Origin of the sequence: Acinetobacter sp. ANC 4862 (assembly GCF_004336635.1) — a bacterium.
Classification (GTDB): domain Bacteria; phylum Pseudomonadota; class Gammaproteobacteria; order Pseudomonadales; family Moraxellaceae; genus Acinetobacter.
In genome coordinates, this window is sequence record NZ_SJXH01000017.1 from 1 (window position 1) to 57,671 (window position 57,671).

General features: G+C 40.6%; 50 protein-coding genes, 2 tRNA genes and 1 pseudogene (1 of these 53 running past the window's edge). 24 read left to right on the top strand and 29 right to left on the bottom strand.

Annotated elements, in window-relative coordinates:
* Positions 1 to 166 precede the first annotated feature (166 nt).
* From E0409_RS08880 to E0409_RS08900, 5 genes are all read right to left on the bottom strand, one after another.
* Positions 167 to 427, bottom strand: a complete 261-nt coding sequence (locus E0409_RS08880; protein ID WP_131289816.1) for a hypothetical protein — start codon at positions 425 to 427, stop codon at positions 167 to 169.
* A 90-nt stretch (positions 428 to 517) separates the two neighbouring features.
* Positions 518 to 3,526 carry a DNA gyrase subunit A gene (gene gyrA / locus E0409_RS08885; RefSeq protein ID WP_131289818.1) on the bottom strand — a complete coding sequence of 1,003 codons (3,009 nt, stop codon included), beginning with the start codon at positions 3,524 to 3,526 and terminating at the stop codon, positions 518 to 520.
* Between the two features lie 574 nt (positions 3,527 to 4,100).
* Positions 4,101 to 5,033: an FAD-binding protein gene (locus tag E0409_RS08890; protein WP_131289820.1), complete on the bottom strand. Its 933-nt coding sequence runs from the start codon at positions 5,031 to 5,033 to the stop codon at positions 4,101 to 4,103.
* A 17-nt stretch (positions 5,034 to 5,050) separates the two neighbouring features.
* Positions 5,051 to 5,800, bottom strand: a complete 750-nt coding sequence (locus E0409_RS08895; RefSeq protein ID WP_131289822.1) for an electron transfer flavoprotein subunit beta/FixA family protein — start codon at positions 5,798 to 5,800, stop codon at positions 5,051 to 5,053.
* A gap of 498 nt (positions 5,801 to 6,298) precedes the next feature.
* Positions 6,299 to 6,904: a LysE family translocator gene (locus E0409_RS08900; RefSeq protein WP_131289824.1), complete on the bottom strand. Its 606-nt coding sequence runs from the start codon at positions 6,902 to 6,904 to the stop codon at positions 6,299 to 6,301.
* 114 nt (positions 6,905 to 7,018) lie between these two features.
* Here E0409_RS08900 and E0409_RS08905 point away from each other — a divergent pair, with 114 nt between their 5' ends.
* Both E0409_RS08905 and E0409_RS08910 read left to right on the top strand, forming a co-directional pair.
* Positions 7,019 to 7,513, top strand: a complete 495-nt coding sequence (locus E0409_RS08905) for an Lrp/AsnC family transcriptional regulator (RefSeq protein WP_131289826.1) — start codon at positions 7,019 to 7,021, stop codon at positions 7,511 to 7,513.
* 9 nt (positions 7,514 to 7,522) lie between these two features.
* Positions 7,523 to 8,083, top strand: a complete 561-nt coding sequence (locus tag E0409_RS08910; protein ID WP_252151795.1) for a GNAT family N-acetyltransferase — start codon at positions 7,523 to 7,525, stop codon at positions 8,081 to 8,083.
* Here the strand turns inward: E0409_RS08910 and E0409_RS08915 are convergent.
* From E0409_RS08915 to E0409_RS08940, 6 genes are all read right to left on the bottom strand, one after another.
* Positions 8,080 to 8,451 (bottom strand): hypothetical protein, encoded by a 372-nt coding sequence (locus E0409_RS08915; RefSeq protein ID WP_131289932.1) that lies wholly within the window; start codon positions 8,449 to 8,451, stop codon positions 8,080 to 8,082. The genes E0409_RS08910 and E0409_RS08915 overlap by 4 nt on opposite strands.
* 278 nt (positions 8,452 to 8,729) lie before the next feature.
* A complete protein-coding gene (gene xerA, locus E0409_RS08920; protein WP_165541319.1) occupies positions 8,730 to 9,623 on the bottom strand; it encodes a site-specific tyrosine recombinase/integron integrase in 894 nt (297 codons plus the stop codon).
* Between the two features lie 253 nt (positions 9,624 to 9,876).
* Complete coding sequence (gene dapF / locus E0409_RS08925) at positions 9,877 to 10,722, bottom strand: diaminopimelate epimerase (RefSeq protein ID WP_131289830.1); 846 nt, start codon at positions 10,720 to 10,722, stop codon at positions 9,877 to 9,879.
* Positions 10,723 to 10,735: 13 nt separating this feature from the next.
* Positions 10,736 to 11,980 (bottom strand): diaminopimelate decarboxylase, encoded by a 1,245-nt coding sequence (lysA, locus tag E0409_RS08930; protein WP_131289832.1) that lies wholly within the window; start codon positions 11,978 to 11,980, stop codon positions 10,736 to 10,738.
* A gap of 38 nt (positions 11,981 to 12,018) precedes the next feature.
* Entirely contained in the window at positions 12,019 to 12,249 is a 231-nt protein-coding gene (lptM, locus tag E0409_RS08935; protein WP_131289834.1) for an LPS translocon maturation chaperone LptM, read from the bottom strand.
* Positions 12,250 to 12,381: 132 nt separating this feature from the next.
* A complete protein-coding gene (locus E0409_RS08940) occupies positions 12,382 to 13,785 on the bottom strand; it encodes an amino acid permease (protein ID WP_131289836.1) in 1,404 nt (467 codons plus the stop codon).
* 284 nt (positions 13,786 to 14,069) lie between these two features.
* On the opposite strand from E0409_RS08940, the gene radA reads away from it, so the two are divergent.
* From radA to E0409_RS08955, 3 genes are all read left to right on the top strand, one after another.
* Positions 14,070 to 15,461, top strand: coding sequence for a DNA repair protein RadA (gene radA, locus E0409_RS08945; protein ID WP_131289838.1), 1,392 nt, complete (start codon positions 14,070 to 14,072; stop codon positions 15,459 to 15,461).
* A gap of 114 nt (positions 15,462 to 15,575) precedes the next feature.
* A complete protein-coding gene (locus tag E0409_RS08950) occupies positions 15,576 to 16,550 on the top strand; it encodes a Tim44 domain-containing protein (protein ID WP_131289840.1) in 975 nt (324 codons plus the stop codon).
* 312 nt (positions 16,551 to 16,862) lie between these two features.
* Entirely contained in the window at positions 16,863 to 17,375 is a 513-nt protein-coding gene (locus E0409_RS08955; protein ID WP_131289842.1) for a tetratricopeptide repeat protein, read from the top strand.
* Between the two features lie 54 nt (positions 17,376 to 17,429).
* On the opposite strand, the gene E0409_RS08960 is transcribed toward E0409_RS08955, so the two are convergent.
* Positions 17,430 to 17,954 (bottom strand): cysteine peptidase family C39 domain-containing protein, encoded by a 525-nt coding sequence (locus E0409_RS08960; protein ID WP_131289844.1) that lies wholly within the window; start codon positions 17,952 to 17,954, stop codon positions 17,430 to 17,432.
* A gap of 236 nt (positions 17,955 to 18,190) precedes the next feature.
* Here E0409_RS08960 and ahcY point away from each other — a divergent pair, with 236 nt between their 5' ends.
* The 6 genes from ahcY (at position 18,191) to E0409_RS08990 (ending at position 28,076) form a co-directional block, all read left to right on the top strand.
* On the top strand, positions 18,191 to 19,573 hold the full coding sequence (gene ahcY / locus E0409_RS08965; protein ID WP_131289846.1) for an adenosylhomocysteinase: 1,383 nt from the start codon (positions 18,191 to 18,193) through the stop codon (positions 19,571 to 19,573).
* 141 nt (positions 19,574 to 19,714) lie between these two features.
* Complete coding sequence (gene metF, locus E0409_RS08970; RefSeq protein ID WP_131289847.1) at positions 19,715 to 20,551, top strand: methylenetetrahydrofolate reductase [NAD(P)H]; 837 nt, start codon at positions 19,715 to 19,717, stop codon at positions 20,549 to 20,551.
* 29 nt (positions 20,552 to 20,580) lie between these two features.
* The gene (locus tag E0409_RS08975) at positions 20,581 to 21,297 is read left to right on the top strand and encodes a 16S rRNA (uracil(1498)-N(3))-methyltransferase (RefSeq protein ID WP_131289849.1); all 717 of its coding nucleotides are present in this window, start codon (positions 20,581 to 20,583) and stop codon (positions 21,295 to 21,297) included.
* Positions 21,298 to 21,468: 171 nt separating this feature from the next.
* Positions 21,469 to 24,330: a bifunctional diguanylate cyclase/phosphodiesterase gene (locus E0409_RS08980; RefSeq protein WP_131289852.1), complete on the top strand. Its 2,862-nt coding sequence runs from the start codon at positions 21,469 to 21,471 to the stop codon at positions 24,328 to 24,330.
* Positions 24,331 to 24,479: 149 nt separating this feature from the next.
* Positions 24,480 to 26,753, top strand: coding sequence for an NADP-dependent malic enzyme (locus tag E0409_RS08985; RefSeq protein WP_131289855.1), 2,274 nt, complete (start codon positions 24,480 to 24,482; stop codon positions 26,751 to 26,753).
* Positions 26,754 to 26,840: 87 nt separating this feature from the next.
* Positions 26,841 to 28,076: a multifunctional CCA addition/repair protein gene (locus E0409_RS08990; RefSeq protein WP_131289858.1), complete on the top strand. Its 1,236-nt coding sequence runs from the start codon at positions 26,841 to 26,843 to the stop codon at positions 28,074 to 28,076.
* Positions 28,077 to 28,228: 152 nt separating this feature from the next.
* On the opposite strand, the gene epmA is transcribed toward E0409_RS08990, so the two are convergent.
* The 6 genes from epmA to greB all read right to left on the bottom strand — a co-directional run bounded on the left by epmA (position 28,229) and on the right by greB (position 33,233).
* On the bottom strand, positions 28,229 to 29,221 hold the full coding sequence (epmA, locus tag E0409_RS08995) for an EF-P lysine aminoacylase EpmA (protein WP_131289937.1): 993 nt from the start codon (positions 29,219 to 29,221) through the stop codon (positions 28,229 to 28,231).
* A gap of 2 nt (positions 29,222 to 29,223) precedes the next feature.
* Positions 29,224 to 30,291 (bottom strand): 4-phosphoerythronate dehydrogenase, encoded by a 1,068-nt coding sequence (locus tag E0409_RS09000; protein ID WP_131289860.1) that lies wholly within the window; start codon positions 30,289 to 30,291, stop codon positions 29,224 to 29,226.
* A 230-nt stretch (positions 30,292 to 30,521) separates the two neighbouring features.
* Positions 30,522 to 30,671, bottom strand: coding sequence for a hypothetical protein (locus E0409_RS09005; RefSeq protein ID WP_252151796.1), 150 nt, complete (start codon positions 30,669 to 30,671; stop codon positions 30,522 to 30,524).
* A 234-nt stretch (positions 30,672 to 30,905) separates the two neighbouring features.
* On the bottom strand, positions 30,906 to 32,129 hold the full coding sequence (locus tag E0409_RS09010; RefSeq protein ID WP_131289863.1) for an acyl-CoA dehydrogenase: 1,224 nt from the start codon (positions 32,127 to 32,129) through the stop codon (positions 30,906 to 30,908).
* A 429-nt stretch (positions 32,130 to 32,558) separates the two neighbouring features.
* Positions 32,559 to 32,648: transfer RNA gene (locus tag E0409_RS09015), tRNA-Ser, on the bottom strand.
* 90 nt (positions 32,649 to 32,738) lie between these two features.
* Positions 32,739 to 33,233, bottom strand: coding sequence for a transcription elongation factor GreB (gene greB, locus E0409_RS09020; RefSeq protein ID WP_131289866.1), 495 nt, complete (start codon positions 33,231 to 33,233; stop codon positions 32,739 to 32,741).
* Between the two features lie 364 nt (positions 33,234 to 33,597).
* Between greB and E0409_RS09025 the strand changes: the two genes are divergently transcribed.
* Positions 33,598 to 34,707, top strand: coding sequence for an MltF family protein (locus E0409_RS09025; protein WP_131289869.1), 1,110 nt, complete (start codon positions 33,598 to 33,600; stop codon positions 34,705 to 34,707).
* A 59-nt stretch (positions 34,708 to 34,766) separates the two neighbouring features.
* Here E0409_RS09025 and E0409_RS09030 read toward each other — a convergent pair whose 3' ends face one another.
* Both E0409_RS09030 and ttcA read right to left on the bottom strand, forming a co-directional pair.
* Positions 34,767 to 35,150 carry an SCP2 sterol-binding domain-containing protein gene (locus E0409_RS09030; RefSeq protein WP_131289872.1) on the bottom strand — a complete coding sequence of 128 codons (384 nt, stop codon included), beginning with the start codon at positions 35,148 to 35,150 and terminating at the stop codon, positions 34,767 to 34,769.
* A gap of 216 nt (positions 35,151 to 35,366) precedes the next feature.
* Complete coding sequence (gene ttcA / locus E0409_RS09035) at positions 35,367 to 36,287, bottom strand: tRNA 2-thiocytidine(32) synthetase TtcA (protein WP_131289875.1); 921 nt, start codon at positions 36,285 to 36,287, stop codon at positions 35,367 to 35,369.
* A gap of 500 nt (positions 36,288 to 36,787) precedes the next feature.
* On the opposite strand from ttcA, the gene E0409_RS09040 reads away from it, so the two are divergent.
* Both E0409_RS09040 and htpX read left to right on the top strand, forming a co-directional pair.
* Positions 36,788 to 37,651 (top strand): lytic transglycosylase domain-containing protein, encoded by an 864-nt coding sequence (locus E0409_RS09040; protein ID WP_131289878.1) that lies wholly within the window; start codon positions 36,788 to 36,790, stop codon positions 37,649 to 37,651.
* A 141-nt stretch (positions 37,652 to 37,792) separates the two neighbouring features.
* Complete coding sequence (htpX, locus tag E0409_RS09045; RefSeq protein ID WP_067868046.1) at positions 37,793 to 38,698, top strand: protease HtpX; 906 nt, start codon at positions 37,793 to 37,795, stop codon at positions 38,696 to 38,698.
* 83 nt (positions 38,699 to 38,781) lie between these two features.
* Here htpX and E0409_RS09050 read toward each other — a convergent pair whose 3' ends face one another.
* From E0409_RS09050 to E0409_RS09060, 3 genes are all read right to left on the bottom strand, one after another.
* Positions 38,782 to 39,012: a VOC family protein gene (locus E0409_RS09050; RefSeq protein WP_252151797.1), complete on the bottom strand. Its 231-nt coding sequence runs from the start codon at positions 39,010 to 39,012 to the stop codon at positions 38,782 to 38,784.
* A gap of 138 nt (positions 39,013 to 39,150) precedes the next feature.
* The gene (locus E0409_RS09055) at positions 39,151 to 39,741 is read right to left on the bottom strand and encodes a DUF4112 domain-containing protein (RefSeq protein WP_131289881.1); all 591 of its coding nucleotides are present in this window, start codon (positions 39,739 to 39,741) and stop codon (positions 39,151 to 39,153) included.
* A 215-nt stretch (positions 39,742 to 39,956) separates the two neighbouring features.
* Positions 39,957 to 43,058: a multidrug efflux RND transporter permease subunit gene (locus tag E0409_RS09060; RefSeq protein WP_131289884.1), complete on the bottom strand. Its 3,102-nt coding sequence runs from the start codon at positions 43,056 to 43,058 to the stop codon at positions 39,957 to 39,959.
* Between the two features lie 513 nt (positions 43,059 to 43,571).
* Between E0409_RS09060 and E0409_RS09065 the strand changes: the two genes are divergently transcribed.
* The gene (locus E0409_RS09065) at positions 43,572 to 43,946 is read left to right on the top strand and encodes a diacylglycerol kinase (protein ID WP_131289887.1); all 375 of its coding nucleotides are present in this window, start codon (positions 43,572 to 43,574) and stop codon (positions 43,944 to 43,946) included.
* Positions 43,947 to 44,114: 168 nt separating this feature from the next.
* Here the strand turns inward: E0409_RS09065 and E0409_RS09070 are convergent, their stop codons facing one another.
* The gene (locus tag E0409_RS09070; RefSeq protein WP_131289890.1) at positions 44,115 to 45,716 is read right to left on the bottom strand and encodes an isocitrate lyase; all 1,602 of its coding nucleotides are present in this window, start codon (positions 45,714 to 45,716) and stop codon (positions 44,115 to 44,117) included.
* 804 nt (positions 45,717 to 46,520) lie between these two features.
* Here E0409_RS09070 and E0409_RS09075 point away from each other — a divergent pair.
* The 3 genes from E0409_RS09075 to E0409_RS09085 all read left to right on the top strand — a co-directional run bounded on the left by E0409_RS09075 (position 46,521) and on the right by E0409_RS09085 (position 49,360).
* Positions 46,521 to 47,510, top strand: coding sequence for a LysR family transcriptional regulator (locus tag E0409_RS09075; RefSeq protein WP_131289893.1), 990 nt, complete (start codon positions 46,521 to 46,523; stop codon positions 47,508 to 47,510).
* 127 nt (positions 47,511 to 47,637) lie between these two features.
* Positions 47,638 to 48,966, top strand: a complete 1,329-nt coding sequence (gene paeA / locus E0409_RS09080) for a polyamine export protein PaeA (protein ID WP_131289896.1) — start codon at positions 47,638 to 47,640, stop codon at positions 48,964 to 48,966.
* Between the two features lie 61 nt (positions 48,967 to 49,027).
* Complete coding sequence (locus E0409_RS09085) at positions 49,028 to 49,360, top strand: hypothetical protein (protein ID WP_502699811.1); 333 nt, start codon at positions 49,028 to 49,030, stop codon at positions 49,358 to 49,360.
* Positions 49,361 to 49,372: 12 nt separating this feature from the next.
* On the opposite strand, the gene E0409_RS09090 is transcribed toward E0409_RS09085, so the two are convergent.
* Positions 49,373 to 49,882 (bottom strand): hypothetical protein, encoded by a 510-nt coding sequence (locus tag E0409_RS09090; RefSeq protein WP_131289899.1) that lies wholly within the window; start codon positions 49,880 to 49,882, stop codon positions 49,373 to 49,375.
* A 355-nt stretch (positions 49,883 to 50,237) separates the two neighbouring features.
* Here E0409_RS09090 and E0409_RS09095 point away from each other — a divergent pair, with 355 nt between their 5' ends.
* From E0409_RS09095 to E0409_RS09105, 3 genes are all read left to right on the top strand, one after another.
* On the top strand, positions 50,238 to 50,969 hold the full coding sequence (locus E0409_RS09095) for a hypothetical protein (protein ID WP_131289902.1): 732 nt from the start codon (positions 50,238 to 50,240) through the stop codon (positions 50,967 to 50,969).
* Positions 50,970 to 51,180: 211 nt separating this feature from the next.
* A tRNA-Leu gene (locus E0409_RS09100) sits at positions 51,181 to 51,266 on the top strand.
* Between the two features lie 106 nt (positions 51,267 to 51,372).
* Positions 51,373 to 51,792 carry a hypothetical protein gene (locus E0409_RS09105; RefSeq protein WP_131289905.1) on the top strand — a complete coding sequence of 140 codons (420 nt, stop codon included), beginning with the start codon at positions 51,373 to 51,375 and terminating at the stop codon, positions 51,790 to 51,792.
* A 1-nt stretch (position 51,793) separates the two neighbouring features.
* On the opposite strand, the gene E0409_RS09110 is transcribed toward E0409_RS09105, so the two are convergent.
* Positions 51,794 to 52,108: a DUF5713 family protein gene (locus E0409_RS09110; RefSeq protein ID WP_086193654.1), complete on the bottom strand. Its 315-nt coding sequence runs from the start codon at positions 52,106 to 52,108 to the stop codon at positions 51,794 to 51,796.
* Between the two features lie 437 nt (positions 52,109 to 52,545).
* Here E0409_RS09110 and E0409_RS09115 point away from each other — a divergent pair.
* Positions 52,546 to 53,100, top strand: a pseudogene (locus tag E0409_RS09115) (metal-independent carbonic anhydrase family protein).
* Positions 53,101 to 53,150: 50 nt separating this feature from the next.
* Here the strand turns inward: E0409_RS09115 and folP are convergent.
* The 3 genes from folP to rlmE form a co-directional block, all read right to left on the bottom strand.
* On the bottom strand, positions 53,151 to 54,008 hold the full coding sequence (gene folP, locus E0409_RS09120) for a dihydropteroate synthase (protein ID WP_131289908.1): 858 nt from the start codon (positions 54,006 to 54,008) through the stop codon (positions 53,151 to 53,153).
* A gap of 136 nt (positions 54,009 to 54,144) precedes the next feature.
* Positions 54,145 to 56,034 carry an ATP-dependent zinc metalloprotease FtsH gene (gene ftsH, locus E0409_RS09125; protein ID WP_131289911.1) on the bottom strand — a complete coding sequence of 630 codons (1,890 nt, stop codon included), beginning with the start codon at positions 56,032 to 56,034 and terminating at the stop codon, positions 54,145 to 54,147.
* Between the two features lie 131 nt (positions 56,035 to 56,165).
* Positions 56,166 to 56,816, bottom strand: coding sequence for a 23S rRNA (uridine(2552)-2'-O)-methyltransferase RlmE (gene rlmE / locus E0409_RS09130; RefSeq protein ID WP_131268099.1), 651 nt, complete (start codon positions 56,814 to 56,816; stop codon positions 56,166 to 56,168).
* A 195-nt stretch (positions 56,817 to 57,011) separates the two neighbouring features.
* Between rlmE and yhbY the strand changes: the two genes are divergently transcribed.
* Together yhbY and E0409_RS09140 are read left to right on the top strand one after the other, a co-directional pair.
* Positions 57,012 to 57,335 carry a ribosome assembly RNA-binding protein YhbY gene (gene yhbY / locus E0409_RS09135; RefSeq protein ID WP_067868089.1) on the top strand — a complete coding sequence of 108 codons (324 nt, stop codon included), beginning with the start codon at positions 57,012 to 57,014 and terminating at the stop codon, positions 57,333 to 57,335.
* 5 nt (positions 57,336 to 57,340) lie between these two features.
* A protein-coding gene (locus E0409_RS09140; protein WP_131289914.1) for a DOMON-like domain-containing protein crosses the window boundary here: on the top strand, positions 57,341 to 57,671 show its 5' portion. The gene runs 209 nt beyond the window's last position; 331 of the gene's 540 nt are visible here — the first part of the coding sequence; the start codon lies at positions 57,341 to 57,343; its stop codon lies off the right edge, out of view.

Genomic DNA, 57,671 nt, shown 5'->3' on the forward strand with positions numbered 1-57,671 from the left:
TAAAGTATGAGGACGACCTGATTTCTTTTTGAGTGATTCTGCTTTTTCTAAAACCTCTACCATTTCGGTAAAAACTGGTCGAGGTACGCCAACCAAGCGTTTAAATTCAGAATCTGAAAAACGGTTTAAGTTCTGATATCTCATGAAACTTAGATTGAGGTGGTTTTTACTTTCGCAAGAGGTCTAATATTTTCTGATTCTGCTCTAATTGTTTATTTTGATATAACAAAGTAATAACTAATGCTGTAAAACTTAAAAAAGCAAATATAGGATTTAATATACCACCTATATAATCTCCAAAAGCTCCCCATACAGCAGTATCCAAACTGATATATTTAAAAGTAGAAAGATACATAAAGAGTAGGAATGAAATTAATACTATTAAACCAATAAATAAAGGTATCAATATATTTTCAATTTTCTTCACTTATTTCCCCCCACTCAATTTTCATAAAATATTATTATTCAAAATTTAAAAAAAAGAGCGCCTAAGCGCCCTTCTTTTTGATATCAAAACTTAGTCTTCAGAATCTCTTAAATCAGATTCATTTTCAGATTCATCAGCAATCGTTTCATCATCAACCAAAATTTCAGAATCAATCAAAGCTTCAGCGGCAATCACTTCTTCACCTTCAACTGCTTCAACAAACTCTTCTTCTTCAACGGCTTCTACAGAAACTACACCCACCAGAACTTCTTCATTACCGAGACGGATTAGACGAACACCTTGCGCATTACGACCTGTAGTTGCAACTTCTGAGGCACGGGTACGAACCAGCGTACCGCCATCAGAAATTAACATCAGTTCTTTGCTTTCATCAATGGATACTGCACCGACCAACTCACCGTTACGTTCAGATGTTTTAATTGCAATTACACCTTTACCGCCACGTTTCTTGGTTGGGAAGTCGCCCACTGGGGTACGTTTACCATAACCGTTGGCACATGCACAAAGCACTTCACCCGTTTCAGGTACAACTACCAATGAAACGATCCGGCTGATTAATGCCGAATCTGAACCATCTTCATCATCAGACTCGATATCAGTTTCGTCATTTTCTTCAAGCTGTGCAGCTGCACCAATGGTCACACGCATACCGCGTACACCTTTAGCAGAACGACCCATTGAACGAACGTCAGTTTCTGCGAAACGAATCGCCTTACCTTCATTCGAGAACAACATGATTTGCTGTTCGCCATCGGTAATTGCAACACCAATCAAGGTGTCATCGCCATTGAGTTCAATTGCACGTAAACCATTTGAACGAACATTACTGAACTGTTCAAGTTCTACACGTTTGATCGTACCGTACTCAGTCGCCATAAACACATAGAAGTTTTTACGAACCGCTTCGGCTTGCTGTGCAAAGTCAACAATGATTTCATCATCTAGATCGGTCGCTGAAAGCTCAACACCCAATTGCTTCAATTGAACGCGTAATTCATCAGACAAGTCATCCGCACCATCTTCAAGTTCAGCAAGTGCCGCTTCTAATTCAGCATAATGTGAATTGATGATTTCATTTTCTTGCAGTTTCGCAGCATTGGCTTTTACAAATGCCTTGAAATCGACCAGACGATCTTTAAATTTCTTCGGTGCATCAATCACAGGAAGAATCGCTGTAATCGTCTCATTGGCATCTAGCGGCAACAAGTTCACCATTGGGCGACCTTTTGCACCACGAGATGCTTGTGGCACTTCGTATACTTTCAAACGATAGACTTTACCGACATTGGTAAAGCATAAAACTGTCGCATGGTTCGATGTCACAATCAGATGCTGAATGTAATCATCAGTTTTCATTGATGTTGCAGACTTACCACGACCACCACGACGCTGAGCGGCATAGTCAGACAATGGTTGAGTTTTCGCGTAACCTGTTTTCGAAACGGTCAGTACCATTTGCTCTTCAGGAATTAAATCTTCACGAGAGAAATCGATACGTGATTCAACAATGGCAGTTTTACGCGCATCGCCATACTGTTGCAGAATCAACGCTAATTCTTCACGAATCACATTCATCAACAAATTAAAATCGTTAAGAATTGCAGTCAGTTCAGCAATTTGCGCTAGAATTTCAGAATATTCCGCATGTAACTTGTCTTGTTCAAGACCGGTTAAACGGTGTAAACGAAGTTCCATGATCGCATTAACTTGCGTTGGTGACAGACGGTAAATATCACCTTCCAGACCAAATGGTTTCGCTGGATCTTCGCCTTCAATTTCGTCAGGTCGTACCGATACTGAACCTGCTTTTTCAAGTAATGCAACAACACCGCCACCCGCCCATTCACCTGCTTGTAAACGCTCACGTGCTTCAGCCGGATTGGCAGAAGTTTTGATGGTTTCGATAATGGCATCAATATTTGCCAGAGCAACCGTCAAACCTTCCAAGATATGACCACGTTCACGCGCTTTGCGTAACTCGTACATGGTACGACGTGTCACCACTTCTTGACGGTGGCGAATAAACGCCGCAATGATGTCTTTCAAATTCATCAACTTCGGCTGACCGTTGTCGAGGCAGACCATGTTGATACTGAAAGAATTTTCAAGTTGCGTGTTCTGGAACAGGTTATTCACAATCACTTCAGCGTTTTCGCCACGCTTCAGGTCAATTGCAATACGCATCCCGTCTTTATCAGACTCGTCACGAAGTTCTGAGATCCCTTCAAGTTTTTTCTCTTTTACCAGTTCAGCAATACGTTCAATCGTTTTTGCTTTATTAACTTGATAAGGAATTTCAGTGAATACAATAGTAATACGACCGTTTTTCGGATCTTCTTCGAAGTGATATTTACCACGAATATGCAAACGGCCTTTACCGGTACGGTAAGCATCCACAATTCCCGATTTACCGTAAATAATACCACCTGTAGGGAAATCTGGACCAGAAATATGCTGCATCAAACCTTCGATGCTGATATTTGGATCATTGGCATAAGCAAGGCAGGCATTCACAACTTCAGTCATGTTGTGCGGCGCCATATTGGTCGCCATACCCACTGCAATACCGGTTACACCGTTAATCAGTAAGTTAGGAACACGGGTTGGCATGACCTGAGGAATACGCTCAGAGCCATCGTAATTGTCTTCCCATTCGACTGTATCTTTTTCCAAGTCAGCCAAAAGTTCATGCGTGAGCTTACGCATACGAACTTCGGTATAACGCATTGCCGCAGCACTATCGCCATCTACAGAACCAAAGTTACCCTGACCATCGACCAATTGATAACGCAAGCTAAATTCTTGTGCCATACGTACAATGGTTTCGTAAACAGCTGAGTCACCATGCGGGTGATATTTACCGATTACGTCACCCACCACACGGGCAGACTTTTTATACGCTTTGTTGTAGTCATTGCCTAACTCGTGCATAGCGAAAAGCACACGACGATGAACTGGTTTTAAGCCATCTCTCACGTCTGGTAATGCACGAGAAACAATAACACTCATGGCATAGTCGAGATATGAGCTTTTGAGTTCATCCTCAATGGCAATCGGTCGGATTTCCGATAGGCTCATGCATACTCCTTATTACAAACAGTATTTGGAACTGCTCGTTTTATATAATCAATCTAGCAAAAAATTAACCCAAAATAAGCTGAGTTAAAGTCTAAATACAGCCGTAAATTATAGCATAAATTCTCTCGTTTTTGTCTCTTATAAGCCATCTTAATCTTGTTAATTTTCTTCAATTTATCGTTTATTTTTTAATCTGTTTTAATTGTCGGTATTTTATGTGAATTAGTTCGTTTTTTCACTAACTTTAATTCAAATTTACACAACCAGCTACCTCAGAATCTTGCACAGTTGAGCTGCTCATTTTGCGCTTTCATCTACATAGAAAATCAATGACGAGTCACCTATCCGGAAACCCATCCGAACCCGATTGAAATGACACGTTTTAGATCTCTATGAAAAGCCATAGAGCTCGCTTAAGCATTCAAATGAGCTATTACTATTACATCTTGAAACGGCTCAATTAGCCCTGATTTCTTTGAAAAATTTTCAACAATAAAAAACGCCCCTGAGCAAAGCAGGAAAGCATTGCTTTCACTGCCTGCGCAAGAGCGTCTTTCTGAACAGGATTCAGGAATTAGATTTTAGAAACCAATTCTGGAATAACCGTGTTCAAGTCACCCACTAACCAGTAGTCAGCTACTGCATTGATTGGCGCTTCTTCATCTTTATTGATCGCAACGATCACTTTAGAATCTTTCATCCCCGCCAAATGCTGAATCGCACCAGAAATACCGACAGCGATGTACAGGTCAGGTGCAACGATTTTACCGGTTTGACCCACTTGCATGTCGTTAGGAACGAAGCCCGCGTCAACTGCAGCACGTGAAGCACCTTGAGCAGCACCAAGCTTGTCAGCCAATGGATCAAGTACAGTGTGATAATTCTCACCTGAACCCACACCACGACCACCAGAAACCACAATACGAGCTGCTGTGAGTTCAGGACGTTCAGATTTAACAATCTCTTCAGAAATAAACTTAGAGATGCCAGCATCTTGAACATCGCTTACAGTTTCAACTGTTGCAGAACCACCTGTGGTCGCTACAGGATCAAATGCAGTACCACGAACCGTGGCAACAACGATAGATTCAGCAGATTCTACAGTTGCAATCGCGTTACCTGCATAGATTGGACGTTTGAAAGTTTTAGGGCTTTCAACAGCAATGATGTCAGTGATCATGCTAACGTCTAAAAGTGCAGCAGCACGTGGCAGTACGTTTTTGCCTGTCGTTGTAGAAGCAGCAAGGATATGTGAATAACCTTTGCCTAACTCGGCAACTAATTTTGCAACGTTTTCAGCCAATTGGTGTGCATAAGCCGCGTTGTCTGCAAGCAATACCTTGCTTACACCCGCAACTTGAGCCGCTTGGTCAGCAACTGCCTGAGCGCCAGAACCAGCAACCAATACAGTGATATCACCACCGATTTTTTGAGCTGCAGCAACAACGTTTAAAGTAGCAGCGTTTAGTGCTTTATTGTCGTGCTCAGCGATAACTAAAATACTCATGATTTTATCCTTCTGTATTAGATCACTTTCGCTTCGTTTTTAAGTTTTTCAACAAGCTCGTCAACAGATTTCACTTGTACGCCAGCTTTACGCTCTGCTGGTGGTTCAACTTTAACTGTTTTAAGTTTAGTCGTCGCTGAAACGCCATAATCTGCAGGAGACTTCATATCAAGCGGTTTTTTACGCGCTTTCATGATGTTTGGAAGAGCAGCATAACGTGGCTCGTTCAAACGTAAGTCCGTGGTAATGATTGCAGGAAGGTTCAGTTCAACAGTTTGTAAACCACCATCAACTTCACGAGTGACTTGAACTTTGTCGCCAGCAACATTCACAACAGAAGCAAATGTACCTTGACCAGCACCCAGTAAAGCAGCAAGCATCTGACCGACCTGATTCGAGTCGTCATCAATCGCTTGTTTACCAAGAAGGATCAATTCTGGTTTTTCTTGTTCTACAATGCCTTTCAAGATTTTAGCCACTTCAAGTGCACCAATCTCATCAGCAGTTTCTACTAAGATACCGCGGTCAGCACCCAGCGCCATAGCAGAACGGATTTGTTCTTGCGCTTCTTTAGGACCGATAGAAACCACAACGATTTCTGAAACTGTTCCTTTTTCTTTTAGACGAACCGCTTCTTCCACTGCGATTTCACAGAATGGGTTGATCGACATTTTAACGTTAGTAAGGTCTACCCCACTATTGTCCGGTTTAACGCGAACTTTAACGTTGGCATCAACCACACGTTTTACAGCAACAAGAGCCTTCATGTAATCCTCGGCTGTTTTAGCAAAAGTAAATGTTGAGAAAAGTTAGAATAACTCTTCACTTAAAAATTTTTAGGTGCCCTATCTTGCAATGTGTATGGCATTTCGGTCAAGTCACAATTATCGAAAGAGCTGTAAAAATGCGTAAATTACTTGAACTAGGCGTTCATATTTTTTTGAAGGGTTTTTATTAAGATGAATTCGCTCAATATTTATTTATTTTTGAACATTGATTTTTATTATTTTTTATCTAATTAACTTCATCAAAAGTTCTGATTTACCCCCTGTTTTCGATTATTTTTTAGCTCAAACAGCTTAGCCTTCTTGCACCAACGACAAAGTTGCGAACTGTCATTTAAGACAGATAAGAGGTTTTTTCCTGCTCTAGCTGTAGCAAAAATGATCATTTTTTTAGAATAAACTTGTAATAAATTACTTTTAATTTGCAAATCCAGTTCTACTTAAAAAGCATGCCATCATGACATGCTTTTTATAGGCGTATTAATGAATGATGAGCCAGGTTGCAGCAAGCATTAACAAACCGCCAGAACCGCCATCAATCCATTTTTTTTTACGTTGATCGATCTGGGTTTTTTGGGTGATTTTGGCAAAAATCAAACTTAAACTGCAGTACACCACAAAGATCAATCCGATAAAAATAAACGACAAGATCAGACCTTGCGTCACGGTGTCTCCGGCTTTATTGATAAATTGCGGTAAAATTGCAAAGTAAATCAACATACCTTTTGGGTTCAGCAAAGCTGTAAAAAAGCCTTTTTGAATCGGTTTCGATGTGCTTTTATTTTCAATTGCCAATTTTTTATTGCTAAAAACAGACTTGATTAAACTAAAAGCCAAAAATAACAGATATGCTATCCCGAGCCAGCGAATGGTTTCAAATAATACCGGGAAGGAAACAATAATGGCTGCGATACCTAAGGCCACCAAAACAGAATGTACCAAATATCCCAGGCACACCCCGACTGTTGCCATCATGCCTGCTTTTGCATCTTTCCCCATCACTTGTGACAGGATAAACAACATATCTGGTCCAGGTGTAAAAATAAGCGGGATAACCGTTAAGGCGAAGAGTGCAAATACAGACATTTCCTTTTCCCTTTCCATGTCTTGAAAGTGGAAATTAGTATCAAATAAATACCACAAAATAGGATTTCAAATTATTCTATAATTATGATTATTTTTCGAATTATATTCTAATTTATGAAACTATCCTCCAAGTCTATTTTAGTAAAGCTGGATCGTACCGATAAAAATATCATTCGCGCACTACAAAATAATGGGCGCATGCAAAATAACGATCTAGCCCGTGAAATTGGGCTGTCACCATCTTCCTGTTTGCGTCGGGTGAAATTGCTCGAAGAAGCTGGTGTCATTCAGAACTACACCACAGTGGTTGACCCACAAAAAATTGGTTTACAACTCATTCTGTTTTCACGGATTTGGCTGGTCGGTCAGGATGCCGAAACGATCGACTGCTTTATTGAGGCGATGAAAGAACTGCCTCAAGTGATGGAGTGTTATATTATTTTGGGTGAATGTGATGCCATGCTGAAAGTGGTGGTACCCGATCTGGAAAGTTATCGTAAGTTTCAGTCCACACATTTAACCAAGAAAAATGGCATTACCAGTGTTAAAACGGATTTACCCAGTCAGATTATTAAACAGAGTTTCCAACTTCCTCTGGATGATCTTTAGGACAGTATGATGAGTATACAGCTTGAGACATCGCGTTTAATTTTAAGAGCATGGAAAAAGTCTGATCTTAAGCCGTTTTATGCATTGAACGCTAACACTGAAGTGATGCGTTATTTTCCCCATTGTTTAACTCGGGAACAAAGTAATGCGCTAGCGCATAAGTTTCAAAGAATGATCGAAACGCAAGGCTGGGGTTTCTGGGCAGTCGAATTAAAACAAGGTGGGGATTTTATTGGCTTTACAGGATTAAATGCCCAGCCCAGTCAATTTACCTTTTCGCCCTGTACCGAAATCGCTTGGCGACTTGAGCAGAAATATTGGGGCAATGGTTTTGCGACCGAAGCTGCAACTGCTTGTTTGAACTTTGCTTTTGATTCACTCAAGCTAAACCAAGTGGTTGCATTCACTGCAGTACAAAACACAAAATCCCAAGCCGTTATGCAACGTTTAGGCATGCAATTTAAAGACTACTTCAATCACCCTACTTTAGATAACAGTAGTCCCTTGCAAAGACATGTGCTTTATCAAATAGATGCTGCTCAATTCAGGCAGACTAAAACAACTCATTAAACATGATAATGTTGTAAAAAATCACGGTGAATATGGCTTAAATCAATCAGGTCATATTCCTGAAGATTAAATATTTCCCAAACTTCCAAAAAGTCTTGTTTTAAGTCAACATCCGCCGTAGCAATCGGTCGTTGCTGCCACTGCAAGTCTGAAATCCAGATATAGCCTTGTTGTGTCTCTGAATTGACTGCTTGTACCTTGCCTTCAGCATTGATTCCTTGGACATGGGTATTTTCCGGTAAAGATGGCTCAATAGTGGGCAAACTTATTTCAACAAAATGCTTGACCTGACGCAGACCATAGCCTGCAAAAATCTCTTTTTGCTCAGTACTCAATCGGTCATATTTTTCTTGAATATCTGCCATCATTGTTTTCCCTATCATTTTTGACTTCCAAACTTTGTGTAACATCTAGTGAAACAACAAATAATTTCATTACCTTGCATTATTCATGCCACCTATTTCATGTTTATAGTTGATTTTTATACCTGATAAATTGGCTTTTTATTATTCTACAATAGTTTAAAACGCCAGTAATATTGCGCAATATTACCGCTAAATTTATTTAAGTTTCATTAATTTATGTTCTTTTACTGAAAAAATCCAGAATCATTTTGAGACAAAATTTAGATCTCTTTAGATATCTACTACGATTTTTTCAGTTGTGCCCGTGGATGCGCCTGATCATACACCTGTGCCAAATGATCAAAATCAACATGGGTATAGATTTGCGTTGTGGTTAGATTGCTGTGCCCCAACATTTCTTGTACAGCGCGCAAATCTCCACTGTTCGACAACATATGACTGGCAAAACAATGACGCAATAAATGCGGATGCAAGTCGACATTTACCCCTGCACGTTGCGCCTGTAATTTAACCCGATTTTCAATTTGTCGTGCTCCGAGTGGATTGCCCTTTTGGGTAATAAACACATTCGCGTCCGGGACAAAGTCACCATTCCATAACGGATAAACTTGCAGCCACAACATCACCGCATCTTTGGCTTTGGAACCAAAAGGCACCACGCGTGTTTTATTGCCTTTACCGGTAATGCGTAACAGCTGCCGATTAAAATCGATATCATTAATGCGCAAGCCTTGTACTTCCGCCAGTCGCAGACCACTAGAATAAAGCAATTCCAAGATCGCTTTATCACGCAGCCACATTTGTTGCTCTATCAGTTTTTCAGGTTTGGGCTGATCTAAAATTTGATTAACGGTTTCAATATCCACCATACCCGGCAGTGGTCTAGGCAGGCGCTTTAACTGAAAATCATCGGCAGGATTAAAAGCCAGATATTGCCCTTGCTCAGCCCATTTCATAAATTGACGAATGGAAGATAAAAGCCGTTGCAGGCTACTGGAACTTAATTGCTGCTGTTCAACTTTTTGTGCCAGATATTCACGCAGATCGGTCGATTCCACATCCGCTAAATTGAGTTTTTTGATTTCACAAAAATTTAAAAAATCCGAGACATCACGTTCATAGGCCTGCAAAGTATGTTTGGACTGATTTTGAATTTCTCTTTCTTTTAACCACATCAGCAATAAATCAGCAGGAGAACGTATCTGCATCTCTGGATCAATCACGTTTTTTCTCACTGTATTTAATGGGCGCTATCAACGGCGATATATTATTCATGTTTAACCAGATTAGATTCAATAATCAAGCACACCCTAGGATACGCCCTTTCTTTTCATTGTATCTATTTGATTTTAACTTGCACAATCCATGATTCCACAGATAAAAAAGCACCATCATCATGACAGTGCTTTTTCAGTCAAATTATGCGTTTTATTGCTGGTAAAAACTTAAATCGATACGACCTTCATAGACATTTGCAGTTGGACCGGTCATCCAGACCACATCACCTTCACGCCATTCAATTTGCAGCTTACCACCAGCAAGTTCAATTTCTACCGCATTTGCAAGCAAGCCACGGCGCATACCTGAAACCGCAGCTGCACAAGCACCCGTGCCACATGCCAGCGTTTCGCCTACACCACGTTCGAACACACGTAAACGCGCATGATTTTCATCAATGATTTGCATAAAACCGGCATTGACGCGTTGTGGAAAACGCTCATGCGACTCAATTTGAGGCCCCATGCCAGCAACATCAGCCGTAAGCACATCCGGAACAATGGTCACTGCATGCGGATTACCCATGTTCACCACATCAATGATAATACTTTCATCATTGGCTAGGGCTAAGCTGTATAGGTTTTCAGGCTCATCAGCAAGGAATGGAATCTGGTTCGGCAAGAATTTTGGATAGCCCATATTCACGCGAACCCAGCCATTTTGACCCAGTTCTGGCTCAACAATACCGGCTTTAGTTTGCACTTTAATTTTGGTTTTTGTGGTCAATCGACGTTCATGCACAAAGCGGGCAAAACAACGAACCCCATTGCCACATTGCTCCACTTCCGAACCGTCGGCATTAAAGATACGATATTTAAAATCGACATTGGGTAAATCGGGCGGTTCAACAATTAATAATTGATCGAAACCAATCCCAAAATGACGGTCAGCCAAACGCTGAATGGTCATGGTATCCAGATAAGCGCGCTGGCTGATCAGATCAACCACCATAAAGTCATTGCCCAGACCATGCATTTTAGTAAATTCTAAAAACATCTCGAATTATTCCTTAAGGCAATAAGCGTTCTTTATCCCACAATGATTCAATGCTTTCACGCTCACGAATCAAGTGTGCATGATCACCATCGACCATCACTTCAGCAGCACGACCACGGCTGTTGTAGTTCGAACTCATCACGAAACCGTATGCACCTGCACCCAATACTGCAAGTACATCATTTTCTTTCAGTGCAAGCTTGCGCTCTTTGCCCAGGAAGTCACCCGTTTCACAGATTGCACCCACCACATCCCACTCTTTTGCTTCAACATCGCTACGTGGCGTCACTTCCTGAATATCCATCCATGCTTCGTATAAAGCAGGACGAATCAGGTCGTTCATTGCCGCATCAATAATCGCGAAGTTACGGTGATTGGTTGGTTTCAACAAATCGACTTTGGTTAGCAAGACACCAGCATTGGCAGAAATACTACGACCCGGCTCCATATACACTTTTAAACCGAGTTTTTCTAAAGCCGGTTTCAAGGCATTGGCATATTCAACAACAGTTGGTGGAACTTCATCTTTATAAGTCACACCCAAACCACCACCGATGTCGATGTGTTTTAGATTGATCCCGAGTTCTTTCAATTTCTCGATCATCATGATCACGCGATCAAGTGCATCGACAAAAGGTTGAGTTTCGGTCAATTGCGAACCAATGTGACAATCAATACCGACTACATCCAGATTCGGCAAAGACGCTGCATATTGATAAGTTTCAAATACGCTGTCCGATGGAATACCGAATTTATTTTCTTTTAAACCGGTTGAAATATAGGGATGGGTTTTGGCATCGACATCCGGGTTTACACGTAAAGAAATCGGGGCTTTTTTACCCAGTTCAGCCGCCACTTTTTGAATGCGATCCAGTTCGGCATAGGATTCAACATTGAAGCAGGCAATTCCGACTTCCAAGGCTTTTTTAATGTCCGCTTCTGATTTACCCAAGCCAGAGAACACAATTTTAGATGCATCACCGCCCGCTTTCAGTACACGTGCAAGCTCGCCACCAGTGACAATATCAAAACCTGCACCCAGCTTCGCCAGTACATTCAATACCGCAATATTAGAGTTCGACTTTACCGCAAAACAAATTTGATGATCGATAAAGCTAAATGCACGATCCATATCGAGATAATGCTTTTCAAAAGTGGCTTTTGAATAAACATAAAGTGGCGTGCCAAATTGCTGCGCAAGTTGTTGCAACGAACATTGCTCTGCGTGCAGAACCCCATTAATGCGGGTAAAACTCATGAATGTATCCTTTCTATGAAAGCGTTAACAGTTAAAAGCTAAGGGGTTGAAGGCTGATTATTAGAATCAGCAGGTGCTACCAGCGGTTTCTGTTCAGATGCTTCTTTCTGTTCAGACTGCTGTTTTGAATCGACATTCGGATATAACAAATATTTCGAACGCTTGTCGTAATTCTGATCACTCGGTAACTGTAAAGCTCCAGACTGACCACAACCGACCAAGGCAAAACCTGTTGCCAATAAACTGATGTAGCAAATGACAAGACGCATCTGACCACCTATCCTATGTTTTCGAAGAAGTATAACTCGATCACCGCTGTGACCAAAGTGCTAAACGCTAGAGATTATCGCTAGTTAAAAAAAAACGCCAGTTTCAGACTGGCGTTTTCACAAACAAAGGGCTTATTTATGTTTCGGTTTGTAGAAACCAAAGTAACCAATAATCAAGATAATGAACCAGATTGGACTCACCATCAGCGCTTTCATGGTATCTGCTTCTAATGACAATACGTAAATCATGCCAATAAAGAAGATGATCACCACCCAACAGGTAAACAATCCACCCGGTAATTTAAAGGTTGATTTCGCATGCAGTTCTGGACGGGTTTTATAGTAAACAATATAACTCCAGATAATCATCAACCAGACACAGATAAACAGGATGGTTGAAAGCGTGGTTGCCAAAGTAAAGGCTTCAACGGTATTGGGTACAAAGTACTGAAGTGCAGCACCCAGTAACAAACAGATTGCAGAGAAATACAACGCATTCGCTGGAACCGCACGCTTATTTAAGTGTCCAAATGCTTTTGGACCTTGCTCTTCACGTGACAGACCGAACAGCATGCGGCTGGTCGAGAATACCCCACTGTTCATGGATGACATGACTGACGATAACACCACCAGATTCATGATAATCGCGGCGGCTGCAATACCGGCTTGACTAAACAAGTTTACAAACGGGCTAATATTCGGATCAATTTTATTCCATGGCGTGACCGACATCACAATCACCAATGCCAATACGTAGAAAATGATGATACGAATCGGAATCGAGTTGACTGCCTTAGGCAAGTTGCGTTCTGGATCTTTGGTTTCAGCTGCAGTTGTACCCACCAGCTCTACCCCCACAAAGGCGAAGATCGCAATCTGGAAGCCTGCCAGGAAGCCCGTTACCCCGGTAGGGAAAATACCGTCATGTGACCAGAGATGGGTAAATGACGCCACTTCACCTGCGGTTGAAGAGAATCCGGTAAAGATCATCCACAACCCGACAGCAATCAGCACCACAATGGCAATAATCTTGCTTAAGGCAAACCAGAACTCTAACTCACCGAATAACCTCACCGTAACCAGATTCAGCCCCATAATAAAGATGATGGCCGCAACACTGATCATTACCCCTTCTCCAGGCGAAAATGGTAACCCCCCGTTAAAGAATTGCAGGTAATAAATAATCGCGGATAAATCAGCAATACCAATCGTGATCCAGCACAGCCAATAGGTCCAGCCGACAAAATAACCCGCCCAAGGACCAATTAAATCTGTCGCAAAATCAATAAAAGACTTGTATTGCAGGTTAGACAGTAACAATTCGCCAAGCGCACGCATGACCAAAAAAACCATAAAACCAATAATCATATAAATGATCAGAATTGAAGGTCCGGCCAGGCTGATGGTTTTACCCGACCCCATGAATAAACCTGTACCAATTGCCCCGCCAATCGCAATAAGTTGCAAATGCCGATTCGATAAACTTCGCTGAAGTTCACCCCCTGTAGCAGATGAACCATGGTTTTCATTTGACATTGTTATTTTCGTCTCTCAAATTTCGTGTGATAAAAGTAGCTCAAATTAAAAAAAATAAATAAAGTTTTTTGAGCGATTATTTAATATTTTTCAAGCCTATGTGTATCTCTGTTGCTTTTTCATCCAAATTCAGTCCCTTTTGTATTGCTGTGTGCATTTCCATTAAATTTAGCAGTTTACGTGCCAACATATAGATTGACGAGATTTTATGCAAAAAATTGTATTTCCATACAGCTATTGCTACATTTCTCATCAATCTTCTTATTTATATAGATAACACTCCAATGAGCAAAGTCAAAACTGTGTACCGTTGCGAACAATGTGGAACTGACCATCCTAAATGGGCGGGACAATGTACAGATTGCGGCGAATGGAATAGTCTGACCGAAGTTCGTCTTGAACCCGCAGTGAGTCACCGTGCACAACCCAAAATAGGCGGCGGATATGCAGGTCAAGTGGCCAATATCACCACCTTAAATAAAGTTTCCGTTTCACATGAATCACGCTTAGCGACGGGCATCAGTGAATTTGACCGTGTTCTCGGCGGTGGCTTGGTGACAGGTTCTGTGGTGCTGATTGGCGGTGATCCCGGGATTGGCAAATCAACCATTCTTTTACAAACTGCGACCCACATGGCATCTGCACAAAGCTCTGCACTGTATGTCACCGGTGAAGAATCGCTTTCACAAGTGGCATTGCGTGCCCACCGTTTGGAGTTACCGACAGACCATCTTCAAGTCATGGCGGAAACCTGTGTGGAACGCATTTGTGAAGTCTTGGCGCAAGTTCGTCCTGCTGTTGCCATTCTCGATTCGATTCAAACGCTTTACACCGAAACCTTGCAATCTGCACCCGGTGGTGTTTCCCAAATTCGTGAATCGGCCGCCTTACTGACCCGTTTTGCTAAAAATAGTGGCACATCCTTATTTCTTGTGGGGCATGTGACCAAAGAAGGTGCTTTAGCAGGTCCACGTGTTTTGGAACACATGGTCGATTGTGTTTTGTATTTTGAAGGCCAATCCGACTCACGTTATCGCATGATTCGTGCAGTGAAAAACCGTTTCGGTGCGGTCAATGAATTGGGCGTGTTTGGCATGACCGACAAAGGCTTGCGTGAAGTTTCCAATCCGTCCGCTATTTTCTTAAGTCGTTATGATGAAGCCATTCCCGGTTCGATTGTGATGATTAGCCGTGAAGGTACACGTCCACTTCTGGTTGAAGTACAAGCCTTGGTGGACGATGCACATGGCCAACCGCGTCGTGTGGCTTTAGGTTTGGAACAAAACCGACTGAATATGTTGCTTGCGGTGATGCATCGTCATGGTGGCGTACAAACTGCAGGACAAGATGTTTATGTCAATGTGGTCGGTGGTTTAAAAATTACCGAAACCGGCTCTGACTTGGCGGTTTTACTTGCCTGTGCTTCAAGCTTGCGTGGTAAAGCATTACCTCAGCAACTGGCGGTGTTTGGCGAAGTGGGGCTATCGGGTGAAATTCGCCCTGTGCCGAATGGTCAGGAACGCTTAAAAGAAGCGGTTAAGCATGGTTTTAAATACATTATTCTACCTAGAGGCAATGCGCCACAAAAACCGATTCCAAATGTGCAGATCATTTCCGTGGCACGGTTGCATGAAGCATTAAGCGAAGCCATGAGCTTAAGTGAAGAATTGGCTTAGGCTTAGACATATGAAACATTATGTAAAAAAAACACCAATTTGATATTGAAATTCGGTGCAAATGACTGCATAACTATAGGGCTATAATTTACTTTTTTATTTAGGAAAAATTCGATGGAAGTTCGACAGCGTGGTTTGATGGCAGGTCTTTTAATGGCAGCTTTGGTGGTCGCACCAATGGCTGAAGCGAAACGTGCAGGTGGTGGTAAAAGCCATGGCATGAGTCGTTCTGCTACTCCAAGTCAATCTTACCAACAACCGCGTCAAGCTACTCCTGCCCCACAACCAACCACCGCACCTGCTCAACAATCGGGTTCTGGCGTAGGTAAAATGGTTGCTGCTGGTGTTGCTGGTGCTGCGATTGGTGCAGTTGCCGCGAATGCAATGGCGGATGACAAACCTGCTGCAAGCGGTGCTGATGCTACAGCACAACAGCAGGAAGAAGAAAAAGGCGGACTTCCAGGCTGGATCTGGATTCTTCTGGCAGCTGCAGTCGCATTCTTCTTGTTCCGTAAATTCGGAGCAAAAAAAAAACTAGCCGCTAACAATCCTTATGCACCAAACAATGCTGGCAATACAGCACCGTTTGGTCAACAAACTGCAGCACCACGTACGTCGAATGACAACAGCAATATTTTTGGTCAAACAGTAGGTGGTTCTGCAGGTGTAGCAACTCAAGCACCTTTTGGCGCAGCTTCAACACAAAGTGGCAGTCAATTGCCAGACGGTACTGAACCTGCTGCATTCTTGCGTGTTGCCCGTCAGCGTTTCAACCATATTCAGTCGATGAATACAGCAAGCAACATTGCTGAAATTCAACGTTATTTAACACCTGATCTTTATCAGTCCATGTATAACGACATTATGGCAAACCAAGACCAGGATGTTGCTGAATTCTCTAACCTGAATGCCATGGTTACAGATTCTGCAAATGAAAATGGTCAATATGTCGTGAGCGTACGTTTCACGGGTACAGTAAGCGAAGATTTAAACAGCTTACCGCAACCTTTTGCAGAAGTTTGGCATTTCACCAAACCTGCAGGTTCTAACCAGGACTGGTTGGTTGCCGGTATTCAACAAGAGGCTTAAGGTCTTTTAAACTAAAAACAGCGACTTCGGTCGCTGTTTTTTATGAATTCTATAAAGGTAGATTAGATTCAAATCTTCTATAAACAGCCTTTAAGTTGATCACATTTATCTGCTCTGCTTTGTTTGTTGGCTTATATTTAAGTTATTTTGAATTCAGGATTAAGAAGGTTACAAATGCAACGGTAATTATTTTGGTCGCGAGCACCCCCCTTTATCTCTTCTAAAATTGAAAAGTGTAAAAAGTCAATCTTCGGATTGGCTTTTTTGTAGCAAACATTTAGGCTATAACAATTATGCGCTCTGGATTTTTGAATGTCTGATCTCCCTATTTCTACCGAACTTTTTAACCGTGCGATGGCAGGCAATCGTGATGCACAATTTGAGCTTGCTGAAATTTATATGCAAAGTGAAAATGATGAGCATGTTGCACTTGCTGAAGAATGGGCACTTAAAGCCGCTCAACTGGGTCATGTTGAAGCCATGTACTGGCTGGGTGAAGGTTATGCATTTTATGCAAAAGACATGCTGGAAGAAGATCCGGAGGAAGCAAAAACCTATTTTGAACATGCTTACCGTTGGTTAGAACAAGCAGCGAAACATAAACATCCTGCTGCTCTTTTAGAGTTATCGAATTTTTATCGCCGTGGTGATGTGGTGGAAAAGGATGTGACCAAGTCGATTGAATTGGTCAAGCAAGCCGCGGAACTCGGTGAAGTTCAAGCCATGCGTGATTTAGCCTGCATTTATGAACACGGCTTGGGTGTAGATGTGGATGATGAAAAAGCCGATTATTGGCATGATAAAGCACAAGCTGCTGAAGAATAATGGGATTAAAAAGCCCATCAAATGATGGGCTTTTGTTTGATACAGCTTTAAATATTAACTTTCGATATAATTATTTGCTTCAACAACAATCACTTGTCGACAAATCCCTTCTGCTTTTTGTTGTTGTTCAAACATAGTCGCGGGCATCGGATCAAAACTGTCAAAGAAACAGATTTCATCCGCATTGACATCATAAACAAGTGAGTGATTACCCACATCTTCTAATGTATCGTAATAGACAATCACAAATTTATTTTGATCAAACACTTGCTGGATTTGCTGATAATTTAACGCAGGTAGAATAGGCAAACCCAGTTTCTCTGCTTCTTGATAACTGAGTTTTTCACCCTCTTGAATATCAGGGTCATGATCGGTATAAAACTGAACATTAAAACCAAACTTTTTCAATCCAACAGCTAGACCGATGGTTGTCGTGCCATTTTCAGCATCATATCTACATACATCTACCAGTTGCTGAATTTCAGCATCGATACCTAAATGTTGCAGCAACATCCATACCGCAAAAATACCGCCATTTGCTTCTAGATTCGCTAATTCTTCAGGCATTTCTAAAGCCATAATTTTCATCCAAAATATGATTGTGCTGATAATAATCAATTTCAGATTGGAACAAAATCGATTTCCAAGTACAATAGCCCGCTAGTCGAGGGATGCTGCGACTTTTTCACAGGCATATAAATGTGAAATCGCTAGGCTCGACGATTCGGTCAAAGCTTCTGTGAAATACAGGTTTTGATCAAAAACGGCATCCGCGAACATAACGATCCAATCTATTTTTTCTCTAGGAGATCCTGATGAACGCGGTTAATGCTTCATTTACAGATTATAAAGTTGCCGATATTTCACTTGCTGATTACGGCCGTAAAGAAATCAAACTTGCTGAAGCGGAAATGCCAGCCCTAATGGGTTTGCGTAAACGCTACTCAGCAGCAAAACCACTTGCAGGCGCGAAAATTCTCGGCTGTATTCACATGACCATTCAAACTGCTGTTTTAATTGAAACTCTAGTTGAATTGGGCGCTGAAGTTCGTTGGACTTCATGTAACATCTTCTCTACTCAAGACCATGCAGCTGCTGCAATTGCTGCACGCGGTATTCCTGTTTTCGCCTGGAAAGGTGAAACTGAAGAAGAATACATGTGGTGTCTTGAACAGCAAATCAATGTCAATGGCAAACCTTGGGATGCCAACATGATTCTTGATGATGGCGGTGACTTAACTGCTGTTGTTCACGAAAAATATCCAGAATTGATTGCTAAAATCCATGGTGTGACTGAAGAAACCACCACTGGTGTGCAACGTCTTTATGAAATGTTACGTGACGGTACTTTGAAAGTTCCTGCAATCAACGTAAACGACTCAGTAACAAAATCTAAAAACGACAACAAATACGGTTGCCGTCACTCTCTTAACGATGCAATCAAACGCGGTACTGACATGTTGATGTCTGGTCGTCGTGCACTTGTGATTGGTTATGGTGACGTAGGTAAAGGTTCTGCTCAATCACTTCGTCAAGAAGGCATGATTGTTCGCGTAACTGAAATCGATCCAATCTGTGCGATGCAAGCATGCATGGACGGTTATGAAGTTGTATCTCCATACAAAAATGGCGTGCAAACTGGCAAGAAAGAAGACATCAACCTTGACCTTCTTCAAAACACTGACCTGATCGTAACGACTACGGGTAACTACCACGTATGTGACTCTGCAATGTTAGATACATTAAAAGCAGGTTCAGTGGTATGTAACATCGGTCACTTTGACACTGAAATCGATACCAACTACTTACGTGGCTACAAATGGGTTGAAGTTAAGCCTCAAGTACACCAAGTGTATCGTTCAGAAGATGAAAGCAACTATTTGATTCTTCTTTCTGAAGGTCGTTTGGTTAACCTGGGTAATGCAACAGGTCACCCATCACGCATTATGGACGGTTCATTTGCTAACCAAGTATTAGGTCAAATGCATTTATTCGCTGAAAAATTTGCTGATCTTCCTGAAGAGCAAAAACAAGCGGCCATTCGTGTAGAACTTCTTCCTAAGAAATTGGATGAAGAAGTTGCTGCTGCAATGGTTGCCGGTTTTGGTGGTGTCTTGACTCAATTGACTCAAGAACAAGCTGACTACTTAGGTGTTCAAGTTGAAGGTCCATTCAAATCTGAGACTTATAAATACTAAGTTTTGACCTCTCCTAACCTCTCCTAAAAGGAGAGGAATTTTCTCAATTTAATTCGAATTGAGGTCCTCCTTCTCCCTCTGGGAGAAGGTCGGGATGAGGGCAATAAAGAACAAAAGTATTGATAAAAAAGGATTTGAAAAATGACCAAACGTGTCCCAATTTCGTTTGAATTTTTTCCGACCAAAACTGATGTCGGTGCGGAAAAACTTCGTGTTGTTCATAAAGAATTACAACTACTAAACCCTGAGTTTTTCTCTGTAACTTATGGTGCTGGTGGTTCTACTCGTGAACGCACACTTGCTGCAATCAATGACTTCAATGGCAAAGGCACTCCCGTAGCCCCTCACCTGTCTTGTATCGGTGATGACAAAGCTCGTATTGCCGAGTTGCTTGATTTATACAAATCACAAGGCATCAATCGTATTGTTGCGCTTCGTGGTGACTTACCTTCAGGTCAGGTGGGCTTAGGCGAATTGCCTTATGCACAAGATCTGGTTCGTTTTATCCGTGAACATTCAGGTGATCACTTCATTATTGAAGTGGCCGCTTATCCTGAAATGCACCCCCAGGCAGAAAGCTTTGATAAAGATATTCAACACTTTGTCGAAAAAGCCAATGCCGGTGCCAATGCAGCATTAACCCAGTTCTTCTTTAATCCAGATGCGTATTTCTACTTTGTAGATCGTATTCAAAAAGAAGGCGTGAACATTCCTGTTGCTCCCGGCATTATGCCAATTACCAATGCAAGCAACTTAATTCGCTTCGCAGATGGTACCGGTGCTGAAATCCCGCGCTGGATTCGTAAGCAATTGGCCACTTATGGTGATGACACCGCTTCAATCAAGGCTTTTGGTCATGAAGTTGTAGTGAAATTGTGTGAACGTCTGCTTGCAGGCGGTGCGCCAAGCTTGCATTTCTATACCATGAACACGACAGATCCAACACGCCAACTCGTGATTGATCTTGGTTTAGCTTAATTTTTTATCTGATTTGTGAGTAATACTGAATGCCGCGTTTTTATATTGAGGCTGATTTGGCTGTTGATATGAATGTTGAATTAACCAAAACGGTTTTTCATCATTGGGTGAAAGTATTACGTGCACAAGTCGGTGAAAAAGCCACCTTGTTTAATGGACAAGGTGGTGAATACGACGTGACGCTTGTTGAAATTGCAAAAAAATCAGCGAGCGTTTCTATCAATACATTCAACCCTGATGATCGCACACCTGCATTCACAGCCTTACTTGGTCAAGTCATGAGTAAAGGTGATCGCATGGATTATGCCATTCAAAAAGCAGTTGAACTGGGTGTATCCAAAATCCAGCTTCTCACTTCTGAACGTTGCGAGATGCGTCTTAAATATGATCGTGATCAAAAGAAGATTGATCACTGGCAAGGTATTGCCATCGCTGCTTGTGAGCAATGCGGGATGAATAAAGTCCCAGAAGTCTTAGCGCCGATCTCTTTACTAGACTGGTTAGCCAGTGAATTACCTAGCACAAAATTAGTGCTTGCGCCCAATAAAGATCAAGTTGATGTTCTAGCCAATGCCACACCTGATATTGCACTATTAATCGGCCCTGAAGGTGGACTCAGCGAGGCTGAAATACAATTATCCAACGATGCTGGATTCATTAATTGGTGTATTGGCAATCGCGTTTTACGTACCGAAACTGCCCCAATCGTTGCTTTATCCATTTTAAATTATAATGTAACTGTATAGTTCATCTGATTTTAGATAAATAGTACCTGATTCGATTGATTTTTCTCAATAACATTATTAATCTTGATTTCAACATACAAATGTATATTTAAAATACAGTTTAGTTTTTTTAAACATGATTAATATTTAGAAAGCAATTTATCGCAAAACAAAAATAAGGTTTCTGCTTTTATGTCAGATATTCAAGACGAGTATATTAAACAGCATGTGAGTGCTGCTCAAATTACCAATACGATTCGACTCAGTCGATTCTTTCTTGTCAGTATTCTGATCGTTTCCTTATCTGTTTATTGCATTTACCAATTTTATTTTACAAAACCTTCTTTCTATTTCAATTTATGGTTTATTGCCACTGAACTGTTGAGTTGCCTAAGTTTACTCATCATCAGTCTCTATTTTAAGCCACATCATTTTGCACTAAATCACGCACATCGCTGGCTGCAATTTCAATGTTTGGCAATAGGAAGTTGTATTGCTATTGGTATTGGTCTGATTTACTACTACTTACCGCAATATAACCCTAATTTCAGCCATGTGAATGCTTTAATTCTCTCGGCTTTATTACTGATTGTGAGCCAGGCCTTTGCCCTGACTTTCTTAACCCAACGTCTAAATTATTTTTGTTTGGCCTTTATTCCAGCCATTTTTCCTTATCTTGCCTCCCAGTTTTTTGCTACAGAGACCTCGAATTATTTATTTCATTTAACGGTCAATTTCACTGTTATTGTCATTTTACTTTGTGCAAATTCTACCACGCGCATTCATAAACGCATTTCAGCACTGTATTCCAAAAATAATCGCTTGGTTAAAAATGCCAAACAACAGGTTCTCTGGACAGATGAGTTATGTCAGCAGTTACAAACTGAAATTAATAAATCCAAAGATATTGAACTGCAATTACAATTAAATAATCAGCTTCTTGAACAGAAAGTCAAAGAGCGAACTTTCGATATTGCTAAAATGAATGCTGATCTGGAAAATCAGCAACAAAATTTGATGTTGGCACATGGAGTCGCAGGACTTCGACCTTGGGACTGGAATATTAAAGATCGGGAAATCCTAGTCACCGATTCTAAACACCAAAAGACCCTAAAACCTTCAAAACAGCACCATCATCAGCTGCAAAATATTATTCATCCCGATGATCTCGAACACGTCCAAACCTCGATGAAGCAAAATTTACGCGGCCAAACCGAGCAGTATGAAGCCACGTATCGAATTCAACACAGCAATGGCAAATGGAAATGGGTCCATGATATTGGTAGAGTCATTGCGCGCGACCCTAACAATAATAAGCCCCTACGTATGGTCGGCATTCGTCGTGACATCCATCAAGAACGGACCGATCAGGAACGCTTAAAACTTGCAGCCAGCGTGCTGCAACAAGCTGCTGAAGGGATTTTCATTCTTGATGAACAACTTTGCTATATCGATGTCAATCCATTCTATGAACAATTGGCGGGTTTTAGCCACGAGCAAATTATTGGAAAGCATTTATTTGATATCGCTGCAAATTATAAACCGCATCAAAGAAACAGCCACTCTTCTATCATCAATCAACTCGATAAAATGGGTGAGTTTGATGGTGAGCTCAATGAAAAATTTCTTTCTGGTAAAGAACTTACAGTCTGGATGCGGATTAATGCCATTATCAATGAAAAAAATCGTGTCACGCACTATATTGGTATCGTATCTGATTTAACGGAACGTAAACTGCAAGAACAACGTCTGTCTTATCTGGAAAATTACGACCCACTAACCGACCTGCCGAATCGCTTTTATTACAACTATCAATTACATCAATATCTAGTCAGTCAAAAGGATTCAATTAAACAGCTCGCTGTAATTCGTCTAAATATTGATCGCTTTAGACCTTTGAATGAATTTCTGAGCAATAGCGGTGGTGATGAGCTGTTACGCCAAGTGGCTCAAAGACTACGACTCACCAATGCTGAAGCATTATTGGTCGCCCATTTAAATGGTGATGACTTTGCCATCGTCTATGAAATTTCGCATATTCGTCCATCGATTCAGCACCATTGTGAACGGATGAGCAAAGCATTTTCATTACCCTTTAACATTTTTGGTCAGGATCATATTATAACCCTGTCTATGGGGATTGCTTTCTATCCTGAAAATGGCCGCCAATTGGATTATCTGAATAATTGTGCAGAACAGGCATTAATCGAAGCGAAAAGCTTGGGTGGCAATACCATCCGTTCTTACTCCAATAAAAATACCGCCTTACTTGAGCAAGGGATTTATCTGGAACGCGATTTACGACTCGCGATTAACAACAATGAACTGATTGTTTACTATCAGCCAAAAATTAATTTTAGCGACCAAGACATTTATGGTTTTGAAGCTTTGGTTCGCTGGAATCACCCAAGCAAAGGCATTATTCCACCAAATTTGTTCATCCCCCTTGCAGAGCAAACCAGTTTGATTTCTGATATTGGCAGAATTGTTATACAACAAACCGCTAAGCAAATTAGAAATTGGAATGATTTAGGCTTTAATAATATATGTGTTTCGGTCAATGTGGTCGCACAGCAGTTGCAACGTGGACAGTTACTCGAAGACCTCGATCATGCCATTCAGACCTACAAAATTTCAGGCTCGAGCCTGGAGCTTGAGATTACCGAATCATCACTGCTTGAGAACTCGGTTACGGTTAAAAATCTGCTCGATGAAATCAAGAAACGGAAGATCAATATTTCTCTGGATGATTTTGGAACGGGTTACTCCTCCCTATCTTATCTTGCTGATTTTCCGATTGATATATTAAAAATCGACCGCAGTTTTATCTCCAGAATTGGGCAAGACAAACAAGAGGCCATTGTCAGTGCCATGATTGCCATGGGCAAAGCCATGGGCATGGTCGTGGTTGCAGAAGGCATTGAAACTGAGGAACAGCTTCAATATCTACAGGATCTTGAATGTGACATTGCTCAAGGCTTCCTGTTTTCAAAACCCTTACCCGAAAGTGAAGCAACAACCTTCCTGGAACAACACCGACTTATACCTTCTTAATATAAGTCGACACGTCTAAATATCAGTTTGCTTGAAAATGGTATATTCGCGACTGTGCTAAGGTCGCAACAAATGTTATATTCAGGTGAATTAAGCAAAAAACCACCACCAGCTCGGGCTGGACAACTCAAGTAACAATAGAGATACAGATGGACGATCAATCATTAAAACAGCAAGCTTTGTACTACCACGAATATCCAACACCAGGGAAAATCAGTGTTACGCCAAGTAAACAGCTGGTCAACCAACATGACCTAGCGCTTGCTTACTCTCCAGGTGTCGCAGCACCATGTTTAGAGATTGAACGTGACCCATCAACTGCAGCACTTTACACTGCACGTGGCAACCTTGTTGCAGTGGTAAGTAATGGTACTGCGGTTTTAGGTCTAGGTAACATTGGTCCTTTAGCATCTAAACCGGTTATGGAAGGTAAAGGCGTACTGTTTAAAAAATTCGCGGGTGTAGATGTATTTGACCTCGAAATTGCTGAAAACGACCCAGACAAAATTGTTGAAATCGTGGCTGCATTAGAACCTACTTTTGGTGGTATTAACCTTGAAGATATCAAGGCACCAGAATGTTTCTACATCGAGAAAAAACTTCGTGAACGCATGAATATTCCTGTGTTCCATGATGATCAACACGGTACGTCTATCATTGTGGGTTCAGCTTTACTCAATGCTTTACAACTCACTGGCAAAAAAATTGAAGAGATTAAAATTGTCGCTTCAGGTGCTGGTGCAGCTGCATTGTCTTGTCTAGATTTGCTTTGTGCTTTAGGTGCAAACAAACAGAACATTACCGTTGCCGATTCACGCGGTTTGTTGACCACTAAACGTGACAATCTGGATGAATCGAAAAAACGTTATGTTCAAGATATTGAAGGCACGCAACTAGCAGATGTTATTGCGGGTGCGGATATGTTCTTGGGACTTTCAGCGGCAGGCATTTTAACCAAAGAAATGGTTAAAGTGATGGCTGAAAATCCAATCATTTTTGCTTTGGCAAACCCGGATCCAGAAATTCTGCCTGAACACGCGCATGAAGTTCGTCCTGATGTGATTATGGCAACGGGTCGTTCGGATTATCCAAACCAAGTAAACAATGCTCTTTGCTTCCCCTATATCTTCCGTGGTGCTTTAGACGTTGGTGCAACCACCATTAATGAAGAAATGAAAATTGCCTGCGTACATGCAATTGCACGTATGGCACACATTGAAGCGGATGCAGCATCTTATGGTGAAAAAACTGCATCATTTGGTCGTGACTATTTAATCCCACGCCCGCTTGATCAACGTTTAATTCTTGAAATTGCCCCTGCTGTTGCCCAAGCTGCAATGGATTCGGGTGTAGCGACTCGTCCGATCGAAGACTTCTCTGCATATCGTCAAAAATTGTCTGAGTTCGTATACAACTCTGCATTTATGATGAAACCAATCTTTGCCCAAGCAAAAACAGCACCGAAGCGTATTGCTTATGCGGAAGGTGAAGATCTTCGTGTACTTCGTGCAGTTCAAATTGCGGTAGATGAAGGTTTAGCGTTCCCAATTCTTGTTGGTCGTACTGCTGTCATCGAAGCAAACATCAAAAAATTGGGCTTGCGTCTTGAACATGGCGTGAACATTGAAATTGTGGATCAAGAGAAAAATCCAGATTACGAATTTTTTGCGGATGATTACTACCAAATCATGCAGCGTAAAGGTGTAACGCCTGAATACGCTCACCGTGAAGCACGTCGTCGCTCTACCCTGATTGCTGCAATGTTAGTGAAACACGGTCATGCAGACGGTATGCTTTGTGGTACATATTCAAGCTATGACATTCACTTAGATTTCGTGAAAAACGTGATTGGCTTAAAAGAAGGTCGTAGCACATTCTTTACCCTCAATGCGTTAATGCTTCAAGATCGCAACCTGTTCATTGCCGACACTTATGTAAACACCAACCCAACGGCTGAACAGTTGGCTGAAATGACCATTTTGGCGGCTGAAGAAGTGCGTCGTTTTGGTGTGACTCCACGTATTGCGTTGTTATCGCATTCAAGCTTTGGTTCTGACCAAACCGATGCAAGCGCACAAAAAATGCGTAAAGTATTTGAAATTTTAAGTGAAATTGCACCTGAACTTGAAGTCGAAGGTGAAATGCACGGTGATGCTGCACTGGATGAAAATATTCGTCATTTTGCATTCCCGAACTCACGTTTCAAAGGTTCTGCAAACTTACTCATCATGCCAAACCTTGATGCAGCAAACATTTCATTTAACCTGTTGAAAGCGACTTCAGGTAACAATGTAACGATTGGCCCAATTTTGTTGGGTGCTGCAAAACCTGTGCATATCTTGACACCGACTGCAACAACACGTCGTGTGGTAAATATGACAGCGTTGACCGTTGCTGAAATTCAACAGTCACAAGAAGGCTAGTATTTAACTTTAGCAAAAAGCTAAGGTTCTTTACTTGAGAAAACCTCTATTCTGTAGCATGATTGCTTGAAGAATAGAGGTTTTTTCATGCGAGTTTATTTAGTAGGCGGTGCAGTACGTGATCACTTACTCGGTCACCCCTATCACGAAAAAGATTATGTGGTTGTTGGTGCAACACCTGAACAACTTCTTGCTCAGGGCTATCAGCCGATAGGTAAAGATTTCCCTGTTTTTTTGCATCCCGAAACAAAAGAAGAATATGCTTTAGCCCGTACCGAGCGTAAATCCGGTCAGGGTTATCATGGCTTTGAATTTTATACAGATACGAGTGTAACCCTTGAAGAGGATCTGATCCGTCGTGACCTGACCATTAATGCGATGGCGATGGATGAAGATGGCAACGTATACGACCCTTATAAAGGTCAGCAAGATCTAACAGATCGAATATTACGTCATGTATCCAATGCTTTTGTCGAAGATCCGCTACGCGTTTTACGTATCGCACGATTTGCAGCGCGTTATAAATCACTTGGGTTCAGCGTGGCATCTGAAACTTTGGCATTGATGCAACAGTTGGCGGAATCGGGTGAATTACAGGCATTAACGCCTGAACGAGTATGGAAAGAAACCTCTCGTGCCTTGATGGAAGATCATGCCGATGAATATTTCGAAACGCTACGTCGCTGTGGTGCGTTAAAAGTCCTGTTCCCAGAACTAGATGCTTTATACGGTATTCCGCAACGTCCTGAATACCATCCGGAAATTGATAGCGGCATTCATACCATGATGTCGCTACAACAAGCCTGTAAAGCCAATTATTCACTAGATGTACGCTTTGCCGTTCTGGTTCATGATTTAGGTAAGGCATTGACTCCGGCAGATGAATTACCACGTCATATCATGCATGAAGAACGTGGTGTCAAATCGGTAACCGAAGTGTGTGATCGCCTTAAAGTTCCCACCAACACCAAGCAACTTGCTATTGCGGTATGTAAAGAACATTTAAAATGTCATCAAGCCTTAAGCTTAAAACCGGGGACTTTATGGCGCTTATTGCAACGTCTAGATGTATTACGTCGCCCTGAACGCGTTGAAGCTTATGTACAGGCCTGTGAATGTGATTCACGTGGCCGCCTTGGTCTAGAAGATCGTGAATATCCACAATCACAATATGTACTAGATGCCATGGAAGTGGTTCGTGGCATTAAAGCGCAGGATTTACCACCCGATATTAGTGGTCCTGATATCGGTGAAATGTTGATTCAACGGCGCATTCAAGCACTTGAAGAATTAAAAGCCCGGCAGATTATTGCTACTGTATAGCGCATAAAAAAGCCTCTCATTTGAGAAGCTTTTTTATTTTAACCCCTCGCCTTGCATAGCAATGCTAGTCATCTTTAAAAAAAGAACAACTTTCCCCCTTCCTTTTTTAAAGGGAGGTTAGGAGGGATTTATAGGATTTTTTAGCAATACAATTAAGAAACATCCGCAGGAAAAGTAATCACTTTTTCAAGTTTCATCTGTTCAGTCGCGACCATCAATAAACGGTCAATCCCTAAAGCAATGCCGGAACATTCGGTCATATGCGGTAAAGCCTCCAGTAGATATTCATCAATCGGCATCACATGTAAGCCAAGCTTTTCACGTTCCAGATTATCGGCTTCAAAACGGGAGCGTAACACTGTGGCATCAATCAGTTCATCATAGGCATTGGCCAATTCCAAGCCTTCAATATAAAGCTCAAAACGGGCTGCGACCTGTTCCCCCTCTTCATCGACTTTAACTTTGGCGAGTGATGCCATTTCAGGTGGGAAATCGGTTAAAAATACCGGAGTATCAAACCCTAAACTCGGTTCAACCATATGTGAAAATAACAGGTCGATATATCCCAAGCGGTCATCACCCAGATCCAGATTTAAACCGACTCGGTTACAGCAGTCTTTCAGCTGTTTTAAGCTGGCCTGCAAGGGATTGAGATCCAGACGATCCATAAAGGCATGCTTGTAACTTAAAATGGTCGGACGGACTTCGCCAAAACGCTGTACTAAGGTCACATTAAGCAAGTCGGTGACTTCAAACATCAGTTCTTTCAAGCTTAAATTTGGACGGTACCATTCCAGCATGGTGAATTCACTATTGTGTTTTCGCCCATGTTCATCATCACGAAAGACTTTGCAAATTTGGTAAATTGGACCACTACCACTGGCCAATAATCGCTTCATGGCAAATTCAGGTGAAGTTTGCAGATAATGGGTGTGTTGGCGACCACCGAGATGACGCTGAGCCTGAACTGAGGCTAAATGTACATCGGTAACACCTGCTTGTGACAAGATTGGCGTTTCCACTTCAAGTACATCACGCTCAGCAAAGAACTGACGGATTTGTGCATACATTTTGGCACGGGCTTTTAGCGCCTTGATATCACAGGTCGGTTGATAATTGATGCTTTTGCTTTCAGTATTTGCCATGTTCATGCTTTCGGGCCTCCGTGCGCTGCCCATTCACGGCGTAAAGGATAGGTTTTACGTAAATAATCAAAGGCTTTTTGATCCACTTTGCCCTCTTTTAAACAGGCACGTAAATTGGCATCATCACGTGCAATATCATAAATGTGAACAAGATGCTGTTTCAGCACCTGTTTTAAATCTTGATCTTGAAAATATTGCTCGCAGACCGGTAATTGAGTTTCAAATTTTTTATCTGCAGTAAAATTAAAGGTTTTGCAGAAAGCATCGTAAATCATTTGCGTGCCACGTGCTTTGCCTTCCAGGCTATAGCCCGCAATATGCGGTGTGACCAAACAAATCAGATTTAAGAGCTGTTCTGAAATTTCAGGTTCATGTTCAAACACATCCAGAACCACTAGGCGTTTGGTCTTTTCAATATCCGCAATCAGTGCCGTTTCCTCAACCACTGGACCACGTGCTGAATTAATCAAGATCGCCTCGGGCTTCATTTGTGCCAAAGCATCCGCGTTGATCAAATGAAAAGTTGGATGCTCCCCGGTTTTGGTTAAGGGGACATGAATAGAAATGGCATCTGCAGTTTTTAACAATTCTGCTAATTCAACTTGATTCACAGATTCACGCTGTACGAAGGGATCATAAGCAATCACGTTCCAGCCCAGCAATTTTGCCATATAGGCCAAACGTGAACCGACATTGCCCAGACCTATAATACCCAGGGTGAATTGTTCATTTTTATCGATTAAATTGGGTTGTAAATATAACAGTGCGGTGATCACATATTCAGCCACCGCCTGCGCATTACAACCTGCCGCATTTGACCATGCGATATGGTGTTTTTCTAAAGCGGTAATATTCAAATGGTCAGTACCAATGGTGGCACTACCGACAAATTTTAATTTTGTATCTTGAATCAGTTGTTCATTTACTTGGGTCACAGAACGAACCAGCAAGGCTTCAGCAGCCTGTACATCGGCATGGGTTAAAGTCCGCCCCGCTGCTTGCTGAATTTCTCCAAAATCTGCAAAGAAATATTCGGTAAAGGCCAGATTTTCATCTGCAACGATTTTCATAGTGCGTTCCAATGACATGAAGACCGCTATGATAACCCTTGAAGGTGAATCTGACTATGCACGTTAAGGAAGAAGCAAATGCTTAAAGCGAGATTAAATAGTCCTTAAACCTCATTTTCATTCTCCAGATTGTTCAACGCTTTAATGGAAGGTTTAACTACCAAATATAAGACCGAATTCTGTAAAAAATCCGGTCAAAACAAGAACCACTAAAACTTCAATCCAATAGATTAAGCCACGGCACCATCAATCACCAGTGAAATAAATGCAAAGACAAATGCAATTTTCCAGGTGTTTTTATGAATGCGATGCGCTGTGCCTACATTGGATGGTAATTTTCTGCTGAGCGTTCCTGCTCCAGCCTGTATATCATTATTCATTTCCATATCCCTCATTTTCCCAAATGAGTCATCGGTAATCCTATTATTTCTCTACATTTTCCTGAGGTTCTTTATTATTTTTCTAGCATTCCGTTTGAACTTTAAGCGTGCAAATGCACAGAGTTACAAGAATGTTTCACGATGAATCTTTTAATTAAAGTTAATTATTGATTTTTTTAAGACAAAACGTCTCTAGGATGTACACGAATTAACACCCTGAAGTGAAAAATTCAATTAATTACCGAATGCAGCAATACCAGTCTGTGCGCGTCCTAAAATCAAGGCATGCACATCATGGGTACCTTCATAGGTATTTACCACTTCCAGATTCACCAGATGACGGGCTACACCAAATTCATCACTGATGCCATTTCCGCCGAGCATGTCACGCGCAAGTCGTGCAATATCTAGGGCTTTACCACAGTTATTACGTTTGATCAGTGATGTTCCTTCCACCGAAGCAATACCTTCATCTTTCATGCGGCCAAAACGTAAAGCAATCTGCAAGCCAAGGGCAATTTCAGTTTGCATGTCCGCCAGTTTTTTCTGAATCAGCTGGTTAGCAGCGAGTGGACGGCCAAACTGTTTACGATCCATGGTGTATTGATGTGCAGTATGCCAGCAGAATTCTGCTGCACCCATTGCCCCCCAGGCAATCCCATAACGGGCACTATTCAGGCAGGTAAATGGGCCTTTTAATCCACGGACTTCCGGAAACGCATTTTCTTCCGGCACAAAGACGTTATCCATCACGATTTCACCGGTGATTGAGGCACGTAAACCCACTTTACCGTGAATGGCTGGCGCTGAAAGTCCTTCCCAGCCTTTCTCTAAAATAAAACCACGGATGTCACCGACATTGCCTTCAGCAGATACTTCTTTGGCCCAGACCACAAATACATCCGCAATCGGACTGTTGGTGATCCACATTTTTGCGCCCGTTAAGCGGTAACCACCATCGACTTTTTTGGCACGGCTAATCATGCTACCCGGATCCGAACCATGATCCGGTTCGGTCAAGCCGAAGCAACCAATATATTCACCGGTGGCCAGTTTAGGCAAGTATTTTTGTTTCTGTTCTTCCGAACCAAATTCATTAATTGGCACCATCACCAACGAACTTTGTACACTGGCCATGGAACGGTAGCCTGAATCGACATATTCAATTTCACGCGCTACCAGACCATAACTAACATAGTTCAGCCCTGCACCACCGTATTGCTCAGGAATGGTGGGGCCGAGCAGACCCAGCTCGCCCATCTCACGGAAAATTGAAGCATCGGTTTTTTCATGACGGAACTGTTCAAGTACACGAGGTTGTAAACGCTCTTGACAGTAAGCATGTGCAGAATTGCGAATCATGCGCTCTTCTTCTGTGAGTTGCTGTTCGATTAAAAATGGATCTTGCCAGTTAAATTGAACTTTTGCTGTTTTTTTCGTATTGATCATTTGATTCATCGCTTCCTCTGCTCGATATCATGTTCTATTTATCTAACTCGATACTAGGGCCGAAAAATGATTCTTTCAAACGATAAATTTGAGAAATATAGAAAAATAAAAAAATTCATCTCTATGCTTTTTAGTTCAGTTGAGATATCTATGATGAATTGAAGTCGTGTTTTTAAAATATTTATTTTTAACCATAATAAAAGGTTTATTCGCAGTGCGTGAAGCAATCTTCCCTTCTGCAATCATTCGTAAATCTTAACAATCAACGCTCAATAAGTACCCGCTTAAAGACCTTTATATTCAATCTTTGAAATCATTTGTATCCACTGAATACGCACAAATTTATCCAACGTTCTTCTTTATTTATATTTTAGTATTTTTTATTCATAAAAATTTTAGGCAATAAAAAACCCCGATCAATGATCGGGGTTTTGAATTTGGCGGAAGCGGTGAGATTCGAACTCACGGAGGACTCACACCCTCGTCGGTTTTCAAGACCGGTGCATTAAACCGCTCTGCCACGCTTCCAATGGCCGCTATGATATAAATAAAAACCCATCTTGGCAAACACTTTTATGCTTTTTTCTTACCGAGTGATTAAAATAAAATCAAAATGTATTAATTTACTGAATTTTCAGGCTTTTCATAACGAATTTGATTGATATACCACTGTTTCTTGCCTAATGGGGTCAGTACCTCAACCTCATCATCAACTTGTTTTCCAAGTAAAGCGCGTGCCATGGGCGAATCAATCGAAATATGCTGTGGATGGTGATCATATATTTCATCTACACCCACAATACGTAAGGTTTTTTGTTCACCTTCATCATTTTCAATATCCACCCAGGCACCGAAATACACTTTGCCCTCTTGCTCAGGCGAAAAATCAATAATTTTAAGCTCTTCTAAACGCTTGCCCAAGTAACGAACACGACGATCAATCTTACGTAAAATTTGCTTGTTGTATTGATAATCCGCGTTTTCCGAACGATCGCCGAGACTCGCTGCCCAGTTCACTTTTCGGGTAATTTCTGGTCGTTCTTCATGCCACAAATGCTGTAATTCCGCGACCAGTTTGTCATGTCCAGAACGTGTAATTAAGTTAGATTTCATAGTATTTTTTGATGTTCTGCTTACAATTTGCTTACAAGAGTGGTCTATTTTATCCGCTATTTACACACAACTAAAGTTTATAAAATTAATTCTTCAATTAAATTAATCTTTTATGTTACATATCTCTAAAAAGTTTAGTACAAAATTTGACAAGTTTATTTTTCACGCTTATTATTCGCACATGTTTTTAAATCGCTTACTTTTTAATCTATGTAGAAATTCTACATTATTCTCCTTTTAATCCAATGTCATTTTGAATGACGTCATGCCTGCCCAACCCTTATTGAATTTATCAAACTTGAAAAAGCTTGAGGCATGTGCGCCTTTGCTTTTTAGGGCATAAATTACTTGTAGCGGAGACAACATGCACAGTAGTTCAACTTCTGGGGTGAGGCTTTGCCTTAACTCTTTAAAATCTTCTCTCTCATTAAAAATTCTTGCGTTCAGTACCCTGTTCATTCCGTTTCATAGTATTAATGCAAGTAAATCGTTCCAATATGATTCCGTAGTCAACGGCAAGCAACTCACCGTTGTTTCAGTGGAAAATTCGACCACAGTATTTAAAGATGGCGCGCATTTACATGGGTTTGGTTATGACCTCGCGCGTAACTATGCCAACAGCTTAAACGTCAAACTGGTGTTTAAAACTGTGCCTGATAATGCGACTGCACTAAAATGGGTATCGCAAGGTAAAGCCAATTTTGCCATGACGACAGCAGATGTCAGTTCAATTGAACAAAAGCGTCTGACTTCTTTTTCAGCAACCTGTGGTGATATCGGCAGCCTGCAACAAAATGGCTTAAATACAAACCTGAATTGGGTATTTAAACATGCGGATGATCCACTGACACAAACCGCAAGTGGTTTTGTGTGTAAAGGGAAACAGTCCGGTTCGATTCGACAACTTGCATCATTTTATAATCAGAATGCTGTAAAAGAAGAATCATGGGATAGCATTCAGCGTGATTTAAATCAGCGTATGCCTATTTATAAAGCCAGCTTTAAAAATACCGCTGCAAAATATGATTTAGATTGGCACCTATTGGCAGCCATTGGTTATCAGGAATCGTATCTGAAACCCAATTCAGTATCGCCTACCGGTGTGCGTGGTTTGATGATGCTGACCAACAGTACCGCAAAAGCCATGGGTGTAAGTAACCGAACTGACCCGGCTCAAAGTATTGAGGGTGGCGCGAAATATTACGACCAGATGTTAAGTCGCTATGAAGATGTTCCCTTTCCTGACCGTAACTGGTATGCGCTTGTGGCTTATAATATGGGACCTGGTGCGGTAAATCAGATTCAGAAACGAATTCAGGCACAAGGTAAAAATCCAAATAATTGGGTTAATCTGTATAGTTATCTGGATCGTAACAAAGCCAGCAATGGCCGTTACCGTCAAGCGGTACAATATGTAACGCGTATTCGCTCTTATTTAGAACATATTAAAACCACACAGTTAGTGAATATTTAACCTCTTCTAAATACAAAAAAAGCTTACCCAAGGGTAAGCTTTTTTATGCTTAAAAATTCTTAAGTTGTTTGCTCAAGTACTTTCTTAAATAAATCTTTTTGTTCTTGGCTTGGTTTGGCAGTTTGTAAAGCCATCAATTGTGACATATCACCTTGAACTTTAATTTTGCCGGTCATGAATGCCTGCATAGCAGCTGCCATATCAAATTCCAGAAACACTTTACGAAGGGTTTCACCATCCATATTCAAAGTGGTTTTAGCATTTGGAGACAGACCTTTTTTGATTGCACCACCATCCAAAGACAATTCTGTATTGCCTTGTGAATCTGTAACGACTAAGTTAATTGCTAAATTTGCAAGTGCAGGTGCCAAGTTTAAGTCGCCCGCTTGAGCAGTTAAGCTTTCTACATTTGAAAACCAATCATCAGTTAAAAAGGTAGGCATGATCTTTCCTCAATTTATTCGTTCATTTGTGTCGCCTATCCAGACAACATCTTTGTGAAGCTATTTGTGCTTGACGCTTGTTATAGCATGTAAAATTGTTTTCTGCTTAACGTTTTTTGCACGACACGTTCAATTTTTATATTTTTAATACATTATTTAACTAAATCAAATATATAAAATAGACACCAATCCTAAAACCGGTGTCTACCGCAACCATTATTCAGCAGCAAAACCTAAATTCACCATATTGATGCGTTTGCTCTGTGGTTCATCTTCTGTTGAACAGCTACCGGTGAAATCAAGTTCACGTTGTGCATCTAAAGCTTCAAAGTCAAACAATTCACGATCGGCCAATTGTGAAGGTGATACGTTTTGCATGGCACCAAAAATACTATGCAAACGCTTCGGATATTGGGCATCCCATTCACGTAGCATATTGTTGATCATCGCGCGCTGTAAATTTTCCTGTGAACCACACAAGTTACACGGAATAATCGGGAACTGACGCATTTCTGCATACTTGATGATGTCTTTTTCTTCCACATAAGCCAGTGGACGAATCAGGATATTCTTCTTGTCAGATGACAAAAGTTTTGGTGGCATGGCTTTCAAGCTGCCGCCATGGAACAAGTTCAGGAAGAAAGTTGCCATAATGTCATCACGGTGATGACCCAAAGCCACTTTGGTCGCGCCAATTTCTTGTGCAAAACCATATAACGAACCACGACGTAAACGCGAGCACACTGCACAATACGTTTTACCTTCAGGGGTCAATTTTTTGGTGATGCTGTAGGTGTCTTTTTCCAGAATGTAATATGGAATGTTATTTTCTTCCAAATAACGTGGCAAGACATCTTCAGGGAAACCCGGCTGCTTTTGGTCAAGGTTCACCGCAACGACATCAAAGTTTATTGGTGCAATACGTTTAAACTGCAACATAATGTCCAGCAAGGTATAACTGTCTTTACCACCAGAAATACATACCATCACCTTGTCACCTTCTTCGATCATTTTAAAATCACGAATGGCATGACCGACTTGACGGCGAAGCTTTTTCAACAAACGGTAATATGCCGAACTTGTTGGCAGTTCTGGTTTGAAATTAAATCCTTGTTCGGACTCAACTGGCGAGTACATAGACGAGATTTACCCATAAATAAAAATACCGCGCAATTTTATCCGATTCAGCCTCACATCGCACCAAAAGAATGTAATTTCTGAAAATTGATTATTGTTGTCATTTTCATGTAATCAACCACATGCTATTTTGGACGGTGCAGTTCAAATTTTAGCCACAATGCTTACCAATTGTACTTTTCCACAGTTGTCCACAAAACCTGTGGATAACTTTGTGGATTTCAAAAGGCTTGACAAGGTGTCCGACCTATTATTTAAGGCTTCTATTTAAATTGATCATTTTTTGATCAATTTTATTTTAAATAAAAATCAACAACTTAATAGTGTCAAGTTATCCTGATTAAAAAAAAATTAAAATATTTTTTGATTACTATCTCTGCAATTAGCACTTGCTTTTTACAAACTTGCAGAGAAATAAGTTCCAGAATACTTTTAATTGTGTTTTTTTTTGTTAAACTCCTGTTGAACTGTCTGGAGCAGATTTTTTTCTATATAAAAAAATGAAAAATAACATTGTAAGCATGGGACTTTATTTTTTGGGGTGTGTAACAGTTGGTTCTGTTGCATCGACCAGTTATGCCGGTCAAACCATCTACCAGTTAAAAGATTCGAATGGCACCACCCTACTCACCAATAAAAAGGGGCGCTATAACCATCTAAAAGTGGAAAAAAAGACCTATTATCCGGACAGTAATATCCATAGTTATAGCAATTGGGGCAGCTCTGAAGCTTCGGTATTGCCTAGCTATAGCCGTAATAAAAATGCCTTTGACTCGATTATTAAACAAGCAGCGTCACAACACGGTATTTCTGAAGGCTTAATTAAAGCAGTCATGCATACTGAATCTGGGTTTAATGTGAATGCACGTTCACCTGTCGGTGCACAAGGACTGATGCAACTGATGCCTGCAACGGCGCGACGCTTTAATGTTTCCAATGCATTTGATCCCCACCAGAACATTATGGGTGGGGCAAAATATTTATCTTGGCTGATGAAACGTTTTAACGGCAATACTTCACTGGTTTTAGCCAGCTATAATGCTGGTGAAGGCAATGTTGCAAAATATGGTGGCATTCCCCCGTTTAAAGAAACCCAAGATTATGTCAGACGGGTTAGCAGTCGTTATAGCAACTTATACTCCAATGGTCTGGGTAACAGCTCAAGTTCAACCAACCCGAGTTCTGATGCTGGAAAAATTGTTGCTCAATCCAACAATTATGAATCAGCCTCATCACATGCAGCGCCTCGTTATAGTTCACAGCGTCAAATTATTGTGGCATCCGATGGCAGCTTCACTGATGCTCCCGGCTCGTACACCACGGCACATGCCACGGCTTCAGCAAAAATTTCAATTACCGACTAACAAAGTCATTTTTGAAATCGGCATCATACAACAGAATTACTTATTTTTCTTCTTGAATTTTTAAGACTTACACCTCATATTTAGTAAATGATTTTTGATTCATAAATCAGATTATTTTTTTATTATAAGAGGATTCTCTCAATGATGCGGATTGGTTTGTTCTTGCTTACCAACCTCGCGGTACTGGTTGTAGCTGGCATTATTTTGTCACTCTTCGGTGTCGGTAGTTACCATGGCGCGGGTGGCTTAAATCTAGGCAACCTATTGGTCATCTGTTTTGTCTTTGGTATGGTTGGTTCTATCATTTCCCTGTTCATGTCAAAATGGATGGCGAAAAAAACCACTGGGACAGAATTAATTGACCCGAATGCGCCTCGTAACCAAGCCGAAGCATGGTTATTACAAGAAATTGCACAATTGTCGCAACGCGCTGGTATCAATATGCCAGAAGTGGGTATTTTCCCTTCTTATCAATCCAATGCTTTTGCAACAGGTTGGAACAAAAACGACGCTTTAGTAGCCGTTTCAACGGGTTTACTCGAACGAATGAACAAAGATGAACTTCGTGCGGTACTTGCGCATGAAATTGGTCACGTTGCCAATGGCGATATGGTGACCCTTGCCTTGATTCAAGGTGTTGTCAATGCCTTCGTCATGTTCTTTGCACGTGTAGTCGGTGATTTTATTGACCGTAACGTATTTGGTCGTGAAGATGGCGAAGCACCGGGACTGGCTTACTTCGGTATTACTATCGTACTGGATATCGTGTTTGGTATTTTGGCATCTTCTATCGTGATGTGGTTCTCACGTCAGCGTGAATACCGTGCCGATGAAGCTGGTGCACGTTTAGCCGGTAAACAAGCCATGATTTCAGCATTATTACGTTTACAGGCAGAATCAGAACTACCTGATCAAATGCCTAAAGAAATGAAAGCGTTTGCAATTGCGGAAGGTAAGGAAGAAGGGTTTAGCTTAGCGGCTTTGTTCCAAACTCACCCAACGATTGAACAACGTGTGGCTGCATTACATCAGTTAAACTGCCCATAATATGGTTTGATTAAAAATACCGGTTGATTAAATTGAATATAAAAAAGCCTCCACATGGAGGCTTTTTTAATGCTGTTGAAAACCTAATAAGCTACCGTTGATCTCATGACACAGAACATCTCTATTTCAGCCAGGTATTTTATATCAATGATTCGAGCTTGTGGAAATGCAGCCCAATTTAAACCCTGCCATGCTTGATAAAGAGCTGCCAAACCCTCAACCTGAATACACGCACTCTGCCAAGAGCGTTTAGGATCCAATTCGGAATGATGAAAAATTCCAGAGTTAAACTGCCATGATGCAGAATCATCCATTCATCCATTGATTGGATTGATCAGTAGATTGAAAACCAAGTATGCGATAAAAATCACATGTCGCGTCAAAATTGATTGCGGGTAAATTCGCAGCAATATAAGCCATGGTTTTTTATCCATAAACCTTATCGGATAAAATCAAAAAGCACTCAATCCTTGAAACCATTGCCATAACCAGCTCAAACCGAACCACATCGCAATCAGCATCAGTACTAAAACGATTGCCCCCAGAAGATCTGGAATATGTAACCACAGCCAAACCACTACAGGATTTCGCCAAAAGGCTGAGTTCTGCTGTTTATTCTCCAGACTTTCATGCAAAAATGGATGAACCACATGTGAATCACTGTGAATCTGATATTCCTCTCGAATATGCTCATGCACAATGGTTAAGGCTTTACGGCTTGGACGAATAAAAATATCAAAAACGGTTCCAAGCACTGGAATAAATCCGACCACAGCATCCACCATGGCAAGTTTCATCACCGAATTGAGTTTGCTTTGTGGCACCCCTATTTGCTTGGCTTTGTAAATCGCATAACAGGTCAATACAAAACCTGCGACATCACCAGCGACAGGAATCGTACTCAATGCGGCATCTGCCCCAATCCCTTGCTTAGTGAATGGGATACGCACCACCGAGTCCATCATATTAGCAAACTTGGCTAAATCCCGCTCTAGACGCACCACTTCTTGCTGGCTGAGTTTTTTTTGTTGTTGCTCTGGCATAAGCCTCAATTCCAAGGAAAGCATTATCTAAACACTTGAGATTACACCATATCTTTTCTACACGCTGTGTATCATTATGATAAGTAAAACCGTTAACTGATCTGCCAGAACAAATCCAGATTTAGAGTCAGTACATTTTTGGGTTCATAAAATGCAACGATCAATTAATTACTCGATAGACTCCCTGAAAATACCTATGAGCTGATTGTGATGACTCAAGATTCCTGTTGAGCTTTGCCCTTAAATACAGTTCGGATCAGAACATACATAAATGGAATAAAAACCAGCACCAACAAGGTCGCAAATATCACCCCACCCAGCACACTGACTCCAATTTCTTGACGACTAACCGCTCCCGCACCAAAGGCAAAGACCAATGGAATCACACCTGCGCCAAAAGCCAATGAAGTCATGAGAATCGGGCGTAACCGCAGGCTTGCCCCTTCCAAAGCCGCTTCAATGACACTGCGTCCTTGCGTCTGTGCAAGTGATGCAAACTCCACGATTAAAATGGCATTTTTACATGACAAGCCAATGGTGGTCAGTAACGCAATCTGGAAATAGATATCGTTGGGAAAGCCAGCAAAATAACTGAACAGGATATTGCCGCCAACCCCCAAAGGAATAGCACTCAATACCGCAGTAGGAATCGACCAGCTTTCATATAAAGCAGCCAAACACAGGAAAATGAAGCCAATTGAAATCAAATAAAGTAATAGTGCCTGATTACTTGATTTCTGTTCTTCGAAAGACACACCGCTCCAGGCTAAATCAATTCCGGAAACTTTGCTGACCAGCTGATCAATATCCCGCATTGCTTCCCCGGAACTTGCATTAGGCGTTTTATCAGCTTCGAGTTCGATAGCAGTATAGCCATTAAACCGGTTCACAATTTCTGGAGCACCCGACCAGTTGACTTGAGAAAAATTGGTGAATGGCACCATTTCATTATTGCTATTTCTGACCGACCAATATTGCAAATCTTCCGGTTTGGCACGATAAGCCGCATCACTCTGCATAATGACTCTTTTAATTCGTCCGCGATCAATAAAGTCATTAATGTACTTGCCCCCCAAAGCTGCGGACAGGGTACTGTTAATATCCGTTGGAGTTAAACCGGAAGCCATCGCGGCTTTTTGATCAATCGTCACTTTAAGATTGGCTTTTTCAGGTGCGGTTCGTTTATCCAGGTTTTCAAATGATGAATACTGTTTCGAATCTTCTTTAAGCTGATTAAATTTTTGCGTTAAAATTTTGCGACCTTGACCATCAATATCGCGAACCCAAAGATTTAAGCCATTGGTGTCTCCCAGACCATTGACCACTGGTGGCATGGAAACAGTAATACGTGCATTCCGGTTTTTACGGAAAAACTGGGTCGCACGCTCTTTGATTGCATCTGCGGTATTTTCTTTGCCAGAACGTTGATCCCAGGGTTTTAACTTAATAAAACCCTGTGCCAGATGCTGCCCAGTCCCGGTACGGTTTCGACCATAACGCAGCATCACCAAATCCACATTGTCTTTTTCATTTTCCAGAAAATAGCGACGCACCGTTTCCCCCATTTCAATGGTTTTGGTCATTGGTGCATTGTCTTGTAAAGTCACTTGCAGGCTCAGTGAACCCTGATCTTCACTGGGTAAATAACTGGTGGGCAATGCACGGTAAAACAAGGCAAAAACACTGACTAGAGCCAAGGCAACGACCAAAGTGATCAGGCGGTTTTGAATGGTCAAAGAAGACAGTTTAAGATATTTACCTTTCACCTGATCCAGCAAATGGTTAAACTGGTTTGCCCAGCCATAAGGTTTTTCGATCGGTTTTAACACCAATGCACACAATGCCGGGGTCAGAATTAAAGCAACCGCCAGAGAAATGGTCATCGCCGTAACTAAAGTTATGGAGAATTGACGGTAAATCACCCCAGCAGAACCACCAAAAAATGCCATCGGAATAAATACGGCAGTCAGCACCAGGGTAATCCCGATCAATGCGCCACTGATTTCCTGCATGGACTGGATCGATGCCTGTTTGGCGTCTAAGCCTTGTTCATGCATCAGCCGTTCAACATTTTCAACCACCACGATGGCATCATCCACCAGCAAACCAATCGCGAGCACCAAGGCAAACAGGGTTAAGGTATTTATACTCAGACCCAGCACATATAACACTGCCATAGTACCCAGAATCACCACGGGTACAGTAATCGCTGGAATAAGCGTCGCGCGCCAGTTTTGCAGGAAAATAAACATCACCACAATCACCAGCAAAATGGCTTCAAACAAGGTTTTTACCACCTCATAAATCGATTGCTGAACAAAAGGTGTGTTGTCATTTGGATAGACCAGCTTATAACCTTTAGGCAGTGTTTTGGAAATATGCTCGACCGTTTCATTAATCAGTTTTGAGGTTTGAATGGCATTGGCACCGGATGCCAGAGAAACCGCCATACCGGCTGATGGATAGCCATTGGTGGTATTATAGGATTGGTAATTCTCCGCACCAATTTCCACACGGGCAACATCCCTTAAGTAGACATATTCCCCGGCTTGACTAGACTTGATAATAATATTGTTAAATTCATCAACCGTTTTTAAACGTGTTCCTGATGTGACTTTGGCATTTAAATATTGTTCTTCCAGTCCAGGCAACTCGCCTACTCCACCCGCTGCAACCTGAGTATTTTGTGCTTCTACGGCTTTCTGAATATCACTGGGCATCAACTTGTATTGTTTAAGCTTATTTGGATCTAGCCAGATGCGCATGGCAAACTGTGAACCAAATACATCAACTTCACCTACGCCCTCTACACGGGCAATTTCTGCCTCTAAATAACTTAACAAATAGTCGGATAATTCAATATTGCTGCTTTTTCTGGTTTCATCATATAAGCCAATCACCATATGGGTATCACCCAAAGATTTGAATACATTGACCCCTTGGCGCTGTACATCTTCAGGTAATCGGCTCACGACGCTATTGATGACATTTTGCACTTGAACTTGTGCAGTATCTGGGTTGGTGCCATTTTCAAAGCTGATATTAATCCGGCTACGACCGGTAGAGTCACTGCTAGAACTAAAATAAAGTAAGTGGTCTAAGCCTTTAATTTGCTGTTCTAAAATCTGGGTGACGCTTTCTTCAACGGTCTCGGCATCCGCCCCCGAATAAGTGGTGCTAATCGCAATTCTAGGTGGAGCAATGTCTGGATAACGCTCTACGGGTAAATTAATGACTGCAAAAAGTCCCAGTGCCATAACAATAATGGCCAATACACCGGCAAAAATAGGTCGTTGAATAAAATATTTCGACAGCATATGAGGTAATCGCAGTATAAGTAGGTGGAACTGGGCAATAAAAACAGGTTCTAAAATAGCAAATTAAAGCAGCTATACAGTAACTAAAAGTTAAAAACACAAGATTATGGATATGAAATCTTATTTTTCTCCCTAAATAAGGAGAAACTATGGAAACACACCGCTTAATCAGTTGCTAAGCGTATGTTTCATCCCGCATCTTTACCATTAGACTGTGAATAGATTATTTTACAAAGTCATTTCATTAAAAAGAAAAGTCTGGGCTTTGAATAGGGCAATTTTAGTTAAAAAAATCCCCCTTTCTTCCTATGTATAAGCTATAAGCTCAATATCGGTATTTTTTTAATAGCCATGCTGATTAAAAAGTATCACCAATCATAATTTGGTCATTATTAAATCTTTTTATGCTTCATTTTTTGTAATATAAAAATATAACTTTCAAGTTTTTTAGAATTAAGCCATATTTAAGCCTTATGATCTATCTTTCCTGAAATTTAGCAAAAAAATTAAGCCATGAATCAACCCTCTCCATACAAAGGCAAAACCGGTTTTAAGCGTGTGATTAATGCGACCCATTATTCTATTTCAGGTTTTAAAACTGCATTTATCAATGAAGCTGCATTTCGTCAAATTGTATTCATAAATTTAATTCTGATCCCTGCCAGTTTTTTTCTGAATGTATCCCGTGTAGAACAAGCAGTGATGATTGCGGTGTGTTTACTGGCACTGATTGTTGAATTATTTAATTCAGCGATTGAAGCTGTCGTAGACCGTATTTCTTTGGAAAAACATGAACTTTCAAAAAGTGCCAAAGATATGGGTAGCGCTGCGCAATTTGTCGCACTGGCGATTATTTTCTTTACATGGCTGATTATTTTAGTGCCCTAAGCTTCATCTTTCTCAATCATTAAAATAAAGAGATTGTTGATTGCGATGCAATTCGCTACATAAAATGAAAAAGGGAACATATTTTTATGTTCCCTTTTTTATATTCCGTTTTGATCAGTCATAAAAAAACCCTGCTTTCGCAGGGTTTTTTTGAATCACTCGGGAGGATTAACCACCGAATTGGTTCATTGTGTTTTTAGCATCATCACCAGCTTTAAGGGCATTGTCACCAGCGAAGATTTCTTTGTGGTCATCACCGATGTCAGAACCAGCCATTGCTTGGTGTTTAACACATGCGATTGTACCGCGGATTTCTTTACGTTGTACGCCAGCAACATAAGCAAGCATACCTTCTTCACCGAAGTAACCTTTAGCAAGCTCATGAGTAGAAAGAGCAGCTGTGTGGTAAGTCGGAAGTGTGATCAAGTGATGGAACACACCCGCTTCACGAGAAGCATCTGCTTGGAATGTACGAACTTTTTCATCAGCGTCAGCAGCCAATTCAGTTTCGTCATACTCAGCGCTCATTAATTTAGCACGGTCGTAAGCAGAAACATCTTTACCTTCAGCAACATAACGGTCATAAGTTTGTTGACGGAAGTTTAAAGTCCAGTTGAATGATGGGCTGTTGTTATAAACAAGCTTAGCATTTGGAACTGTTTCACGTACACGGTTAACCATGTGAGCGATTTCGTCAACGTTTGGAGTCGCAGTTTCGATCCAAAGTAAGTCAGCACCGTTTTGAAGGCTAGATACACAGTCAAGTACAACACGATCAATTTGAGTGTCAGCACGGAACTGGTAAAGGCCAGAAGGTAAACGTTTAGGACGGTGTAATTTACCGTTACGTTTGATTAGGATTTCGTCTTCTTGCGCTTCAGAAATATCAATTTCAGAAGTTTCTAAGTAGCTGATGTACTGAGAAGCGATGTCGCCTGGCTCTTTAACCACTGGGATTTTTTGAGTCAAGTCAGCGCCTTCAGAGTCAGTACGCGCAACGATGATACCGTCATCAAGACCCATTTCCAAGAATGCATAGCGAAGTGCGTGGATTTTCGCGATGAAGTCTTCGTGTGGAACTGTTACTTTACCCGCTTGGTGACCACATTGTTTCGCATCAGAAACTTGGTTTTCGATTTGTAGTGCACAAGCACCCGCTTCGATCATTTTCTTAGCAAGTAAGTAAGTCGCTTCTTCGTTACCGAAACCAGCATCGATGTCCGCAATAATTGGAACGATGTGAGTTTGGAAACCGTCGATTTGAGCAGTGATTTCAGCCGCTTTAGCAGTATCACCCGCTTCGTTTGCTTTTTTAAGCGCACGGAACAAGTCGTTTAATTCTTTTGCATCAGCTTGACGAAGGAAAGTGTAGATTTCTTCGATCAAAGCAGGTACTGAAGTTTTTTCGTGCATAGATTGGTCAGGAAGTGGACCGAATTCTGAACGAAGTGCAGCAACCATCCAACCAGATAAGTAGATGTAGCGTTTGTCAGTTGTACCGAAGTATTTTTTGTTCGCAATCATTTTTTGTTGAGCGATGAAACCGTGCCAGCAACCCAAAGATTGAGTGTATTTGCTAGAATCAGCATCATATTCAGCCATATCACGACGCATAATAGCAGCAGTATATTTAGCAATGTCTAAACCAGTTTTGAATTGGTTTTGCATTTGCATACGCGCAGCATCTTCTGGGCTGATATCGCGCCAAGTGTTGCCGAATTTTGCTTTTAATTCGCGGATTGCGTCAATCGCTGTTTGGTATGTAGTCATGATATTTTCCTGTATATAATTTTAGGACTTCATCAATCAAAGGACTAAATCTGCAAGATATTAATTTGTTCAGATTTAGAGCGCTTCGTTGCAATGGACACAGCTTAGTTTGACTAAAAAAATTAATCCAATAGTCTGCAAGAATCTTCAGTATTTATTTAAAAAATATGTAGATTAAAGTCTAATTATAATTGTCGCTAAATTTTATATGTAACTGATTTTTAAAATTATATTTAAAATAGAAAAAGTCTTTTTTTGTATAACAAATAATCAATATGCTGTTTTATTCTTCATTAGACCTAAGTATAGGGTTTAATAAAAAAGACTCGTCTTTTCGTTTTTATCTCGTTTTTCTTATTTTATCGTCATTATTTTAAAAATGTAATTGCATTTTATTTCACCAAATAAAGTGCCTTTACCTTTTTCTGCATTCCAATCCTTAGCTGCAAAAAAACCATCTTCTTTTTCAGTATAGATTTATGAAATACAACTCTTCCTCTAAAAAAACCATTCTATTTAAGGGAATTCAATACAATTAAAACCCGTCTATGTGGTGCAATTGCATGGGCCGCAATTCAAGCTTCAAACTACAGTATTGAAGATAGACAAATCATCAAATTCATATTTCAATCTGTTTAAAACTCAATTGATAATCACAGAGAATTCACACCCAATAAGAATAGTCAATATCGTAACAAAAACCACTTTTAGGCCGGCTTTTTTTTCATCATATTTCCTACACAAGCCTTACTGCTTATGGCATAATCAATATAATTTCATGGTTTTATTGTTGGTATTTTTTATATGAATCTGGAGCGGGTCGATCTCAATCTATTAATTTACCTTGATGTTCTTTTACGTGAAAAAAATGTTACCCGCGCAGCAGAACAATTGGGTGTTACCCAACCCGCTATGAGTAATATTTTACGTCGTCTACGTAATTTATTTAATGATCCGCTTTTAATCCGTTCTTCTGAAGGCATGACACCTACAGAACGTGCTTTAGAATTACAACCTCGTATTCGTGATGCGCTTTCTGATTTGTCGATGATTTTAGAACCGCGTACAGAATTCCGTCCTTATACCTCGAATCGCGTTTTCCGCATTATGACCTCTGACTATGCCGAAGCGACTTTAGTTCCTCGCCTGGTTAAAGCATTGCGTTCAGAAGCTCCGAATGTCGTTCTCGACTTTTTAACCCCAAGTGACGTGTCTTACCGTGACATGGAACAGGGTAAAGTCGATTTAGCCATTAACCGATTCAATGAAATTCCACAAAGTTTCCACCAGGTCTTGGTTTGGCGTGACAGTTTTTCTTGTTTGCTGAACAATAAACACCCTGCCAGCTCCAACTTAAACCTTAAAAGCTATTTAGATGCACAACATATCTGGGTGTCTAAAACCGGTATGGGCGTTGGCTTTGGTGTCAATCCTGATAAACAGGCAGGTCTGGGCTGGATTGATCAAGCTTTAGAACGTATTGGTCAAAAACGTAAAATTTCAGTCTTTACCCGTCATTATCAAATGCCGGCACTTTTGGCATCCAATGTTGATTTGATTGCAACGCTGCCAAGCCGTATTGCAAGACTACAATCCAACAATCCGAACCTGCTAATCAAAGACCCACCGTTTTATATTCCAGAATTTGAATTAAAAATGGCGTGGTGTCCGTTATTGCATCACCATCCTGCACACCGTTGGTTACGCCAGCTTATTCTGTATGTAGCCCGTCAAATGATTGAAGAAGAAAATCGCGAATTTTTAAGCAATAACTCACAATTTTCTCACTATTAATCGTAAAAATTCTTAAATTCTTCTTTTTTAAGATTATACTGTGCTCATCAAGGTAGTAATTGCTTACTACCTTCAGTTCTTTTGTGTTAAAAATATTCCATAATAATGATGATCTACAGGTGGATTCGTGAGCCTTTTCCAGAATATCCTCATCATCGTGATACTGATTGCCGGAGCCGGCTTTCTCTCTTTAACTGAGATTGCCCTTGCCGGTGCCCGTAAGGTTAAACTTAAAATCCTTGCAGAATCGGGCGATGAACGCGCTCAAAAAGTTTTAGACTTACAAGAACAATCTGCTGATTTCTTTGCAGCTTCACAAATTGGCTTAAACGCGGTTGCAATTCTCGGTGGTATCTTGGGTGAAGCAGCATTTCGCCCATATATCGTAAATTTTGTGAATCGCATTTATCAAGGTCCCTGGACTGAAAACATTGGCTTTATTCTCTCCTTTAGCTTAGTTACCTCGCTGTTTATTCTTTTTGCAGATTTAATGCCAAAACGCATGGCCATGATTGCACCAGAAAAAATTGCGGTTTCTGTTATTAACCCAATTCAAGTTTTTATCAAAATTTGCAAACCACTCGCCTGGGTAATCAATGCCATCGCGAATTTGCTGTTCCGTTTATTTAAAATCAACACCATCCGTGATGACAATATTACCTTTGCCGATATTTCTGCAGTGATGGATGCGGGTGCACAAGCCGGTGTACTACAAAAGCAAGAACATCATTTCATTGAAAATGTATTTGAACTTGAAGAACGTAATGTCCCTTCAAGCATGACCACACGTGAAAACGTGGTGTTCTTCACTTTAAAAGAATCGGAAGCCAGTATTCGCCAAAAACTCGCAGAATATCCTTATTCCAAGTTTTTGGTTTGTAGTGAAAATATTGATGATGTGATTGGCTATATTGATGCCAAGGATATTTTAGTCCGTATTCTGAATAACCAGTCTTTACTGCAACTGAATGAAAATACCATTCGTAGTGTACTGACCATTCCAGATACGCTAACGCTTTCTGAATTACTGGATCGTTTCCGTTCAACCAAGGAAAAATTCGCGGTTGTTATTAACGAATATGCGCTAGTGGTAGGTGTAATTACCCTCTCCGACATTATGATTACTGTGATGGGCGACTGGGTGACGACGATTGAAGCCGATCAGCAAATCATCAAACGTGATAATAATTCATGGCTGATTGATGGCAGCACGCCGATTGAAGATATCAAGCATGCGCTTGAAATTGATGAAATGCCGGATGATGAAAACTATGAAACCATCGCTGGTTTCATGATGTATAAATTACGCAAGATTCCACGTCCTGCAGATGCTGTGATATTTGGTGCTTATAAATTTGAAGTGGTGGATGTCGATCATTTTAAAATTGACCAATTACTGGTGACACGCCTACTCGAAAGACCAGCAGAAAATGATAGCCAGGAACAAGCAGAGTAATCTGCTTTTTTTTTATTGAACATACAATCAATACTAAAAACAATAAAACTGGATAACGAGAATGAATATTTCCTTGTCAGCATTACTCGCCTGCTTAAGTTTTTATTCTGGCATTTATATGATTTACTATTTTTTTGCAAAACAACAACAGCCACTGATCATTCTCATTGCGATTGCCCTGCTGATTTTCGCTTGGTGGATTACACCTCATAGCTATGAACGTGATCAGAAAAATTATGATTCAAACCTGCGTATGGGGAATTTCTCTGGAATCCATTCATTACATGGTGGAGACTTTTTATTTGGCCAATCAGTCTATTACTGGCTTGGCTTTATCAATAAAAAAAGCAAAGTGAACATAAAAAAAGCACCATTCAACTGGTGCTTTTTTTAATTTGAATGAAGATTATTTAAAGTTTTCAATCAAGTTCTCAATCACGAGAGCATAGTGAATACCAATGTCTTCTTCTAAAATATTGTATGCATTATCAAACTGAACCATAGGCCAGCCTTCTTTCCAGAATGGGAAAATATTGTGTAGATCATGCGTTACAATCGCATCTTCACGCAGAATTGCTTGTGCAATTTGTGATAAAACTTGAGCTGTTTCAGCGCCATCAATCGCCATGTAATCAATACCACGTACTTTTAAAATACGAATACGATCTTTTTTATATTTAATTTTTTTGGCTTGTCCGGCATTTAATCCCAATGCCAAAGTTACTGCTTCAACAAAGTTTTTTTCAAAAGCATCATGCAAAGCAACAATTGCCTGTTTATGTGCTTCTTGACGACCAGCTTTACCGCCATTACGGATAATCTCTTTCGCTTCAGTATTCAGCACATCGTTTTTCATGGACTGTAAAATGTCTAAAATTTCGATATCGCTTAAAGATTCAGGAGATTGATCAGTCATGAACTGTCCTTGGACAAAAATAATAAAGGTCTATTTTCGCATAATTCATCATTTAATACAGGAATAAAATCTGCTTCAGCACATTCTTCGTTAACTACTGATCGAGAAACAATAGTTGTAAATAGCGCTATTGATATAGCGACATTGAAATATCTTTAGCGACTAAAAAAATTTATTTTTTTGTGAGTACACAGCAATGGATCTATCTAAAAAGCTGAACTCGACTTAAATAGCTAAAAGTTAACAGAAAATACTTTTCACTATTCATTCCAAAAAGATAAGCTTACTTTTTCTCTGTCATATTCTGTTAAATCATTTATATTACCTTTACTTTTTATGCCCCCCTTTAATTCTTATGATCAGCAATAAACAAACCGCCCTTTTTTTAAAACAAATGCGGGAGCAACACCCGACAGCGTTTAAAAGAAATTATTTGTTTTATAGCATGATCAAAACCAAGGGTATTTTAGATGAACTTAAAGAACTGATTCCGTGGGTTCTTGCAGCAATGATTTTTGTATCACTTTCAATGAGTTTGGGTCATTTTATTTCGATTCAATTTCCCCAATTTGATACTTTTCGCTCGCATGGCATTGCTGTTTTAGCCATCATGTTGCTGTTTATGCTCTACACGCCACTCGTCATCAAGCAAATCAAACATAGCTCAACCTCCCTGTATCAACACCTACGTCACACCCCGATTAAACTCGCTGTGCTGATTGTGCTTCAAACCATTAATATTGCTTATATTGAAAGTACTTTTATAGAAGTCATTCTGTTTTTCTTTGCCTTAAGTTTTGGTTTTGTACGCTTTTATAAGGAAAATATGTTCCGTGAAGGTACTCAAAATGAGCAATATTTTTATCTGCAAGAAACACGTCGCATTTGCTTTTGGTCATATAAACAAATTTTAAAAATTAAATTTAAAATTTTATTGAGTGCAAAAAATTCAAAGGCAAGTCACGCCCTTCAACAACAAGAAAAAAAGTTTATCGAGCTCCATATTCAGCTTATTCGTTATGAAAATGAATTGTGTAAAACTCATAAACATGTTGATGTTGAAACCTATTTAGATAGCTTGATGTAAATATCAAAAGCTGTGTTCCCTCCTCTAGATTTCATTTAGAAAATGATTATTTTTACATCCCCTCAATCAATGGAAAAAAATAATAATGATCTCTAAAACTCGTAAAAATGAATTATTTTATAGCTATAAATACATGAATTGATTGAAAAGAAAGCAAACACACCGAAAGATACTTGCCAAGTTTTATTTCGTCCTCTATTATTGCGCACATGCCCGAGTGGTGAAATCGGTAGACACAGGGGATTTAAAATCCCCCGCCCACAAAGCGTGCCAGTTCGAGTCTGGCCTCGGGCACCATTTTAATACTTCTTAAAATGGTGCAATAAAAGACCCAGCGATAAGCTGGTTTTTTTATGCCTAAATTATTAAAATACAATCAAACCAATAAAAAGAAATAATAAAAATGAACACAAATAACTTACAACCCATGCTGTATTGCAGCCTGTTTATATTGCTCACCTCATCCTTTTCTTATGCAGCAGAGCCAGAAGTTAAAGCACCGACTCAGGTCATTTATTCTTTATTTTCTGGAACGATAACCCTAGATAAAGATCAGCTGATTTTACATCACTGCACTTTAGGCAAAGATCCGTACCTGCTTGAGTTTAATCATGCACAAGATGAAAAACGGATTCACACACTTCTGCAACAAGAGCCAAATTTTTGGCTTAACTTAAGAGCAAGTGCTTACTTAAAAAATGAAAAACGCTACTTAAGTGTGGATGGAATAGCAGAGATCCACCCCAAAGAAAGCTGCCATCTTTCCAAACTGTTGTCTGATTTAAATAAATCTTCGAATATTAAGCTAACTAATAGAGAGTGACTTACCACTCTCTATTAGATACCAACTCTTCCATTTCAATATCCATATAACCGTGATCTTGCACCACCATCATCATGGCTTCAGCAATATAATCCGCTGCAGTATCATCTAATGATGAATCAAGGTCCTCAAACTGGGGTTTCATCTTATTAATTAAAACCACTGTTTCGGCAGCAAAACGATAAATTTCTACTTCAGACAAATCAGACTTTGCTACTTTCTTCGCAAACTGTTTAATGGTCTGCTTGACTTCAGCCACCAGAATATCGGGATAATATTCATCATCAAACATCGGGAGAAGTAAATCTTCAAACATACAAAACTCAAAAAAGATACGCATTAAAGCGAGCCTGTATAACACAAAGCAACAAAATTACCAAACCAAACCACAAAAAAGCGAGGGAATTTTACCCCCACTCTATTTTATTCAGACTTCTTACATACAATTAAGTTTGGCTCATTGCCTGCCACACTTCAATTGCATGACTCATCGTTTTTCTAAAATATTAACTTGCCCTATCTGAAGCTAAAATGGATTATTTGCATACTCCCTCTTACTTTCTGTAATTAGAACCCACTAAAAGATAAGAAGAAGAATTACCCCTCACAAAATGAAATAAATAACTAATTTATTTAAATTTTTTAAATTCATGTAGGGGTTTGGTTGAGTTTTCGATACATTCGATAACATTACTATGATTTAAATAAAAGTTACTTTATAAAATAAAAACATAATTTTTATAGGGAAATGTTATGAAAGCCATTTTAGTTACATTTCTTGGAATAACATTAACAGCATGCTCTACAACACCAACGCAAGATACTCAAAAACATACTATTTCTGAACCCGAAGTAATAGCGGCACAGCAAGCTTGGTGTAAATCATTACTCGATATCAGCTCAACCTACGATAAAAGTGGAAAACAAGCAGCAAATGATCTCGTAAGCAAGGTGATTGATACTGCATATTTTTATCAGGATGGGCCTGTTTTATTTAAGCCTACATTAACAACCAATCCACAAACATTCAGAACCACAAAAGAAGGCGCTTTATCTTATTTCGTGGGAGGAAACCCAAATTTTCCTAGTGACAAAGGGTTTGCGCTCGGTGGGTGGCAAAATTGCTAAATCGATAATGCAGCTATAAATATAGCGGGTAACAGTGCGACCACTTTAGGCAAAGTTCACTTCACCAATAAGAATGGTGAAGTGACGACTGTAGATAAAAGCTGGAAATTTGTAAAAGATAACGCAGGTAAATTACGAATCGTTGTTCACCATTCTTCACTTGAGAATAAAGGAAAATAATCACATCTTAAAGCAGAAAAAGCTCGATACCTCATCGAACTTTTTCTTATTTATACACCTAGATTATTCATTGCATTGAAAACTTTAATTGCATCCGACATCGCTTTGACATCGTGTGCACGCACCATAGAAGCGCCCTGTTGAATACTCATTAAATGCGCTGCTACCGAGCCTATAGCACGATTTTGCGCGTCAGCTCCACCCAGTGCTTCGCCAATAAAACGTTTCCGAGAAAGTGCAGATAAAATGGGATAACCCATATCATTTAATTTATAAAATTCATTTAATAATTTTAAATTTTGCTGTGCATTTTTAGCAAAACCAAAACCGGGATCAATCATGATATTTTCAGGTTTCACCCCTGCTCTTAAAGCATCATCGACACGCTGCTGTAGCTCTTCAATCACATCCGTCGCTACATCATTATATTGATCTAAATTATTCATGGTCGTGGGTTCGCCACGCATATGCATAATAATCACGGGAATATTCAGTTCAACTGCAGTTTCAAGGGCCTGGGGACGTGTTAATGCACGGACATCATTCCAGATATGGGCTCCAGCTTTTACTGCAGCTTTCATTACTTCTGGTTGTGAAGTATCAATCGAGATAATGACATCATGCTTTGATAATTCCTCCACTACAGGTACTACACGACTTATTTCTTCATCCACTTCTACCACAGACGCCCCTGGACGTGTGGATTCACCACCTACATCAATAACAGTCGCTCCATCAGCCATCATTTGCAGTGCATAAGCTACAGCTTGGTCTTTTGCATTATGCTTTCCACCATCACTAAAAGAGTCTGGAGTGACATTCAAGATACCCATGACATGCGGTTGAGATAAATTCAGACTGAGTCGTCCACATTGTAATACTCGTTTTGGTAATGGCATCAACCGCATAACAACTCTCCTTAATATCTAACCCATAGTGTATCAAGAGTTGCTTTTACTCTTACTGAAATATTTTCAAACGCTAAACTTTTAAGCATAAAAAAGAGCCTCAATTGAGACTCTTTTTTATACCGAACCTAGACGATTAGTTTGCAGGTAATGGTGGTGGTGTTGCTGGACCATCAGTTGGTGTTACATCAATTACTGGATTATCAGCAATATACACCTTAGGTGGTTGAGGTTCACGACCTTCCATGATGTCACGGATTTGATCACGATCAATCGTTTCCCACTCCATCAACGCTTTAACCATCGCATGGGCAACATCTTTTTTACTTTCCAAGATATCGCGTGCGATTTTATATTGCTCATCTAGAATTCGACGAATTTCACGATCCACTTCTAGTTGCGTAGTTTCAGAAATACTGCGACTACCAATACTGCCCATGAAAGATTGCTGTGCATCTTCTTCATAGACCATCACGCCCATTTTTTCAGACATACCATATTTGGTCACCATTGCACGTGCCATTTTCGTTGCACGTTCAAAGTCGTTTGATGCACCTGTAGACATTTGATTAATGAATACTTCTTCAGCAATACGACCGCCAAACAAAATTGAAAGTTCATTCAACATTTTGTCTTTATAATGACTAGTCTGATCAAATTCAGGTAACTGCCAAGTGACACCCAAAGCCCAACCACGCGGCATAATCGTTACTTTATGCACAGGGTCTGTACCCGGTAAACTTTCAGCAACAATCGCATGACCGGCTTCATGGTAAGCCGTAGCTCGACGTTCTTCATCACGAAGCACCATCGATTTACGTTCAGGTCCCATGTACAACTTATCTTTTGCATCTTCAAAGTCATGCATATCGACCGTGTTCTTGTTACGACGTGCTGCAAATAATGCCGCTTCGTTTACAAGATTCGCCAATTGTGCACCTGAGAAGCCAGGCGTACCACGTGCAAGAACTTTTACATCTACACCTGTGACTGAAGGCAATTTTTTCATGTGAACATTCAGAATTTGTTCACGACCTTTAATGTCTGGAAGACCAACCATCACTTGGCGGTCAAAACGTCCCGGACGAAGTAAGGCTTTATCCAGTACATCTGCACGGTTGGTTGCAGCGATAACGATAATACCTTCGTTACCTTCAAAACCATCCATTTCCACCAACATTTGGTTCAGGGTTTGTTCACGTTCATCATGACCACCACCAGTACCTGAACCTCGATGACGACCGACTGCATCAATCTCATCAATAAAGATGATACATGGTGCATGGCGCTTTGCTTGTTCAAACATGTCACGGACACGAGACGCACCCACACCCACGAACATTTCAACAAAGTCAGAACCAGAAATACTGAAAAATGGAACTTTTGCTTCACCCGCAATGGCTTTCGCAAGTAAAGTTTTACCCGTACCTGGAGGACCAACCATTAGCACACCACGTGGAATACTTGCACCGAGACGTTTAAATTTGGTTGGATCTTTCAGGAAATCAACAATTTCCACAACTTCTTGTTTAGCTTCATCACAGCCAGCAACATCAGCAAAAGTGACTTTAATTTGGTCTTCAGAAAGCATTTTTGCTTTTGACTTACCAAAACTCATTGGGCCGCTTTTGCCACCTGCACCACTACCCATGTTTCGCATAAAGAACATGAATAACAAAATGATTAAAAGTACAGGGAAGCTGGCGATAAGAAGTTGCATCAACAAGCCTTGACGTTGAGGAGCAGTACCCTCTACGACAACACCATGTTTAATGAGGCTTTGCATAAGTTCTGGGTCTTGAATCGCAGGACGGATACTCTCAAACTCTGAGCCGTTTGTTTTTTCACCACGAATTCTTTCACCATCAATTGTGACTTGCTTAATTTGACCAGCATTGACCGCTGAAACAAACTCTGAATAATTCATTGCAGTCGGTTGATTGCGGTCACTGATGTTGCTGAAAATCAAAATCAGCACACCAAGTATAACCAGCCACAATACGGCATTCTTGAAGAGATCGCTCAAAGCTTTATTCCCATATCAATCTAATTTGATCATGCCCAAAACGGGTGACCTTAATTTAAGCTGAAGATCAGCTTTGCAATATTTTAAAAATGTACAAAATGCACAATTTTTAACGTCTTGGCAAGTAAACTTTATTTAGAAGCCTTCTTGCGCCCTTGTCCGATCAAAAATACTTCTTTAGAACGGGCACGTGAAGCAGCAGGTTTTGCTGTCTTTAATACATCAAAGCTATCTACGACTTGTTTACGGAATTCATCAAATCCTGTGCCCTGGAAAACCTTGACCACAAACTGCCCTTTAGGTCCTAAAACCTTGTTGGCGAAATCTAAAGCAAGTTCACACAAGTAAATTTGACGCGGTTGATCTACAGCCTTATTACCTGATGTATTGGGGGCCATATCTGAAATTACAACGTCTACGGTCCGTCCGTTTAAAAGATTTAACAATTTTTCGAAAACTTCTTCTTCTCGAAAGTCACCTTGTAAAAAGGTGACATCAGGCAATGCATCCATTTCCAAGATATCTGAAGCAATCAGCAAACCTTTATCGCCGACCAATTTCCCGGCAATTTGCGACCAGCTTCCTGGGGCAGCACCCAGATCGACCACGGTCATGCCTGGCTTAATAATTTTATATTTTTCTTGCATTTCAAGAAGCTTATAAGCAGCACGCGCACGATAGCCTTCCTTCTGTGCTTTTTTCACAAACGGATCGTCTAGGTGCTCGCGCATCCAATCTCGACTGCTTTTCGATAACTTTTGGTTGGTAATGCGTGTCGCCATAACTCTCTAAATAATAAAAAACTTCTAATTCATGATTGTACGTGAAAAACACAGACCTTGCAGTATACATCTGTATCTAAATCTGATCTTTGGTATGTTTTTTTCAATAATGGAAATTGATTTTTTCAACAGAATATAAAGCGTTTAAACCCGACATTTGCTATACTAAGCCGTTTTTAAAATTAGGTTATCTTTATGGCGGCTTTATCAATTCAGGAACGCAAGCGTTTGCGTCAAATCGGACATGCACTTAACCCGGTGGTTATGCTTGGCGGTCAAGGTTTGACTGAAAATGTCATCGAAGAAACAAACCGTGCTTTAAATGATCATGAACTGATTAAAGTTAAAATTGCCGGTGAAGATCGCGAAGCACGTGTTGCGGCAATTAACGAAATTGCTCAAGTGACTGGCGCTGAAATTGTACAAACGATTGGTAAAATTGCGTTGCTTTATAAAAAAGCTGCAAAACAAAATCCAAAACTTTCAAACCTTGTACGCCACGCACATTTGTCTAACTAAGCTGTATGGCCAGTTACGAACTTAACGCTTTTGATCGTCGCTTTCAATCTATCTCCTTAGTGGGCGCGATTGAACAACAAGGCTCATATGGTTTAAATGTGGGCTATTGGTTACGTGATCCAAATCAACTCATGCAATGGCCTGACTTGATACAAGGTAATCCACGTCAAGATTTCTTATGGGAAAATACCTGTTATGAAATTTTTATTGGCGTTCACGGTGAAGATTTTTATCGAGAAATCAATCTCTCCCCTTCACAAGCTTGGCAGGTCTATCAATTTGAGGAATATCGTTATCCTGAAGATATGCCTCCACAAGCTGCGAATGACATTGAAC

Coding starts and splice junctions, on each gene's coding strand:
- E0409_RS08975 (WP_131289849.1), top strand. CDS start 20,581: ATGCCGCGTTTTTATATTGAGGCTGATTTGGCTGTTGATATGAATGTT.
- E0409_RS09025 (WP_131289869.1), top strand. CDS start 33,598: ATGCACAGTAGTTCAACTTCTGGGGTGAGGCTTTGCCTTAACTCTTTA.
- E0409_RS09055 (WP_131289881.1), bottom strand. CDS start 39,741: ATGCCAGAGCAACAACAAAAAAAACTCAGCCAGCAAGAAGTGGTGCGT.
- E0409_RS08980 (WP_131289852.1), top strand. CDS start 21,469: ATGTCAGATATTCAAGACGAGTATATTAAACAGCATGTGAGTGCTGCT.
- E0409_RS09085 (WP_502699811.1), top strand. CDS start 49,028: ATGAATATTTCCTTGTCAGCATTACTCGCCTGCTTAAGTTTTTATTCT.
- E0409_RS09040 (WP_131289878.1), top strand. CDS start 36,788: ATGAAAAATAACATTGTAAGCATGGGACTTTATTTTTTGGGGTGTGTA.
- folP (WP_131289908.1), bottom strand. CDS start 54,008: ATGCGGTTGATGCCATTACCAAAACGAGTATTACAATGTGGACGACTC.
- E0409_RS09060 (WP_131289884.1), bottom strand. CDS start 43,058: ATGCTGTCGAAATATTTTATTCAACGACCTATTTTTGCCGGTGTATTG.
- E0409_RS08890 (WP_131289820.1), bottom strand. CDS start 5,033: ATGAGTATTTTAGTTATCGCTGAGCACGACAATAAAGCACTAAACGCT.
- E0409_RS08940 (WP_131289836.1), bottom strand. CDS start 13,785: ATGTCAAATGAAAACCATGGTTCATCTGCTACAGGGGGTGAACTTCAG.
- E0409_RS08900 (WP_131289824.1), bottom strand. CDS start 6,904: ATGTCTGTATTTGCACTCTTCGCCTTAACGGTTATCCCGCTTATTTTT.
- E0409_RS08955 (WP_131289842.1), top strand. CDS start 16,863: ATGTCTGATCTCCCTATTTCTACCGAACTTTTTAACCGTGCGATGGCA.
- rlmE (WP_131268099.1), bottom strand. CDS start 56,816: ATGGCGACACGCATTACCAACCAAAAGTTATCGAAAAGCAGTCGAGAT.
- E0409_RS09075 (WP_131289893.1), top strand. CDS start 46,521: ATGAATCTGGAGCGGGTCGATCTCAATCTATTAATTTACCTTGATGTT.
- E0409_RS09000 (WP_131289860.1), bottom strand. CDS start 30,291: ATGAAAATCGTTGCAGATGAAAATCTGGCCTTTACCGAATATTTCTTT.
- E0409_RS09095 (WP_131289902.1), top strand. CDS start 50,238: ATGATCAGCAATAAACAAACCGCCCTTTTTTTAAAACAAATGCGGGAG.
- gyrA (WP_131289818.1), bottom strand. CDS start 3,526: ATGAGCCTATCGGAAATCCGACCGATTGCCATTGAGGATGAACTCAAA.
- htpX (WP_067868046.1), top strand. CDS start 37,793: ATGATGCGGATTGGTTTGTTCTTGCTTACCAACCTCGCGGTACTGGTT.
- E0409_RS08910 (WP_252151795.1), top strand. CDS start 7,523: ATGAGTATACAGCTTGAGACATCGCGTTTAATTTTAAGAGCATGGAAA.
- yhbY (WP_067868089.1), top strand. CDS start 57,012: ATGGCGGCTTTATCAATTCAGGAACGCAAGCGTTTGCGTCAAATCGGA.
- E0409_RS09050 (WP_252151797.1), bottom strand. CDS start 39,012: ATGGATGATTCTGCATCATGGCAGTTTAACTCTGGAATTTTTCATCAT.
- E0409_RS08915 (WP_131289932.1), bottom strand. CDS start 8,451: ATGATGGCAGATATTCAAGAAAAATATGACCGATTGAGTACTGAGCAA.
- epmA (WP_131289937.1), bottom strand. CDS start 29,221: ATGGCAAATACTGAAAGCAAAAGCATCAATTATCAACCGACCTGTGAT.
- E0409_RS09065 (WP_131289887.1), top strand. CDS start 43,572: ATGAATCAACCCTCTCCATACAAAGGCAAAACCGGTTTTAAGCGTGTG.
- E0409_RS09105 (WP_131289905.1), top strand. CDS start 51,373: ATGAACACAAATAACTTACAACCCATGCTGTATTGCAGCCTGTTTATA.
- lysA (WP_131289832.1), bottom strand. CDS start 11,980: ATGAGTTTTACCCGCATTAATGGGGTTCTGCACGCAGAGCAATGTTCG.
- E0409_RS09110 (WP_086193654.1), bottom strand. CDS start 52,108: ATGTTTGAAGATTTACTTCTCCCGATGTTTGATGATGAATATTATCCC.
- xerA (WP_165541319.1), bottom strand. CDS start 9,623: ATGTGGTTAAAAGAAAGAGAAATTCAAAATCAGTCCAAACATACTTTG.
- dapF (WP_131289830.1), bottom strand. CDS start 10,722: ATGTTTTTAGAATTTACTAAAATGCATGGTCTGGGCAATGACTTTATG.
- lptM (WP_131289834.1), bottom strand. CDS start 12,249: ATGCGTCTTGTCATTTGCTACATCAGTTTATTGGCAACAGGTTTTGCC.
- E0409_RS09005 (WP_252151796.1), bottom strand. CDS start 30,671: ATGAATAATGATATACAGGCTGGAGCAGGAACGCTCAGCAGAAAATTA.
- E0409_RS08985 (WP_131289855.1), top strand. CDS start 24,480: ATGGACGATCAATCATTAAAACAGCAAGCTTTGTACTACCACGAATAT.
- greB (WP_131289866.1), bottom strand. CDS start 33,233: ATGAAATCTAACTTAATTACACGTTCTGGACATGACAAACTGGTCGCG.
- E0409_RS09070 (WP_131289890.1), bottom strand. CDS start 45,716: ATGACTACATACCAAACAGCGATTGACGCAATCCGCGAATTAAAAGCA.
- E0409_RS09030 (WP_131289872.1), bottom strand. CDS start 35,150: ATGCCTACCTTTTTAACTGATGATTGGTTTTCAAATGTAGAAAGCTTA.
- E0409_RS08990 (WP_131289858.1), top strand. CDS start 26,841: ATGCGAGTTTATTTAGTAGGCGGTGCAGTACGTGATCACTTACTCGGT.
- E0409_RS08895 (WP_131289822.1), bottom strand. CDS start 5,800: ATGAAGGCTCTTGTTGCTGTAAAACGTGTGGTTGATGCCAACGTTAAA.
- ttcA (WP_131289875.1), bottom strand. CDS start 36,287: ATGTACTCGCCAGTTGAGTCCGAACAAGGATTTAATTTCAAACCAGAA.
- E0409_RS09010 (WP_131289863.1), bottom strand. CDS start 32,129: ATGAATCAAATGATCAATACGAAAAAAACAGCAAAAGTTCAATTTAAC.
- E0409_RS08960 (WP_131289844.1), bottom strand. CDS start 17,954: ATGGCTTTAGAAATGCCTGAAGAATTAGCGAATCTAGAAGCAAATGGC.
- radA (WP_131289838.1), top strand. CDS start 14,070: ATGAGCAAAGTCAAAACTGTGTACCGTTGCGAACAATGTGGAACTGAC.
- E0409_RS08905 (WP_131289826.1), top strand. CDS start 7,019: ATGAAACTATCCTCCAAGTCTATTTTAGTAAAGCTGGATCGTACCGAT.
- E0409_RS08950 (WP_131289840.1), top strand. CDS start 15,576: ATGGAAGTTCGACAGCGTGGTTTGATGGCAGGTCTTTTAATGGCAGCT.
- ahcY (WP_131289846.1), top strand. CDS start 18,191: ATGAACGCGGTTAATGCTTCATTTACAGATTATAAAGTTGCCGATATT.
- E0409_RS09090 (WP_131289899.1), bottom strand. CDS start 49,882: ATGACTGATCAATCTCCTGAATCTTTAAGCGATATCGAAATTTTAGAC.
- metF (WP_131289847.1), top strand. CDS start 19,715: ATGACCAAACGTGTCCCAATTTCGTTTGAATTTTTTCCGACCAAAACT.